The sequence below is a fragment of the Rhizobium deserti genome, assembly GCF_004358025.1.
Lineage (GTDB): Bacteria > Pseudomonadota > Alphaproteobacteria > Rhizobiales > Rhizobiaceae > Neorhizobium > Neorhizobium deserti.
In genome coordinates, this window is record NZ_SMTL01000003.1 from 615,708 (window position 1) to 671,898 (window position 56,191).

Annotated in this window: 56 protein-coding genes and 1 tRNA gene (2 of these 57 only partly in view); 32 read left to right on the forward strand and 25 right to left on the reverse strand. The window is 61.6% G+C overall.

From position 1 onward, the window contains the following. From E2F50_RS15130 to E2F50_RS15155, 7 genes are all read left to right on the forward strand, one after another. Window positions 1–288: the 3' portion of a hypothetical protein gene (locus E2F50_RS15130; protein WP_133316982.1), read on the forward strand. It extends 6 nt beyond the left edge of the window; only the last 288 of its 294 coding nucleotides appear in the window; its start codon lies off the left edge, out of view; its stop codon occupies window positions 286–288. 118 nt (window positions 289–406) lie between these two features. Further along, entirely contained in the window at window positions 407–919 is a 513-nt protein-coding gene (locus tag E2F50_RS15135) for a YciE/YciF ferroxidase family protein (protein ID WP_133316983.1), read from the forward strand. A 427-nt stretch (window positions 920–1,346) separates the two neighbouring features. Then, window positions 1,347–1,580: a hypothetical protein gene (locus E2F50_RS15140; RefSeq protein WP_133316984.1), complete on the forward strand. Its 234-nt coding sequence runs from the start codon at window positions 1,347–1,349 to the stop codon at window positions 1,578–1,580. A 53-nt stretch (window positions 1,581–1,633) separates the two neighbouring features. Continuing rightward, window positions 1,634–1,783 carry a hypothetical protein gene (locus tag E2F50_RS22970; protein ID WP_161974153.1) on the forward strand — a complete coding sequence of 50 codons (150 nt, stop codon included), beginning with the start codon at window positions 1,634–1,636 and terminating at the stop codon, window positions 1,781–1,783. Between the two features lie 113 nt (window positions 1,784–1,896). Further along, entirely contained in the window at window positions 1,897–2,160 is a 264-nt protein-coding gene (locus E2F50_RS15145; RefSeq protein WP_161974155.1) for a DUF982 domain-containing protein, read from the forward strand. A 277-nt stretch (window positions 2,161–2,437) separates the two neighbouring features. Next, the gene (locus E2F50_RS15150) at window positions 2,438–2,791 is read left to right on the forward strand and encodes a hypothetical protein (protein WP_133316986.1); all 354 of its coding nucleotides are present in this window, start codon (window positions 2,438–2,440) and stop codon (window positions 2,789–2,791) included. 291 nt (window positions 2,792–3,082) lie between these two features. Beyond that, window positions 3,083–3,556 (forward strand): response regulator, encoded by a 474-nt coding sequence (locus E2F50_RS15155; protein WP_133316987.1) that lies wholly within the window; start codon window positions 3,083–3,085, stop codon window positions 3,554–3,556. A gap of 29 nt (window positions 3,557–3,585) precedes the next feature. Here the strand turns inward: E2F50_RS15155 and E2F50_RS15160 are convergent, their stop codons facing one another. The 8 genes from E2F50_RS15160 to E2F50_RS15185 all read right to left on the reverse strand — a co-directional run bounded on the left by E2F50_RS15160 (window position 3,586) and on the right by E2F50_RS15185 (window position 9,037). Beyond that, entirely contained in the window at window positions 3,586–4,077 is a 492-nt protein-coding gene (locus tag E2F50_RS15160; RefSeq protein WP_133316988.1) for a sigma-70 family RNA polymerase sigma factor, read from the reverse strand. A 126-nt stretch (window positions 4,078–4,203) separates the two neighbouring features. After that, window positions 4,204–4,365: a hypothetical protein gene (locus E2F50_RS22975; RefSeq protein WP_161974157.1), complete on the reverse strand. Its 162-nt coding sequence runs from the start codon at window positions 4,363–4,365 to the stop codon at window positions 4,204–4,206. A gap of 79 nt (window positions 4,366–4,444) precedes the next feature. Further along, entirely contained in the window at window positions 4,445–4,585 is a 141-nt protein-coding gene (locus E2F50_RS23245; protein WP_202615467.1) for a hypothetical protein, read from the reverse strand. Between the two features lie 195 nt (window positions 4,586–4,780). Then, window positions 4,781–5,773: a DUF3618 domain-containing protein gene (locus tag E2F50_RS15165; RefSeq protein ID WP_133316989.1), complete on the reverse strand. Its 993-nt coding sequence runs from the start codon at window positions 5,771–5,773 to the stop codon at window positions 4,781–4,783. Then, window positions 5,773–6,189, reverse strand: coding sequence for a phage holin family protein (locus E2F50_RS15170; protein ID WP_133316990.1), 417 nt, complete (start codon window positions 6,187–6,189; stop codon window positions 5,773–5,775). Before E2F50_RS15170 ends, E2F50_RS15165 begins: the two co-directional genes overlap by 1 nt. Next, window positions 6,182–6,916, reverse strand: coding sequence for a nutrient deprivation-induced protein (locus E2F50_RS15175; RefSeq protein WP_202615462.1), 735 nt, complete (start codon window positions 6,914–6,916; stop codon window positions 6,182–6,184). Before E2F50_RS15175 ends, E2F50_RS15170 begins: the two co-directional genes overlap by 8 nt. Before the next feature lie 270 nt (window positions 6,917–7,186). Continuing rightward, window positions 7,187–7,831: a hypothetical protein gene (locus E2F50_RS15180; protein ID WP_245515423.1), complete on the reverse strand. Its 645-nt coding sequence runs from the start codon at window positions 7,829–7,831 to the stop codon at window positions 7,187–7,189. 30 nt (window positions 7,832–7,861) lie between these two features. Next, the gene (locus E2F50_RS15185; RefSeq protein WP_133316991.1) at window positions 7,862–9,037 is read right to left on the reverse strand and encodes a zinc-dependent alcohol dehydrogenase; all 1,176 of its coding nucleotides are present in this window, start codon (window positions 9,035–9,037) and stop codon (window positions 7,862–7,864) included. A gap of 380 nt (window positions 9,038–9,417) precedes the next feature. On the opposite strand from E2F50_RS15185, the gene E2F50_RS15190 reads away from it, so the two are divergent. The 7 genes from E2F50_RS15190 to E2F50_RS15220 all read left to right on the forward strand — a co-directional run bounded on the left by E2F50_RS15190 (window position 9,418) and on the right by E2F50_RS15220 (window position 18,365). After that, window positions 9,418–9,918, forward strand: coding sequence for a DUF4142 domain-containing protein (locus E2F50_RS15190; RefSeq protein ID WP_133316992.1), 501 nt, complete (start codon window positions 9,418–9,420; stop codon window positions 9,916–9,918). Between the two features lie 126 nt (window positions 9,919–10,044). Continuing rightward, the gene (locus tag E2F50_RS15195) at window positions 10,045–10,497 is read left to right on the forward strand and encodes a (2Fe-2S)-binding protein (protein ID WP_133316993.1); all 453 of its coding nucleotides are present in this window, start codon (window positions 10,045–10,047) and stop codon (window positions 10,495–10,497) included. A 10-nt stretch (window positions 10,498–10,507) separates the two neighbouring features. Next, window positions 10,508–12,868 carry a xanthine dehydrogenase family protein molybdopterin-binding subunit gene (locus E2F50_RS15200; RefSeq protein ID WP_342635733.1) on the forward strand — a complete coding sequence of 787 codons (2,361 nt, stop codon included), beginning with the start codon at window positions 10,508–10,510 and terminating at the stop codon, window positions 12,866–12,868. A gap of 3 nt (window positions 12,869–12,871) precedes the next feature. After that, a complete protein-coding gene (locus E2F50_RS15205) occupies window positions 12,872–14,179 on the forward strand; it encodes a c-type cytochrome (RefSeq protein ID WP_133316994.1) in 1,308 nt (435 codons plus the stop codon). Window positions 14,180–14,377: 198 nt separating this feature from the next. Then, complete coding sequence (gene treZ / locus E2F50_RS15210) at window positions 14,378–16,156, forward strand: malto-oligosyltrehalose trehalohydrolase (RefSeq protein WP_202615463.1); 1,779 nt, start codon at window positions 14,378–14,380, stop codon at window positions 16,154–16,156. 46 nt (window positions 16,157–16,202) lie between these two features. Next, on the forward strand, window positions 16,203–18,083 hold the full coding sequence (gene malQ, locus E2F50_RS15215; RefSeq protein ID WP_133316995.1) for a 4-alpha-glucanotransferase: 1,881 nt from the start codon (window positions 16,203–16,205) through the stop codon (window positions 18,081–18,083). 27 nt (window positions 18,084–18,110) lie between these two features. Further along, window positions 18,111–18,365 carry a hypothetical protein gene (locus E2F50_RS15220; RefSeq protein ID WP_133316996.1) on the forward strand — a complete coding sequence of 85 codons (255 nt, stop codon included), beginning with the start codon at window positions 18,111–18,113 and terminating at the stop codon, window positions 18,363–18,365. Window positions 18,366–18,443: 78 nt separating this feature from the next. Here the strand turns inward: E2F50_RS15220 and E2F50_RS22980 are convergent, their stop codons facing one another. Together E2F50_RS22980 and E2F50_RS15225 are read right to left on the reverse strand one after the other, a co-directional pair. Further along, window positions 18,444–18,614, reverse strand: a complete 171-nt coding sequence (locus tag E2F50_RS22980; protein ID WP_161974159.1) for a hypothetical protein — start codon at window positions 18,612–18,614, stop codon at window positions 18,444–18,446. Window positions 18,615–18,726: 112 nt separating this feature from the next. Continuing rightward, window positions 18,727–19,953 (reverse strand): ROK family transcriptional regulator, encoded by a 1,227-nt coding sequence (locus tag E2F50_RS15225; protein ID WP_133316997.1) that lies wholly within the window; start codon window positions 19,951–19,953, stop codon window positions 18,727–18,729. A 189-nt stretch (window positions 19,954–20,142) separates the two neighbouring features. On the opposite strand from E2F50_RS15225, the gene xylF reads away from it, so the two are divergent. From xylF to E2F50_RS15240, 3 genes are all read left to right on the forward strand, one after another. Further along, on the forward strand, window positions 20,143–21,183 hold the full coding sequence (gene xylF, locus E2F50_RS15230) for a D-xylose ABC transporter substrate-binding protein (protein WP_133316998.1): 1,041 nt from the start codon (window positions 20,143–20,145) through the stop codon (window positions 21,181–21,183). 158 nt (window positions 21,184–21,341) lie between these two features. Next, window positions 21,342–22,655: a sugar ABC transporter permease gene (locus E2F50_RS15235; RefSeq protein WP_133316999.1), complete on the forward strand. Its 1,314-nt coding sequence runs from the start codon at window positions 21,342–21,344 to the stop codon at window positions 22,653–22,655. Between the two features lie 27 nt (window positions 22,656–22,682). Beyond that, the gene (locus E2F50_RS15240) at window positions 22,683–23,468 is read left to right on the forward strand and encodes an ATP-binding cassette domain-containing protein (RefSeq protein ID WP_133317000.1); all 786 of its coding nucleotides are present in this window, start codon (window positions 22,683–22,685) and stop codon (window positions 23,466–23,468) included. A 50-nt stretch (window positions 23,469–23,518) separates the two neighbouring features. On the opposite strand, the gene E2F50_RS15245 is transcribed toward E2F50_RS15240, so the two are convergent. Beyond that, window positions 23,519–24,607, reverse strand: a complete 1,089-nt coding sequence (locus E2F50_RS15245; protein WP_161974161.1) for a lactonase family protein — start codon at window positions 24,605–24,607, stop codon at window positions 23,519–23,521. Window positions 24,608–24,639: 32 nt separating this feature from the next. Further along, window positions 24,640–25,257, reverse strand: a complete 618-nt coding sequence (locus tag E2F50_RS15250; protein ID WP_133317002.1) for an MOSC domain-containing protein — start codon at window positions 25,255–25,257, stop codon at window positions 24,640–24,642. Between the two features lie 51 nt (window positions 25,258–25,308). Here E2F50_RS15250 and recR point away from each other — a divergent pair, with 51 nt between their 5' ends. Next, a complete protein-coding gene (gene recR, locus E2F50_RS15255) occupies window positions 25,309–25,914 on the forward strand; it encodes a recombination mediator RecR (RefSeq protein WP_133317003.1) in 606 nt (201 codons plus the stop codon). An 18-nt stretch (window positions 25,915–25,932) separates the two neighbouring features. After that, window positions 25,933–27,192, forward strand: coding sequence for a lytic murein transglycosylase (locus E2F50_RS15260; RefSeq protein ID WP_133317004.1), 1,260 nt, complete (start codon window positions 25,933–25,935; stop codon window positions 27,190–27,192). Between the two features lie 8 nt (window positions 27,193–27,200). Here the strand turns inward: E2F50_RS15260 and E2F50_RS15265 are convergent, their stop codons facing one another. Further along, a complete protein-coding gene (locus E2F50_RS15265; protein ID WP_133317005.1) occupies window positions 27,201–28,841 on the reverse strand; it encodes an MFS transporter in 1,641 nt (546 codons plus the stop codon). 235 nt (window positions 28,842–29,076) lie between these two features. Here E2F50_RS15265 and rimP point away from each other — a divergent pair, with 235 nt between their 5' ends. The 9 genes from rimP (at window position 29,077) to E2F50_RS15310 (ending at window position 39,712) form a co-directional block, all read left to right on the forward strand. Continuing rightward, window positions 29,077–29,667 (forward strand): ribosome maturation factor RimP, encoded by a 591-nt coding sequence (gene rimP / locus E2F50_RS15270; RefSeq protein ID WP_133317006.1) that lies wholly within the window; start codon window positions 29,077–29,079, stop codon window positions 29,665–29,667. Between the two features lie 63 nt (window positions 29,668–29,730). After that, the gene (gene nusA, locus E2F50_RS15275; RefSeq protein WP_133317007.1) at window positions 29,731–31,341 is read left to right on the forward strand and encodes a transcription termination factor NusA; all 1,611 of its coding nucleotides are present in this window, start codon (window positions 29,731–29,733) and stop codon (window positions 31,339–31,341) included. After that, window positions 31,338–32,027, forward strand: coding sequence for an RNA-binding protein (locus tag E2F50_RS15280; RefSeq protein ID WP_133317008.1), 690 nt, complete (start codon window positions 31,338–31,340; stop codon window positions 32,025–32,027). Before nusA ends, E2F50_RS15280 begins: the two co-directional genes overlap by 4 nt. Before the next feature lie 100 nt (window positions 32,028–32,127). Next, window positions 32,128–34,860 (forward strand): translation initiation factor IF-2, encoded by a 2,733-nt coding sequence (gene infB, locus E2F50_RS15285; RefSeq protein ID WP_133317009.1) that lies wholly within the window; start codon window positions 32,128–32,130, stop codon window positions 34,858–34,860. Window positions 34,861–34,927: 67 nt separating this feature from the next. Further along, a complete protein-coding gene (gene kduD / locus E2F50_RS15290) occupies window positions 34,928–35,686 on the forward strand; it encodes a 2-dehydro-3-deoxy-D-gluconate 5-dehydrogenase KduD (RefSeq protein WP_133317010.1) in 759 nt (252 codons plus the stop codon). A 280-nt stretch (window positions 35,687–35,966) separates the two neighbouring features. Continuing rightward, entirely contained in the window at window positions 35,967–37,124 is a 1,158-nt protein-coding gene (gene exbB, locus E2F50_RS15295) for a tonB-system energizer ExbB (protein ID WP_425375391.1), read from the forward strand. Window positions 37,125–37,130: 6 nt separating this feature from the next. After that, the gene (gene exbD / locus E2F50_RS15300; protein ID WP_133317011.1) at window positions 37,131–37,637 is read left to right on the forward strand and encodes a TonB system transport protein ExbD; all 507 of its coding nucleotides are present in this window, start codon (window positions 37,131–37,133) and stop codon (window positions 37,635–37,637) included. Beyond that, the gene (locus E2F50_RS15305; RefSeq protein WP_133317012.1) at window positions 37,634–38,662 is read left to right on the forward strand and encodes a TonB family protein; all 1,029 of its coding nucleotides are present in this window, start codon (window positions 37,634–37,636) and stop codon (window positions 38,660–38,662) included. The genes exbD and E2F50_RS15305 overlap by 4 nt, the downstream gene beginning before the upstream one ends. A 57-nt stretch (window positions 38,663–38,719) precedes the next feature. After that, window positions 38,720–39,712, forward strand: coding sequence for an Ldh family oxidoreductase (locus E2F50_RS15310; protein WP_133317013.1), 993 nt, complete (start codon window positions 38,720–38,722; stop codon window positions 39,710–39,712). Here E2F50_RS15310 and E2F50_RS15315 read toward each other — a convergent pair. The 4 genes from E2F50_RS15315 to E2F50_RS15330 all read right to left on the reverse strand — a co-directional run bounded on the left by E2F50_RS15315 (window position 39,709) and on the right by E2F50_RS15330 (window position 43,989). Then, window positions 39,709–40,986: an FtsX-like permease family protein gene (locus tag E2F50_RS15315; protein ID WP_133317014.1), complete on the reverse strand. Its 1,278-nt coding sequence runs from the start codon at window positions 40,984–40,986 to the stop codon at window positions 39,709–39,711. The genes E2F50_RS15310 and E2F50_RS15315 overlap by 4 nt on opposite strands. After that, window positions 40,983–41,672, reverse strand: a complete 690-nt coding sequence (locus E2F50_RS15320) for an ABC transporter ATP-binding protein (RefSeq protein ID WP_133317015.1) — start codon at window positions 41,670–41,672, stop codon at window positions 40,983–40,985. The genes E2F50_RS15315 and E2F50_RS15320 overlap by 4 nt, the downstream gene beginning before the upstream one ends. 3 nt (window positions 41,673–41,675) lie before the next feature. Beyond that, window positions 41,676–42,143, reverse strand: a complete 468-nt coding sequence (locus tag E2F50_RS15325; RefSeq protein ID WP_133317016.1) for a hypothetical protein — start codon at window positions 42,141–42,143, stop codon at window positions 41,676–41,678. A gap of 91 nt (window positions 42,144–42,234) precedes the next feature. Beyond that, a complete protein-coding gene (locus tag E2F50_RS15330) occupies window positions 42,235–43,989 on the reverse strand; it encodes an alkaline phosphatase (protein ID WP_133317017.1) in 1,755 nt (584 codons plus the stop codon). Window positions 43,990–44,416: 427 nt separating this feature from the next. Between E2F50_RS15330 and E2F50_RS15335 the strand changes: the two genes are divergently transcribed. Both E2F50_RS15335 and E2F50_RS15340 read left to right on the forward strand, forming a co-directional pair. Continuing rightward, window positions 44,417–45,040, forward strand: coding sequence for a ribonuclease D (locus E2F50_RS15335; RefSeq protein ID WP_133317018.1), 624 nt, complete (start codon window positions 44,417–44,419; stop codon window positions 45,038–45,040). A gap of 250 nt (window positions 45,041–45,290) precedes the next feature. Beyond that, window positions 45,291–47,237: a hypothetical protein gene (locus tag E2F50_RS15340; RefSeq protein ID WP_133317019.1), complete on the forward strand. Its 1,947-nt coding sequence runs from the start codon at window positions 45,291–45,293 to the stop codon at window positions 47,235–47,237. Window positions 47,238–47,305: 68 nt separating this feature from the next. On the opposite strand, the gene rpsA is transcribed toward E2F50_RS15340, so the two are convergent. From rpsA to aroA, 3 genes are all read right to left on the reverse strand, one after another. Then, window positions 47,306–49,012: a 30S ribosomal protein S1 gene (gene rpsA / locus E2F50_RS15345; RefSeq protein WP_133317020.1), complete on the reverse strand. Its 1,707-nt coding sequence runs from the start codon at window positions 49,010–49,012 to the stop codon at window positions 47,306–47,308. Window positions 49,013–49,146: 134 nt separating this feature from the next. After that, window positions 49,147–49,785, reverse strand: a complete 639-nt coding sequence (cmk, locus tag E2F50_RS15350) for a (d)CMP kinase (protein ID WP_133317021.1) — start codon at window positions 49,783–49,785, stop codon at window positions 49,147–49,149. Continuing rightward, window positions 49,782–51,149 carry a 3-phosphoshikimate 1-carboxyvinyltransferase gene (aroA, locus tag E2F50_RS15355; protein ID WP_133317022.1) on the reverse strand — a complete coding sequence of 456 codons (1,368 nt, stop codon included), beginning with the start codon at window positions 51,147–51,149 and terminating at the stop codon, window positions 49,782–49,784. Before aroA ends, cmk begins: the two co-directional genes overlap by 4 nt. 227 nt (window positions 51,150–51,376) lie before the next feature. Between aroA and E2F50_RS15360 the strand changes: the two genes are divergently transcribed. After that, on the forward strand, window positions 51,377–51,763 hold the full coding sequence (locus E2F50_RS15360) for a TIGR02300 family protein (protein ID WP_133317023.1): 387 nt from the start codon (window positions 51,377–51,379) through the stop codon (window positions 51,761–51,763). Window positions 51,764–51,912: 149 nt separating this feature from the next. Beyond that, window positions 51,913–51,988: transfer RNA gene (locus E2F50_RS15365), tRNA-Ala, on the forward strand. Between the two features lie 45 nt (window positions 51,989–52,033). Here E2F50_RS15365 and E2F50_RS15370 read toward each other — a convergent pair. The 5 genes from E2F50_RS15370 to E2F50_RS15390 form a co-directional block, all read right to left on the reverse strand. Then, the gene (locus E2F50_RS15370) at window positions 52,034–52,288 is read right to left on the reverse strand and encodes a hypothetical protein (RefSeq protein WP_133317024.1); all 255 of its coding nucleotides are present in this window, start codon (window positions 52,286–52,288) and stop codon (window positions 52,034–52,036) included. A 154-nt stretch (window positions 52,289–52,442) separates the two neighbouring features. Then, window positions 52,443–53,444: an ABC transporter ATP-binding protein gene (locus tag E2F50_RS15375; protein ID WP_133317025.1), complete on the reverse strand. Its 1,002-nt coding sequence runs from the start codon at window positions 53,442–53,444 to the stop codon at window positions 52,443–52,445. Between the two features lie 33 nt (window positions 53,445–53,477). Continuing rightward, window positions 53,478–54,542, reverse strand: coding sequence for a Gfo/Idh/MocA family protein (locus E2F50_RS15380; RefSeq protein WP_133317026.1), 1,065 nt, complete (start codon window positions 54,540–54,542; stop codon window positions 53,478–53,480). After that, window positions 54,539–55,381: a carbohydrate ABC transporter permease gene (locus E2F50_RS15385; RefSeq protein ID WP_133317027.1), complete on the reverse strand. Its 843-nt coding sequence runs from the start codon at window positions 55,379–55,381 to the stop codon at window positions 54,539–54,541. Before E2F50_RS15385 ends, E2F50_RS15380 begins: the two co-directional genes overlap by 4 nt. A 13-nt stretch (window positions 55,382–55,394) precedes the next feature. Continuing rightward, window positions 55,395–56,191, reverse strand: the 3' portion of a protein-coding gene (locus E2F50_RS15390) for a carbohydrate ABC transporter permease (RefSeq protein WP_133317028.1). Its footprint extends 148 nt past the window's final position; only the last 797 of its 945 coding nucleotides appear in the window; its start codon lies beyond the right edge, outside the window; it ends in the stop codon at window positions 55,395–55,397.

A 56,191-nucleotide genomic window follows, 5' to 3' on the forward strand; every position in this document is an offset into this window, starting at 1 on the left:
ACGCTCAAGCTCATCCGTCCCGCCCTTGCCTTCCTGCTGCTTTGCGCGCCGGTATCGCTTGCCCAGCAGGGCGGCACGCTGACGCCGGACACGTCCAGCTCCCAGGGGGTCAATTCCGGCGGCCCCCTGGGCAGCCAGGCGGTGGAGCGCCCGACCAATGCTATTCCCGACAGCGTTAAAAAGGGTGGCGAAGACTGCCAGAAGATGGCGAACACTGTGTCAGGCCAGCGGCCTGCGACATCCGGCGCGAACGAGCCCCAGCCCCAAATAAAATGCGAAGGGAAGTAAGGACCGCCCCTCCTGCAGGACGAATCTAGGCCGGGCTGCTGAGGCTCATGACGGCGCCATGCGGGAACATTTTCCGCGGCAGGCAGTTCTGCGAACAACATTCAAAAGGAGAAAGAATATGGCTGCCACAGACGCCCGCACGCTCTTCGTTACCGGCCTGAAAAACGCGCATGCCATGGAAAACCAAGCACTTTCCATCATGAAGCCGCAGTTGAGCCGGATTGAAAATTATCCGGAGGTTGCAGCCAAGCTGGAACAGCATATCCGCGAAACGGAAGGCCAGATCGCTCGTCTGGAAGAGCTGCTGACAAGCCTTGCCGAGGATCATTCCTCGTTGAAGGACATGGCGCTTTCGCTCACCGGCAGCATGGCCGCGTTGAGCCATACGGTTGCCGGCGACGAGATCATCAAGAATTCGCTGGCCAATTTCGCCTTCGAGAACTTCGAGATTGCCGCTTACAATTCACTGATCACCCTGGCGGAGTTCGGCAGTTTCTCGGCCATGACCGCGCCTCTGCAAGCCAATCTCGACGAGGAGATCGCCATGGCGAAATGGCTGGAAGACAATCTCCGTCCGCTGACGCTCAAGTTTGCCTCGCTCAAGCAGGCCGGCGAAACAGCCAAGGTCTGATCACGGAACTTCATCCAGAACCCGTACAATTACCTCCGATGCGAAGCGAGCTTCGCATCCGGAGGTAATTGCGTTTGAGCTCCAGGTCAGCGCCTGCCACCAAGGCCAGCAGAACCGGACGCGCAGGATGGCAGCAAAGGCTTCCGCTGTCGCCTGCCCGCGACCGTTAGACCCATCGGTGATGACGGCAGCGGCTTTACCGAGATCCCGTGACAATCGATTCTGATAATTTGGTAGCAAAGGGCTATGAGCCGCAAGCGGACAGGACGATCCTGAATCTTCGTCGAAGATACGCTTGTCCAGGTCCGCAATCTTGTTCTCAGACCGGAACCGATTACCTTCGAGCAGGTTCCATTGGAAGACAAGCGCTGGAACGTCTTCCTGAAAGACGCCGGCTGCGTCGTGTGTATCAGGCGGGAGGGATGTGATGATGAAGGACTTACCGGTTCAGGATTTTGCGATCTCGCTGGAAGCCATGACGGATGATGAGATCTTCATGACGATGGCGCAGCTGGAACGACGCAGCGAAACTGCCGAGGGAGACGCGCAAGAGGAAATCTTCGCCCGGATCGCCCTCACCGAAGATCTTATCGAGCAGCGATATCCTGGGCAGTCGCTGACGCCCTACCGCGCCTGGAAACAGCGCCAGCCTATTCTCTAGCCAAGCATACGCCAGCAGTGCCTATCCTTTTCAACGCCGAGCGGAGCGCTCCAATGACCGATGACAAGCACGACCAGAAGCCGCCTGAAGCCGGGACCGACGATGCGCGGTCGGCCGATACGAAGGAAAGCAGCAAGCAACGCCAGGAGGCGGTCGATAAGGCGGCGGAAATGACCTCCAAGGTTCTCAAGGACGAGAAGTAGCCGCGGGGTCCGCCCCCTTGAGGACCATGATCCCATGCTGGCGGTCTGCTAGCGTACACAGGGGAACGACGCTCGCTTCGCTCGGTTCGACTACCGGCAAAAGGAGCAGCGTCATGAGAAACGAGATAATTGATCTACCTTATGTGGTGACCTGGCACATGCCGGTGCGCATCCGGGCAGGATTGGGACTTGCCGAGAATGTCCGTGGTCCGGAAGAAGCCCTGCACTGCCTCACCTATCGGTGGCCAGCTTCCGAGGGGAGCTGTTTCGATGCCGCCCGCCGCAAATGCGTTCTGGCACTAGAGAAGCGGGCTGCCTGTGAAGACGCGCGCGACATCTTTGTTTCTGCGGCTATAGAAGCACGCATGCTGGCCTGACTGGCCAGCGATCCCGACGACCGAGGCATCTGGCCGGTCAAGCGGCGCCTCCTAAGGACGCAGGCATCAAGTCTGCAGATGATCCTTACCACACTTTGACGCGGAAGACTGCCAGCCACTCGGGTTCGGTTGCAATGATCTCTGATGGACGATATGGAACCGCGCTCTTACGAACTTTTTGTCGTCGCTGATGTTAGCCGTGAGATAACCGCTTCCCATTGAAGATTGGCTCTTCGGGAAGGTGCTATGCCGGAAACGGCTCCACGGGAGATCATGCGTGCAGGGCCTGAAAATCATGATTGCGGGACCTTCTGACTTCCTGCCGGAAACAGTGCGTCAGGCTTGGCTTTCCGCCGGCATAGAACTTCTCGGGCCCTTTCCGGTCGCAAGCATCGACAGGAACCAGGCGCTCCACTCCAACGGGGTGGTCATCGACATATCAGAAAGCCCGGATGGGGTGTTCGCTCTTTCAGAAAATCTGGAAACCTGGCACGTCCCATTTCTCTACGCTTTGCCGGAAGGATCTTATTCGGCACGTACCGGCCCCTACATCCTCAATGACGTGGCAGATGATATCCAGGCGATCGTCAATTCGCTCCTCAGCGATTACGACATCGGCGTCCGCCACTAGCGGCTGGCGTCACTTGCAGCCATCTCCATTGCTGCACGGTGGCGGATCAACGTCCATTCAACCTACATCCAAATCAAAGGTTGCGTCACTCCTTTACGCTCGGTCTGACAACGTACCGTTCGATAGTGGAGCCTCGCGTGGACCTGGCTCCTCTGAATGAAAATGCAAGCAGCGTTCTCTTCGCCGGTTCATCTTCGCTTCGCGAGACGATTACGTCGTCAAGTATCATTTTTCCAACTGGCTTACGTACGCTGGCGGACAAAGCGAGATTATCACTGAGAAAATAGTATCTTGATGCAACTCACTGATGTGTCGAGAAGAAAAATGACAGGTAAACTGCCAGACAGCACGGTCTTGCTTCTCGAAGATCAGGCACTGATTGCCATCTATGTGGAGGAACTTCTCCACCAGGCCGGATTCGACCGTGTCAATACGGTTGCGTCCTGCTCCGACGCAGAGAGATGGCTTGAAGGAAACACGCCTGGGTTCGCTATCATCGAAACGAGGCTGCGGGACGGGAAAAGCGACGCTATCGCTTCCCTGCTGGAGCGGCGCAAAATACCCTATGTGGTGCACACCGCAGATGGTCACGGCAGTGTCAGCGCTTTCGGAAAGCAGAGAAGTCGCTGCTGGCTTTCCAAACCCTGTGATGCGGATGATTTTTTGGCAGCAATCAGCAAATGCATGCCTAAGGCGCCAGCTACTAACCAGCCGAATATGCAAGTGGAATATCTCAGCTGTCGAGCGGAATCCGGGTTAAACTAGCCAGCTAAGCATCGATACATACGTCCTGCTTAATCCAGTTGGTCCGCCAGCATCTTGCGGCCGCGGCTAATGCGGCTCTTCACCGTCCCGATCGGGCATTTGCAGGTTTCCGAAGCGGCTTCGTAGCTTTGGCCTTGCAGCAGAACCACATCCATGGCTTCGCGATAGCGCGGTGGGAGCGTGTTGAAGGCGCGCTGAAATTCGTCCATGCGCACGGCCCATTCCTGTGGCGCGTTGACCGACGGCCGCTGAGATACACAGTCGTCGTCTCCCACCCTTAGCCTCTTGCGGCTCTGGTAGCGGGTGCAGAAGGCATTCTTGGTGATGGTGAAGAGCCAGGATTTGAGGCTGGTGCCCTCGTGAAACTTATCGAGATTGGCCAGTGCCTTGCTGACCGCCTCCTGAACCAGATCATCGGCATCGGCCGGATCTCGCTCGAACCGTCGTGCAAAGGCTCTGATGGCAGGCAGCAGATCGACCAGTTCATTCTCCAGCCGAGCTTGACGGGACAGTTGAGACATTGCGGCACCTCTCTAGCACTGCCTCAGAACCAGACTTTGGTCTGATTGTTCCTTGCCTATTTGATATTCATCAAAATCAACATTACCCGCAGCACTCGGCATAGCCGAAGCTAAACACAGCGCCTGCTAATTAGAGGGTGCCGGCGCTGCCGGGTTCTGCGGATCGCGGACAGCCGGCGTGGCGTGGTCGCCTTCAGCACCTGGCTGATCCCTGTCCGGGATCATGGCGAGAATGCCGGCAATCACCACAATGGCTGCCGCCAACACGATCAACACGCGTCTGTTCATGTTTGCTCCTCCTACTCACTGCAAAGCCGGCTCCGCCGTATAAGACGTGCGGGCCGGCTCACCGAATTCGCGGCGCTCGTCAGGCTGGCTGGGCCGGCCCCTTCTGGTCGCTTTTCGCGTCGGAACCTTGCTGGTCTTCTTTCTTTTCGGCGCGCTTGAGTTCGTTATCGATAGTCTCGCGCGAGCCTTCGGCCGGATCTTTATCCTGGGGATCTGCCATGTCCATTCTCCTGTCGTTGCTCCTACCCAACAGATGCGCGTCGAAGATGTTCCCGCACCAGATGCGGGGTCATACACAGCCTACCTCGAGAGGGAACGAGCCGATTTGCACATGTGCTCACGTCAAAAGGCGCCGGCCTGAAGCCGACGCCTTTGCTTGATCTTCAGCCGCCCTTAAACGGCATCATCGACTGGTTCAGTGGGCGGGGTTGGCCGACGAACCCTTGCTGTCGCCGCGCTGAAGGTTCTTGGCTTCCTCGGCAATCCGATCGCGCGCTATGTCGTGGACTTCGGCGGCCACGGATACGGCCTTGCCGTAGACATCAGTCGCCAGGCCTTCCGCCTTGTCGAAGGTCTTCGACGCCTGTGCCGACAGGCGGTCCTTGACGTCGTCGGCCATGGCGCCGACCACTTCATCTTCCTGGCGAGTATGGGGCAGGGCGGCGCCGATCGCAGCACCGACGGCGAATGCCAAGGCTCCGCCGACCAGCGGCTGATCCTTGAAATGCTTGATGATGCTGTCGTTCAGGGCCGATCCCATATCCATGGAGCTGCGGCCCGCGCCGGTTGCTGCATCGCGCATGCGGCCGGCTGAAACGCTGACCGTATCGGTCACCTGCTGCCAGGTCTTCGACACCCATCCGGAAGCATCGTCGAAGAGCTTTCCGGCTTCGTCGCGGATGTCATGGATCTGCTGGCCGGACGCATCGGCAAAGCCCCGGAAGGTCTTGCCACTCTCGTCCATGAAGTGGCCGGCACGGCGGCCGGTTTCGTCCGTCAGGGCTCGGAATCGCTTGCCGGTGCTGTCGGCGAAGTGGCTGTAGCGGCTTGCGCCATCCGATTGGATTGGACCGGTACGTCGAACCTGTCCCTGCACGGGAGCGAGCGGATATTCCGTTTCCTGCACTTCGGCATAGGAAGCAGTCGTGTGCTTCGGTCCAGCCATCAACCATGCCAGGCTGACTCCCATCAGCGCCATCGGGATGGGGTTGTTCTTCAGCGCATTGCCGAGATTGGCAACATATTCGCCGCCACCGCTCGACTTGGCATAGGCAAGCGCCTCATCGACCATCTGGCCCGGCGACATGCGCTGCTGGATCGCGTCGATCCGCTCTTCGATGCGTCGACGGTCCTGTTCGATCTCGCGCTCAATTGCGGCGGAGCTCGTGTTTTCAGATGTATGGGCCATTATGTTCTCTCCTTGATCATCTGCGCATCGCGCCGCAGGGACGCGGAGGTGCGGTCAAGCTTCAGGTTGTCACCGCGCAGGGCGGCCAGTCCGCGGGAAATCATTCCCCAAGCCAACAAGGCGACCACCACACCGACAATCACCGCAGAAAGTGCGTTGGCGCTCGGTTCTGTCATGCCCTGATGCACGAAAAATGCAGTCAAAGCGCTGACAAGTGCCGCCAGGAGGACGCCGACGGCGGCAATCGCAAAGACCAGCCCGGCCGCGAAGGCCTCTATACCAGTCAGAGCATGCGACATCTTCTCGGAAGCTTCGGTCTTGGCAAGGTTGATCTCCTTGCGAAACAGCCCGGAAATATCCGAAACCAATCCGGTGACGAGTTCCGACAGGGATGCATTCTCAGCCGTATTAGCCATTGACCGGGCCCTCCGTCGCTGACTGGCTTGTGGACGTGAAGCTGGACGATGCCTGAGCATCGCCGAATGTGGCGGTACGCGGCGAAGCCGAAGCCGTCGGTTGCGTCGATGTGCTGGCGCCTGTCGAAGCAGTTCTGTTCGCACCCTGCGAAGTGGCCGTGTCAGCCGACTTGCCATGGTAGCGATGCGAAGATGCTGTCAGGAAGCGGCTCGCAGCCAGGCCGGCAATGGCGGCTACGCCGAGGAAGGCGAAAGGCTGCTTGCGGCCGAAATCTTCGGCCATTCCGGCAATGTCGCCGATATCGCGGCCCTTGATGTCTTCGGAAAACTTGCGGACGCTGGAACCGAGTGTCTTGGCGAGATTGCCGATCTGGGCCTGGTCACCCTGTTGCAGCTCGCCGCCGACCTTTTCCATGGCCGCTGCAATGCCGCTCATCTGCTCGGCCAGGAAGTTCTTCTGGCTTCCGGCCATGTCGAGAGCCTTGTCGGTCGCCTGGCTCATGCCGTCCTTGGCGGTCTGCTGGACGGTGCGCAGGTCTTCTGATACCTTGTTCCGGATGTCGATCGTGGCAGGCTTCTGCGCCGAGGCCTGCTTGTTCTGGCTGTCGCCGGTAGAGCCCGAAGACGGTGTCTGCGGCGCTGCCTGTGGCGATGTCTGCTCTTTGAAAGAAGGGTAGCTGGAGGACGTTGTCCCCGTGCTGCTCTGACCCATATCTCGTTCAGTCATGGAACTCTCCAGGAATGTGAGGACGATCATACTGCGACGGTTCGCAACGATCTGATTATCAACACAAACTAAAACAGTTTGTTCCTCAGCAAGACCGGAAGATTGCGTTTCAGCCCCTGTTCCGCGGCAGAATCATGCAAAGCATGTTCCCCGGCTTGCGGCGGCAAAATCAATGACCCCGCGAATGGGCTGCGGCGGCCCCGCCCGGAAGGGCGAAACCGGTTTTGGTGAACCAGCCATTTGCAAACGGCCGGTTCAAGGCAGTGGATGCTAGTGGCTGGATGGCCGCGAAGAGGCCACCGTTCCGGTTCCCGTCGCACCTGTTCCCGCTGCGGCCGTTCCAGTCCCGCCTCCGGATGCAGCACCTGCCGATGTCGACCGCATGTCCGGCAACCGCTTCACCGCGGCTTGTGCGACATTGCGGGCTGCATTGATGCCACCCGGGAAGCCGCTCCGGTCACCGTAGTTGCGCGCCGGCGCCTGCGGACGTGCATGCCGAACCTTGGTTGCCTGGTAAGCGATGACATCGAGAACAGTAATGCCGATCACCATGGCCAGAGCGACGCCGACATTATCACGCTTGTGATTATCGGGCCGCAGCGCGGCTGCCAAGGTCGCGATGTCGAGGCCGTCGCCGGCGACCCGGCTGAGGAGCCCTGCCTGCTTGTCAACGGAGAGCGTCAGCATGCCGGCGCCGATCTCGCGTGCGCCATAGGCACGGATCAGGTTTTCCTTGCCGCGCATGCCCAACAGGTTGGCGATGCGATCGGGAGCAATCAGCTCCGCCAGGCCGAGGCCGATGCTGAACCAGCCGAGACCGCGGGCCAGTGCGTCGGACGTTCCGAGCGAACTGGGCCCTGATCTGATGACTTTCGGATCGCCCTCTGAGCGTGTCATGTTGGATAGGAATGTCATGGTTGCACCTTTTCTTTAAGGTTTCAGGCGTCAAGGCTTGAGAACGACTTTGATGCAGCTGTCCTGCTTGTCGCGGAACACCTTGTACATTTCCGGTCCCTCTTCGAGACCGACAGTATGGGTGATGACGAAGGAAGGATCGATCTGCCCTTCCTCGATCCGGCGCAGCAGATCGTCGGTCCAGCGCTTGACATGGGTCTGCCCCATCCTGAAGGTCAGGCCCTTGTTCATGGCCGGGCCCATCGGGATCTTGTCGACAAGCCCGCTGTAAACGCCCGGGATCGAAATGATGCCGGCCGGCCGGCAAACATAGATCATTTCTCGCAGCACATGCGGACGATCGTTCTCCATCATCATCATCTGCTTGGCTCGGTCGTAGAGCGTATCGGGCTGGCCCATCGAGACATGGCTTTCCAAGCCCACGGCATCGATGCATTTTTCCGGGCCCTTGTTGTTGGTCAGCTCATTGAGCCGCTCGACAACGCTTTCCTCGCTGAAGTTGATGGTGATGGCGCCGCCGGCTGCTGCCATGGACAGTCGTTCCGGCAGGCAATCGATGGCGATGACCTGCTTGGCGCCAAGCAGGACGGCACTGCGGATGGCCATCTGGCCGACTGGTCCGCATCCCCATATGGCGACCGTATCGGTGGCTTCGATGTCGCATTGCGCGGCAGCCTGCCAGCCGGTCGGAAAGATGTCGCCGAGGAAAAGGACTTGCTCGTCGCTCAGAGTGCTCGGCACCTTGATATGTGTCTTATCGGCGAAGGGAACTCGCACATATTCCGCCTGGCCGCCTGGATAACCGCCGGTGAGATGGGTGTAACCGAACAGGCCGGCCGTGGTGTGGCCAAATGCTTTATCCGCCATATCCTTGTTGCGGTTCGAACGCTCGCAAACGGAAAAGTTGCCGCGCTTGCATTGGTCGCATTCGCCGCAGTTGATCGTGAAGGGGACGACGATCCGGTCGCCCTTCTTGAGGCTGCCGTTGATTTCGGAACCGGTCTCGACCACTTCACCCATCATTTCATGACCCATAATGTCACCCGGCATCATCGCTGGAATGAAGTTATGGAACAGGTGCAGGTCGGAGCCGCAAATCGCGCAGCTCGTGACCTTGATGATTGCATCCCGCGGATGCTCGATTTCCGGATCGGAAACCGTGTCACATCGAATGTCTTCTTTACCGTGCCAGACCAGAGCCCGCATGATTATCTCCCGTTCTTATCAACTTGCCGTCTGTTCGTGTCGTAGGGTCGAGGCCCGTGCCGCTTCGACGAAAGCGGACAGGGTGCGACTAAGGGACATGGTTGGAACCCCGAAGATTCGATAAAGTTTCATTATGGACGGGCGCAGATCAGGCATACCCGCTCATCATCGTAATTGTCAGACAACGGGAGGCACGCAGAAGAAGGTGATTTGTCCGGCTGCAAGATTTTTCCGAGAACTTGTCATGACTAAACTAGTTCAACACCGCTCTCATGGAAGAAGACTGAGCCTCTCGGTAAAATCTTCCTTCGTTCACCATTGGCCGGAACTCTCGTTTGCTGGCGCTGTTCGGCGCGCTGGCGGGCAAAAGGAGAAACTCCATGAATAGAAGGAATATTCTACTCGGAATCGCGGCGGCGAGCGTCCTGCCCATGTCCGGGACCATGTCGGGCGTTGCATTGGCTCAGACTTCCGGGATCGAGAGAGCCAAACTGGAAGCGCTTATGGGCGGCGATTACGCGACGGCAACCAGTCGACTAGCGGCTAGGAAAGCCAAAAATCGCCTGGTCAGAACATTCGCCGAGCTGGAGATTACCGAGCAGGCGGCTGTTGCCAAAGCCTTTGGTTCCCGACCGGGTGCTGCAGGTCTTAGCCGTCGTCATGCCATGCTTGTCGAGAAGCTGGCGGCCGTGGATGGTCCGACCTTCGACATGATGTATATCAACGGCCAGATCCAGGGTCACGAGGAGCTTCTGGCGATCCATAAGCGATACGCGAGAACCGGCAGTGATCCCATGGCGCGTGGAGCTTCGATCGTCGGCGTGCCAAGCATCCAGAGTCATCTCGTCATGCTCCGCGGCATCCAGAGCATGCTGAGCTAACCAAGGCTGAAAACGTCTATCAATGGGGTCCGCGGGCGGACCCCATTTCCGTATGCAGATCTACGGAACTTCTTCGTGTGATGGCGGTTGGAGCCGATTGCACCAACGGGACATAAGGGGATGCAGATGATCGACATGACTGTAAACGGTGAACTGCTGCATCTCGACGTGCCGGACGACATGCCGCTGCTTTGGGCGCTGCGCGACGTCGCCGGCCTTACCGGCACCAAGTTCGGCTGCGGCATTGCCCAATGCGGCGCCTGCACGGTTCATGTGGATGGCAAGCCGGTTCGCTCCTGCGTCATGCCGGTCGGCGCGGTCGGCAACCGGCCAGTCACGACTGTCGAAGGCGTATCCGAGACCCCGGTCGGCAAGAAAGTTCAGGAAGCCTGGCTCGACCTGGAAGTGGTCCAGTGTGGCTACTGTCAGTCCGGCCAGATCATGTCGGCCGCAGCCCTGCTCGGGCGCAATCCCGATCCCGACGATGCCGCCATCGACGCCGCCATGGCCGGCAATGTCTGTCGGTGCGGCACCTATCCGCGCATCCGCGCGGCCATCAAGCAAGCGGCAACGGCGTGAGGACGGGACGATGATGACAAATCCGCACGGTCCCGCCTATGGACTTCTTGAATCCACCGACCTCACCGTTTCCTCCCGCCGACGCTTCCTGCAGGGAACCGGCCTTCTGATGGGCTTTGTCTGGCTCGGCCGCAGAAAGGCCTTTGCGGCGGGCGAAGAGCCCAGCCTCAAGGTGATCGGCGGCGGTGGCGAAGACACCGGCAATGCCTTTGAAGGCTTCGCGCCGGGCGGCTTCATCCGCATCGGGCGCGACGGAAGCATTACCTTCGTCATTCCCAGCACGGAAATGGGCCAGGGCATCTATACCGGGGAAGCCATGCTTCTGGCCGAGGAGCTCGAAGTGGGGCTCGACCAGGTGCGGATCATGCCCGCGCCGCCGAACGAGGAGCTCTACCGCCAGCCGATCCTGAAATCCCAGGCAACCGGCGGCTCGACATCCATCCGTGGCGCCTGGGTCCCCATGCGGCAGGCGGGTGCTGCGGCACGCACCATGCTGATCGGCGCCGCCGCTGCCGAATGGGCAGTTCCGTCGGAGGAATGTCGCGCCGAACGGGCGGTCATTACCCACATCCCCTCCGGCCGGACGCTGACTTATGCGGCGCTTGCGGACGCGTCCATTCGGCAGCCGGTGCCGCAGGATGTGCCGCTGAAGGATCCCAAGGATTTCAAGCTGATCGGCAAGAACACACGCCGCGTCGATACCCCGAGCAAAGTCGACGGCAGCGCCCAGTATGGGATAGACGTCAAGGTTGAGGGCATGAAGATCGCGGCGATCTCCATCTGTCCAGTGCCGGACGGCAAGCTGGTAGCGGTGGACGACAGCCAGGCTCGCAAGATCAAGGGCGTCGTCGACGTGATCAAGATCCACAATGCCGTTGCCGTGACCGGCGATCATTTCTGGGCGGCGCGCCAAGGCTTGGCGGCCCTCAAGATCGAATGGGACTACGGCGCCAAGGCTTCCCTTTCCTCCGACAGCATCTGGGCCGACCTCAAGCAGGCATCCGAAACCGGCAAGCCGGTCATGGGTCGCAGCGAAGGCGATGCCGACGCCAAGATGGCATCGGCGGCAAAACGCGTGGACGCGGTTTATGAGCTGCCGCTTCTGGCGCATGCCACGATGGAGCCGATCAACACCACCGTTCACGTGCGGCCCGATGCCTGCGAGATCTGGCTCGGCACTCAGGCCCCGACTGCCGTCCAGCAGGTCGCCGCGCAAGTCTCCGGCCTGCCGCCGGAAAAGGTCATCGTCCACAACCACCTGATCGGCGGCGGCTTCGGGCGCCGGCTGGTTGCGGACTCGGTGCAGCAGGCCGTGGAATTCGCCAAGCAGGTGAGCTATCCGATCAAGATCATCTGGACGCGCGAGCAGGATCTCCAGCACGATCTCTTCCGTCCCGCCTATTACGACCGCATCTCGGCAGGGCTTGGGGCCGACGGTTTTCCCGTCGCCTGGACCGACCGAACTACCGGTGGATCGGTGCTGGGTTCCTATCTTCCGACCGGCCTGCCGGAGGGCGTGCTGGATTCCGACGCCATCGAAGGTGCCGCGCAGCCGCCTTACGCCCTGCCCTCCATTCGGGTCGATTGGATCCGCAAGGATCCGCCGATCAAGGTCAACTGGTGGCGCGGGGTGGGCCCGACCCATAACGTCTTCGTCGTCGAGAGCTTCATGGACGAACTCGCCCATGCGGTCGGCAAAGACCCGCTGGAATACCGGCGGGTGCTTCTGAAAGACAACCCACGCGCGCTTGGCGTGCTCAATCTTGCAGCCGAAAAGGCCGGATGGGGGAGCCCGCTGCCGGAGCGCACCGGACGCGGCATCTCGCTGCACGATTCCTTCGGAAGCTATCTCGCAACCGTGGTCGAGACGTCCGTGACGCCTGCCGGGCAGATCAAGCTCAAGCGCATCGTTGCCGCGGTCGATTGCGGCTTCAACATTCTTCCCGACACGATCAAGGCACAGATCGAGGGCGGCATGATCTTCGGGCTTTCCGCGGCCATGTATAACGGCATCACCTTCAAGGACGGTCAGGTGGAACAAAGCAATTTCCACGACTACCGCCAGATGCGGATCAACGAAGTACCGCCATTCGAGGTTCATATCATTCCGAGCACGGAAGGTCCGGGCGGTATTGGTGAATCCGGCACGGTTTCGGCTGCTCCGGCACTCGGTAACGCGATCTTTGCCGCAACCGGCAAACGGCTGCGCCGCCTGCCGTTCTCGCGGGAGGAATTGCAGGCTCCAGACATCGCCAAGCAGACATTGGGCATGGTGCCGCCTGTCGCTCTGGGTGTCGCGATTGCAGCCTCTTTAGGCGATGCGGAAACCGGTGGCTCATCGGGACATCAATCGCAGCCGGCCGAGGTCTGATCAATGAAGCGTTCTATCAAGATCCTCGCGGCGCTCGTGCTTGTCGCCGTCCTTGCCGCTGCCGCCTTCTTCTTTCTTCCGGCCGGCCTTGATGAAGTGACCGCCAGCAGCAACCAGCCGAAGGGCCAGGAACTGATCGAGCGGGGGCGTTATCTCGCGACCGCGGGCGACTGCATCGCCTGTCACTCGGTCGCCGGCGGCGGCGCTTATGCGGGTGGACTTGCCTTCAAGCTGCCCTTCGGCACCATCTATTCCTCCAACATCACGCCCGACAAGGAAACCGGCATCGGCGACTGGAGCGATGCCGAATTCGTGCGCGCCATGCGCCACGGCGTCGGCAAGAACGGCGAGGATCTTTATCCGGCATTCCCCTATACATCCTATGCGCTGATGAGCACGGACGACATGCTGGCCGTCAAGGCCTACCTGTTCAGCCTGCCGGCCGTGCGAGCGCAGACAGCCGAAAACTCCCTGTCATTCCCCTACAATCAGCGTTACCTGATGCGCGCCTGGAAGCTTCTCTTCCTGCCGAAGGAAACCTATCAGGCCGAGGCCAAGCAGAGCGAGGAGTGGAATAGGGGTGCCTATCTGGTCGAAGCTCTCGGCCATTGCGGCGAATGTCATACGCCGCGCAATCTCATGTACGGGCTCGATAGCGGCAAGAAGTTCGCAGGTGCCGTGACCCAGGGCTGGAAGGCCTATAACATCACCTCCGACAAGGACGGCGGCATCGGCAATTGGTCCGTCGAGGAGTTGACGTCCTACCTGCACACGGGCCATGCCGAGGGCCGCGGCGCGGCAACCGGGAGCATGGCCGAAGCAATCGACCTCAGCCTGCGGCACCTGACGGAGCAGGATATCCGCAGCATGGCCGTTTACCTGAAGACGATCCCGCCACAGCCGACGGATGCGGCCGCCAAGGTGGATCCCAATCCGCCGCTGATGGCCGCATCGCAGGCCTACGCGCCGGCCGCGCAGGAGACGGCAGACCGGTCGCTCGGCCTGACCATATTTGAAAGCGCCTGCGCCAGCTGCCATGCCTGGAATGGCGAGGGTCAGCAGTCACCCTATGCCGCATTGCGCGGCAGCCAGACCGTCAATGATCCCGACGGCACAAACCTCGTGCAGGTCATTCTCCAGGGCTCGCACATGACGACGCCCCAAGGCAGCGCCTTCATGCCGGCCTTTGCGGATGCCTATTCCGATGTCGAAATCGCAGCCCTCAGCAATTATGTGCTCGGCCATTTCGGCAACAAGAAAGCATCCGTGACCCCCGAAGATGTTGCGGCGGCGCGCAACCCGTCGCAGTGACTATTGCGCCGGCCGAGGCGCAATGACGCTTCGGCCGGAACAGTGCAGGCAGCCACCCGCGAAAGGATTAACGTGCCGCCCTTGGCCGGCGCAGCCCCTGCGGGCCGCCGGTAGCTCCTGCAATCTAACGAATGTCGGCAACTTTTTCCTTCCGCATTGGTTTAGTGGGCTGTCTCCTCATCTTCGGAAGGTTTCCCCTTGACCAAGCTCATGTTCGGCCCTGCCCTTTCCAATGCCGGTGTCACTTTTCGTCTCTGGGCTCCCAAGCATGAGCGTGTTTCGCTGAAGATCGAAGGCAGCGAACTGCGCGACATGCAGGCGGTCGATGAAGGATGGCACCAATGCGAAGTTGCCGGTGCCGGTGCCGGCACGCTCTACAGCTTTGTCGTGCCGGATGGGCTGGAAGTTCCAGACCCCGGTTCGCGCTTCCAGCCGCAGGACGTCCATGGGCCGAGCGAGGTGATCGACCCCGCCGCTTATCACTGGGAGACCGAAAGCTGGCAGGGACGCCCCTGGGAAGAGATCGTCCTTTATGAACTGCATCTTGGTTCGTTCACGGAAAAGGGCGGCTTTCGTGCGGCGATCGAGCGGCTCGACCATCTGAAGGCACTCGGCGTCACGGGCATCCAGATCATGCCGATCAGCGACTTCCCCGGCGGCTATAACTGGGGCTATGACGGCGTTCTGCCTTATGCCCCCGACAGCAGCTATGGACGTCCGGAAGACCTGATGGCGCTGGTGGACGCAGCCCATGCGCGCGGCATCTGCGTCTTCCTCGACGTCGTCTACAATCACTTCGGGCCCGACGGCAATTACATGCCGAACTATGCGCCGCTGTTTACCGAGCATCACAAGACGCCCTGGGGCAATGGCATCAATTACGACGGCGAAGGCTCAAAGCCCGTCCGGGAGTTCGCCATCCAGAACGCGATCTACTGGATCACGGAGTTCCAACTGGATGGGCTGCGTCTCGATGCCGTCCATGCCATCAAGGACGACAGCGAGGAACATCTTCTGCATGAGCTGGCGCGGCGTGTGCGCGAGGTTGCCGGCAGCCGGCATGTGCATCTTGTCGTTGAAAACGAGGACAACAATAGCGATCTCCTCATGCGCAACGAGGCTGGCAAGGCCTCGCTGTTTACCGCCCAATGGAATGACGACGTGCACCATGTGCTGCATATCGCCGCGACGGAGGAAACCTTCGGCTATTATGCCGATTATGCCGACGATGCCGGCAAGGTCGGCCGGGCGCTGGCGGAAGGTTTTGTCTTCCAGGGCGAGCACATGCCCTATCGCGGCGAAGAACGCGGCAAGCCAAGTGCCGACCTGCCGCCGACCGCCTTTATTTCCTTCATCCAGAACCACGACCAGATCGGCAACCGGGCATTGGGCGACCGCATGATCACCTACCGTCCCGTCGAAGCCATCAAGGCCGTGACGGCCCTATACCTGCTCGCGCCGCAGATCCCCATGCTGTTCATGGGCGAGGAATGGGGCGCGACGGAACCCTTTCCCTATTTCTGCGACTTCAACGAAGACCTGAACGAGAAGGTAAGGAAAGGCCGGCGCGAGGAGCTATCGCGACTGCCGGGCTTCGATGCCGACGACCTCCTTGATCCGACCGCCCGGTCCACCTTCGAATCCGCCAAGCTGGACTGGTCGAAGCTGAACAACGCGGCTTGCGCCGAAGTGCTCGATTTCTACAAAACTCTTCTCGACATCCGGCACCGAGACATCGTGCCCCTGCTGAAGGGTGTGGGTGGCAAAAGCGGACGTTTCCGCTCGCAGGGAAATGCCATTGCCGTGGACTGGCTTTTGGCAGGGGGCGCCCAGCTCCACCTCCTGGCTAATCTTTCACAGGAACCGGCATCGGTTGGTGCGCAGGCTCCCGGCACCGAGAACATCTTCTCTCTTGGCGGTGTGAGTGGTGACATTCTCGCTCCCTGGTCGGTGATCTGGAGCATCAGCCGAGCTTGAGGTTGGCGTAGACTGCAAAATCAAAGGCTCAGAAAAGGCATTCACCATGAAATCCGCAGACCTTGACGATTTCGCTCGCGAACACGGCATCAGCCTCACCCGGCCTAGCCCCGACAGCGGGGAAGTGCCGATCTCGGACGAGGCCAAGCGGAAAGTGCTGGATGCGCTGGGCGTGAATGTGCCGGTGAAGGCGGGCGCCAGCACTTCGAGCGAGGCTGTCTCGGGCAAGACAATAACGAAGAAGACGGCGAAGAAGAAGATCGCCCAGTCCTACCTGCCGGAGTTTCTGGGAAACAGCCGCATCTGGGGGATAAGCCTGCAGCTTTACGAGCTGCGCTCGGCCCGCAATTGGGGGATCGGCGATTTTGAGGATCTCTCAGCCATGGCCAATCTGGTCGGGTCGCTCGGGGCGGACTTCATCGGCCTCAATCCGCTGCATGCCCCTTTTCTCGCCGACCCGAACCGCTGCAGCCCCTATGAACCGTCGAATCGCCAGCAACTCAATCCGCTCTATATCGCCGTCGACAAGGTGCCGGGCTTTGCAAGCAATGATGCGCTCGAAAAGACGCTGGAAGAGCTGCGCGGGACAGAACTGGTCGACTATACAAGGGTCGCTCAAGCCAAGCTGACGGCGCTTCGCGAGATTTGGAAGGGTTGGATGAAGGCTTCAACGGATGACCCTGACTACGCGAGTGAGGACTTCGAGGCCTTCATCCTGCAAGGCGGCGATGTCTTGCGCCTTCACGCACTCTTCGAAATCATTTCCGCTTCGATGGGCGAGCGCGGCACCGGAACCGGCTGGCAAGCCTGGCCGGAGGATTTTCAGGCGCCCGACAGCCCGACGGTCAAAGATTTCGCGGCCGAGAATGCTGACGAAATCCGCTTTCATATGTGGCTGCAGTGGCTGGCACATCGGCAACTCACCCAAGCGGCCGAGCGGGCGCGCAAAGCGGGATTGCGGGTCGGGCTTTATCTTGATCTTGCCGTCGGCGAGGCGGTCGACGGTTCCGCGACCTGGAGCGAGCGCGACGTCTATCTCTCGACGGCCACAGTCGGCAGCCCACCGGATCCCTTTGCAACTGAAGGTCAGGACTGGCATCTCGCCGCCTTCCATCCCTCGGCAATCGCTTCCGGCAGAAATTCCCCCTATCGACGCATGGTGAGTGCTGCCATGCGGTATGCCGGCGCCATCCGCATCGATCATGCCGCGGCCCTGCGGCGCCTGTTCCTGGTGCCGCTCGACAGCCGCCCGGACGGCGGTGCCTATGTCGATTACCCGCAGGACGAGCTGCTGCAGATCCTCGCGGACGCCTCCGGCGAATATAAGTGCCTGGTCATCGGCGAGGATCTCGGCATGCTCCCGGAAGGCCTGCAGGACGATCTTTCCGAGGCGCAGATTCTGTCCTACCGCATTCTGTCCTATGAGCGCGACGAGGACAGCTTCAAGCCGGCGGAGGTTTATCCGACGCTGGCGCTCGCCTGCATTTCGACCCACGACCACCAGACGCTTGCCGGCTGGTGGCGTGGGGCCGACATCAAGGTGCGCGCGGAGCATGGCATCGTGCCGCCCGAGGTGACAGAAAAGCATGTCGAAGAGCGCAAGCATGAGCGGCAGGATCTAAAGGATGCGCTCGAGGAAGCCGGTGCCGAGCCCCCGGAACGGCTTCCACCGAAGACGGCCAATGAGGAGAGACTGAGCGACCTGGTCGTCAGCGCGCATCGCTTCATCGCCAAAACACCATCGCTGCTGGCTGCGGTCCGCCTCGCCGACCTCACCAGCGAAAAGAAGCCGACCAATATTCCCGGCACCAGCGACAGCTACCCGAACTGGAAGCCAAAGCTTTCGGTACCGCTGGAAGATCTGCCGGACGTGCCGCTCCTGCAGAAGATCGCCGAAGCCATGCGCGAGGAGCGGCCCAAGACCTGACCATCAAGTTTCAGGAGGCCGCGCGCGGTGGCATATCAAGGCGCGAGCCTCCGACGCGGCAAGCGCTACTGGCTAGGCGCTGTCGCCGGAGGTGAGGGGGTGGTGACCGCTGGAGGCGGCGAATTGGACGGCGCGGGAATCTGGCTTGATCCTGAGCCTGCCGGCTGGCTGGGGCCGCGCATCAGGAAGGCGGCCACCAGGATAAGGATGATGACGACCAAGGCGCCGATGAAACCGTTCTTCTTCATTGTTCATGCCTCGGTGATTTTGATCGATCTCTAACGCAGGACGCGCGGCCGCAACCATGCAGGTCGAGGACAGACAGCGGCTCTGCGCACCGTTGCTCTTTCCCCTTCCCGCCTACCGGTCGGGCTGGGCCTTGTCCTTGTTCCCGGCGTTCGCATGCTGATCCAGGGGCTGCTTGTTTCCCTTGAGCTCGGCGTCCGTGCCGATCGGCACTACGTCATCCTCCTGGATGTTCAGGGCTCCGCCCTTTGTGCTTTGCGGCTTGGTCTGCGATTGCGATCTCATGACGGCTCTCCTTGTCAGACATATCAAACCCGTGTTTCCCGCCTAAGTTCCACCCGGCGCCGGCAAGACATACATGTCGGGCCGCGCTACACCGGCAGGTGCTGGCCGATGATCAGCCGGCAATCTGCCGCTGCCGCCCGGATGATGTCAGGACGTCATGATCCAGAATGGAAAAGGCAATGGCGGAATGCCCCTCGAAGACAAGCAGGGGCTCATCGTCGACGATGCTGATGGGCGGCAGGCCGGCGAGCCGAACCGCATGGGTTTGCGAAAGCCCCTCTTCCATGCCGTCCGCCAAGAGATCATGGTAACGGGTTCCCGGACCGGTGATGTGAACCGGCATCGTGTCGTAGAGGCTGAGCAGCCGCGACAAGCCATTTCCAAGTGCGACCCCCGCCTGGCGAAAAGCCTGTCGCGACATGCGGTGGCCCTGACGCGCCTGCATGGCGATCTTGTCGATCTCGGCCAAGGGCACGAATTTCGCCGGCACTTTTGCGGTCGGCACTTCGAATGCGGCTCTCAAAATGGCGTAGAAACCCGCATAGGCTTCGATACATCCCGCAGCGCCGCAGCGGCACAGCGCTCCATGCGGGATGTGGAGCATATGTCCGAAATTGGGAGCGACGATTTCCGGCATATTGGCAGGTGTTGGCCGCACGATGCCAAGGCCGATGCTATGCCCGAGCGATACGGCCGCAAGCGCCCTTCCGTCCTTGCCGCCGCTTTTGGCCTGCCGCTCGTTGAGTGCGGTCGCGACCAGCAGCGTCTCGTTGTTCAAAAGCACCTTGGCTAACCAGCCGGATGGCAACACCGCATTAAAATCAACCGCCTGCGCCCCGAAAACCGGTGACCAGACCAGAACCGGCTGGGTAGAATGGACCAGACCCTTGCTGCTGATCGAAACCAGCATGACGCGGCTTGCTTCGATGCGTGCGCGGGCCACAACCCGCCCCAGCGCAGCCGAGATCGATTGAAGAAAGCCCGTCACATCGCCGTCGCGCCGCGGCTCCGCAAACCGATCCAGAAGCGTTCCCCCGTAGTCGACCAGCGAATACTGGATGGCGTCCGAAGACATGGTGACGATGACGACATAGCCGCAATCGCGCCGCTGGCTGAATTGGACCCGGGGCCGCCCCCGCCCTGATGCCGGCTGCTGCTCGATCCGCTTTATGATTGCGGCCCGCTCAAGCTCGCCGGTGATGGCGGACACCGTGGCGGATGCCAGGCGCGTCCTGTCGCAAATGTCCGTATGCGCCAGGCGGCCGTGACGGCGCAGGATAGACAGTACCAGTTCGCTGTTCTGGTGCCGGACCATGTCGGTGCTTGTTTTTGCCAGCATTCTGTTCCGCCCCTTCCGGCGGTTATGGCCGACCTCGGAGGTGATTCCGTGGCTGATTGACAGCCTCTTCAGTATCTGACATTTAATTTCTCGACTGTCGAGAAAAAGCAGGAGGTGCTTTGTCGACAGGATTTGGCGGAAGGGGGAGCAAAGGCGTTTAGCCCATTCGCCGTCAACCGGGAGGACAGTATGAAATCGCTTGTAAAGCTGATGGCCGGCGCGGCCATTCTTGTTTCCATGCATGGCGCTGCCTTGGCGCAGCAGGTCGTCGTCGGCGTATCGTGGTCGAACTTTCAGGAAGAACGCTGGAAGACCGACGAAGCCGCCATCAAGAAGGCGCTGGACGCTGCCGGCGCCAAATACATTTCCGCAGACGCACAGTCGTCGGCTGCCAAGCAGCTCACCGATGTCGAGTCGCTGATCTCCCAGGGCGCCAACGCCCTGATCGTCCTGGCGCAGGATTCGGACGCGATCGGACCGGCCATCGAAAAGGCCACAGCCGAAGGCATTCCAGTCGTCGGCTATGACCGCCTGATCGAAAACCCCGAGGCCTTCTACATCACCTTCGACAACAAGGAAGTGGGCCGCATGCAGGCTCAGGGCGTCTTCAAGGTGAAGCCGGAAGGCAATTACGTCTTCATCAAGGGCTCGTCGGCCGATCCCAATGCCGACTTCCTTTTCGCCGGCCAGATGGAAGTGCTGAAAGCTGCCGTCGATGCAGGCAAGATCAAGAATGTCGGCGAAGCCTATACGGATGGCTGGAAGCCGGAAAATGCCCAGAAGAACATGGAGCAGTTCCTCACCAAGGCCAATAACAAGGTTGACGCGGTCGTCGCCTCGAATGACGGCACGGCCGGCGGCGCGATTGCAGCCCTCGACGCGCAGGGTCTGGCCGGTTCCGTTCCTGTTTCCGGGCAGGACGCCGACAAGGCTGCTTTGAACCGCGTCGCGCTTGGCACCCAGACCGTATCGGTCTGGAAGGATAGCCGCGAACTCGGCAAGAATGCCGCCGAAATCGCGCTGGCACTCGCTTCGGGCAAGAAGATGACCGAGATCAAGGGCGTCCAGACGTTCGAGGGCGGCCCGAAGAAGCAGAAGATGCAGTCGGTCTTCCTGAAGCCCCAGCCCATCACCAAGGACAACCTGAACCTCGTCATCGACGCGGGCTGGATCAGCAAGGCCGAAGCCTGCCAGGGCGTCAAGGCCGGCTCGGTCGCCGCCTGCAAGTAACATTCGGCCTGACAAAACAATCCGACGCCGCATCCTTTGGAGCGGCGTCGGCATCTGGCTTAGACTGGCTGGGGCTCGCTTGCGAGCTGATGCCGATGGCACGGCTTGAGCCGAGGATTTGCCTTGGCGCGCCGACATAGGGTGGAGAACGGCAGACGATGGCCGATACGGTGCATTCCACGACATCCGGCGCAACGGGCCGGGCCGAGGGCAATCTCGTGACCCGCTTTTTCCGCGCGACCGAAATCGACACGCGCATGCTCGGCATGATCGGCGCCCTGCTGATCATCTGGATCGGTTTCCACATCCTGACCGGCGGCCTCTTCCTGACGCCGCGCAACCTGTGGAACCTGTCGGTCCAGACCGCATCGGTGGCGGTCATGGCGACCGGCATGGTGCTGGTCATCGTCACCCGCAACATCGACCTTTCCGTCGGCTCCATCCTCGGCTTTACCGGCATGATCATGGGCGTGCTCCAGTCGCGCTTCCTGCCGGAACTTCTGGGCTTCAACCATCCCGCACTGTGGATCATTGCTTTGACCGGCGGGATCATCGTCGGCGGATTGATCGGAACGCTGCACGGCGTGATCATCGCATTCCTCGGCGTGCCTTCCTTTATCGTGACGCTCGGCGGTCTCCTGATCTGGCGCGGTGCTACATGGTTCGTGACAAGCGGCCAGACCGTGGCTCCCATGGATGCCAATTTCCGCCTGATGGGCGGCGGCACGGAAGGTTCGATCGGTGCCACATGGAGTTGGGTCGTCGGGGCCATTGCATGCATCGGCATTGTTGCAGCGATCATCAATGCGCGCCGGCAAAGAAAGCGCTTTGCCTTCCCGCGCCGGCCGATCTGGGCTGAATATGTGCTGGTCGCGCTGGGCTGCGTGATCGTGCTGGGCGCCGTCTCGATTGCCAACGACTATTATTGGCCGGTCAACATCGCCCGCCGCTATGCGGACGCCAATGGCATTGCCTGGCCGGAAGGCGGGTTGCTGATCTCGCATGGCATCGCCATCCCCGTACTGATCGCGATCGCCGCAGGCATCGTCATGACCTTCATCGCGACGCGACTGCGCTTCGGCCGTTATGTCTTTGCCATCGGCGGCAATCCGGAAGCCGCCGAGCTCGCCGGCATCAAGACCAGATGGGTAACGGTCAAGATCTTTGCGCTGATGGGCGTGCTCTGTGCCATCGCCGCAGCCATCTCCACGGCCCGCCTCAATGCCGCAACCAATGCTCAAGGGGAGCTCGACGAGCTCTATACGATTGCCGCAGCGGTGATCGGCGGTACCTCGCTGGCCGGCGGCATAGGCTCGATTGCCGGCGCCATGCTCGGCGCGCTGGTCATGCAGTCGCTCCAGTCGGGCATGGTCCTGCTCGGCATCGATACGCCTTTCCAGCGCATCGTGGTCGGCGCCGTCCTCGTCGTTGCCGTCTGGCTCGACACCGTCTACCGCGCCAAAGCCAAGTGACAGGCCCCAGTAACAGGAGTTCTCATCGTGACGGAACAAACCACTCCGCTCGTGGAAATGAAGAACATTTCCATCTCCTTCGGCGGGATTCACGCGGTCGAGAATGCATCGATCGATCTTTTTCCGGGCGAGGTCGTGGCGCTTCTCGGCCATAACGGCGCTGGAAAGTCCACCTTGATCAAGATCCTGTCCGGCGCCTACAAGCGGGACGGAGGCGACATCCTGATCAATGGCGAGACGGCCGATATCCGCACCCCGCGTGAGGCGAAGAAGTACGGCATCGAGACGATCTACCAAACGCTCGCGGTGGCCGACAATGTCGATGCCGCCGCCAATCTTTATCTCGGGCGAGAATTGCAGACCAAGTGGGGTACGCTCGACGACGTCGCCATGGAAGCCAATACCCGCGAAGTGATGGGCCGTCTCAACCCCAACTTCAAGCGGTTCAAGGAGCCGGTCAAAGCACTCTCGGGCGGCCAGCGGCAGTCGGTGGCGATCGCCCGGGCCATCCTCTTCGATGCCCGCATCCTGATCATGGACGAGCCGACCGCGGCGCTCGGCCCTCAGGAAACGGCGCAGGTCGGGGACCTCATCAAGCAGCTGAAGCGCGAAGGCATCGGCATCTTCCTGATCAGCCACGATATCCACGACGTCTTCGACCTGGCGGATCGTGTCTTCGTCATGAAGAACGGCAAGGTCGTCGGCCATGCGCGGACGCAGGATGTGACGAAAGACGAAGTGCTCGGCATGATCATTCTCGGCAAGGTGCCTCCAGGCGCCACCGCAGGACCAGGTGCCATGAAGGTCGCCTGACAGGGGCTCATGCCTGCGTGGCTACTCAGGCAGAGCTATCGCCGTCGAGATCAGGCAAACAGAACGCAGACGGGACTGCCGATATCAAACAGTTCACCGGTTATAGTAAGCTCACCCGAGGACTGATCGATCCGGAAGACGGACAGGGAATGGCTGTCCTGGTTGGCAGCTACCAGGGTGCGGCCGGTCGGGTCGATGGCGAAGTCGCGCGGTGCCTTCCCCCTGGTGTCATACCATCCGATGGATCGGAGCGATCCGTCATCCGGTAAGATCTCATAGGCGGCAATGCTGTCATGGCCGCGGTTGGAAGCGTAGACGAAACGCCCGCTCGGATGAATCCGGATGGCGGCGCAGGCAGAGCTGCCTTCAAAATCGCCGGGAAGAGTGGAGACCTCTGTAAGCGGGCGAAACCCTTCCGGCTCGCAGGCGTAGCTGCTAATCGTGCAGCCAAGCTCGTGGACGACAAAAACGAACCGTCCATCCTCCGAGACAACAAGATGCCGCGGCAGCGTGCCCGGCCTGGCTTTCACCACCATGTCCGGCGAAGGACGGATGAGGCCGGAGGCAATGTCGTAACGGGCAATGACGTCGGTTCCAGCATCGCAGATCAGCACGCTTCGACCATCCGGTGTTGCAGTCGCCTGATGGAGATGCGGCCCTTCCTGCCGTTCCGGATTGGCGCCCTTGCTTTGGTGCCGGATATTCACCGGCTCGCCGCTCGGCAGGCCATCAGCATCCAAGGCGTAGGTGATGAAATTGCCGCTGCCGTAGTTGCAGACGAACAGCCTTTCGCCGGACCGGTCGAGGGCGATATGGCACGGTGCATCGCCCATGGCGGGCACGCTTTTCAGCAGCGAAAGCGTGCCTGTTTCACCGTCGAAGGAAAGGGTGGCAGCGCTGGCACCGTCCTCATCGGGTACTTCCTCGACCACATAGAGCCTGCTTCTGTCCTCCGACAGCGCCAGATAGCTGGGATTGCGCAGGCCGCCGAAGGTGGAAACGGGTTTCAGCCTGCCGTCACGGCCATCGAGCCGGAGCACGCTGATCCCCTCACCTTTGGCCTTCACATGCGGCATCGACACCGTATAGCTGCCCACGATGAGCGTCATGTCATCGCGCGGATCGGCCTGAACTGTCATCGGTGGAACCTCTTCGGACGGCATTGCAGCCATTAATTTCGACTTTCGATCAACGCCCTCAGGCGGCTGCCGATCGGCGCCGATAGATAGCGCGCCTTGTCTTGCGCCGGAAGCTTCTTGCCGTAGGTTTGGAGCATTTCCGCGATGGTGACGCGTTCGCCCTCATGGCGCTCGATGCGGACCGGCTGGCCGGGCGTCACCAGGCCGCCCTGCAGGACACGGCAATAAATGCCGGGACGCCCGCCCCGCGCATAGGTTTTCACGAATGCGGGATCGCCCATCTTGGCCGCGAATGTATTGCAGGGAATGCGGGCGCAGCTTGCTTCCAGAACGACATCGCCGAGATGGAAGCGGTCGCCGGCGGCAATGTCACGATTGTCCAGGGCTTCGATGACGAGGTTCTCGCCGAAACTGCCATGTGGAAGCGGCCGGCCAAGCTGTTCCGCCCACCAGTCCAGCGTCAGCGACCCTTCGAGAAGAATGGCCTGGTCTTCGCCGCCATGGTGTTTCTCGTTGCAGACGGCATCGCCCACCAGGCCGAGCCTGTCGATCATCACAGATGCATGCACGCCCGCCTTGTTGATACCGGTCTTATAGCTCTTGCCAGGCAGCTTTTCCGGTCGTCCCAGGCACACAGCGAGAAGCTTCATGGGTGGTCCTTCTGCATTCCGTTTCTTCCACTTATGGTCTAAAGGGAAGCCATGGCAAAGCGAGTCACCGGCCCCGAAATCGAAAAACTTATCCAGCTGCTGGCAAAGGTCCCGGGCCTCGGGCCCCGCTCCGCGCGACGCGCGGCATTGCACCTTATCAAGAAGAAGGAGCAGCTTCTCGGGCCGCTGTCGAATGCCATGGGCGATGCCTATGACAAGGTCAAGATCTGTTCGCGCTGTGGCAATGTCGATACCTCTGACCCCTGCACCGTTTGCACCGATATCCGCCGCGACCAATCCATGATGATCGTCGTCGAGGATGTTTCCGACCTATGGGCTCTGGAACGGACCGGGGCGATGAATGCCGCCTATCACGTGCTGGGCGGTACGCTGTCGCCGCTCGACGGCATCGGTCCCGATGACCTCAACATCCGCGGCCTGATCGACCGGGTCAACGAAGGCGTCATCCGCGAGATCATCATTGCCGTCAACGCGACGGTCGAAGGCCAGACGACAGCCCATTATATCACCGACCAATTGTCCGGCATCGACGTGAAGATCACGCGGCTGGCGCACGGCGTCCCGGTCGGCGGCGAGCTCGATTATCTCGATGAGGGCACGCTGACCGCAGCCCTTCGTGCACGAACTGCGATCTAGCCCTTTAAAAGGATCCCGATGAGCAAGCTTGCCCCCTTCAGGCGCATTGCAGCCTCTCTTCTCGTCACGGCAGCGGGCCTCCTGCCCCTGCCCGCACTTGCTCAAAACAAGCCGGATGTCGAAAAGCAGTTCCAGCGATGGATCGCTGTGGATCTAAGCCCTGCTGCAAAGAAAGCGGGAATTTCGGAACGCACGCTGAAAGCGGCGTTCGACGGCATGACGCTCAATTGGGACCTTCCCGACCTGGTACCGCCGGGCACCAGCCCGCCGAAGCAACAGGACCAGAGTCAGGCAGAATTCTCCTCGCCCGGCGCGTATTTCTCGGAAAAGCGGCTCCAGACTCTGGCCGCCACCGGCCGCGGCCTGGCAAGCACCTATGGATCCACCCTGCGCAAGATCGAGGCTGCCTATGGCGTCCCCGGAGAGATCGTGGTGGCGATCTGGGGGCGCGAATCCGGTTTCGGCAAGGCGCGGCTTCCTTATTCCGCCGTTCAGGTCCTGGCAACTAAAGCCTTCATGTCGACACGCAAGGACATGTTCCGGGACGAATTGATCGCCGCCCTGAAGATGATCGAGCGCGGCGATGCGGATGCCGCAAGCATGAAGGGCTCTTGGGCCGGCGCGCTCGGCCAGCCGCAATTCATGCCGTCGAGCTATCTGAAATATGCGGTCGATTTCGACAAGGACGGGCGGACGGACATCTGGAATTCGGTGCCCGATGCGCTCGGCTCCATCGCCCATTATCTGCAGCAGGAAGGCTGGCAACGGGGCCGCGACTGGGGGTTCGAGGTCAGCATCCCGCAGATTGTTTCCTGCGCGCAGGAAGGGCCCGACCTCGCCAAGCCGGTATCCTCCTGGGCAGGGCTGGGCATCAAGCGGATTGCCGGCAAAGCATTCCCGGCAGCCGACTTGAAGGCCGAGGCGATGATGCTGGTTCCGGCGGGTCGGCATGGGCCGGAATTCATCGTCACCCCGAATTTCTATGTCATCAAGGAATACAACAACTCCGATCTCTATGCGCTCTTCATCGGCAACCTAGCCGACCGCATCGCCCATGATGCGGGGGCTTTCGAACAGCCTTGGGGCGATGTCGGCAAGATGCTCCGCTCAGATGTGCTTGCGATGCAGAAGGCGCTGGTGACGAAGGGCTATGATGTCGGCACTATCGATGGTCTGCCCGGATACAAGACACGCCGCTCGCTCGGCGATTGGCAGGCGAAGAACGGCTTGCCCCCCACCTGTTATCCGGATGCCTCGCTGAAAACCCGGCTGAAATAGCTGTTGGGCTAATGATGGTGCAGGTCGAGGTGGTGCTTTGGGACGCCGCTCTCTTCCACCGGGATCGTTTGCCTCTCGATAAGCCGATGCACCTTGGGTCCTTCCTCGCCGCGATGAAGAAGCCGGATGGCGTCCCAGATCTCGGCATCCGCCTGCGTGCGGCGCTGGTTGTGGCGCACGTAATCGGCCCAGGTGGCCGTATGATAGCTTTCGGTCCAGATTTCCGGATGCTCCAGGTCGCGCATCAGCGACCATTGGCGGGCGCCGTCGCGGATGCGCACACGCCGCCGGCGTGACATCAGCGCCAGGAATTCTTCTATGTCTTCGTCGGCAATGACATAGTCCACCAGATTGACGATGGGGCCGCTGCGCGGCTGCAGGTCGAGCTTCAGGAGAGGCACGTTGAAGCGGTTGAGCGGATCAAGATTGATCTCGCTGAATTGCGGCATCGGCTTGCGGAAACCGACCAGAGCACCAACCAGCATGGCGAGGCTGGCAAAGGTCAAGGCAAAGGACACGCCGAATGCCTCCGATGCCAGACCCCAGACCCAGCTGCCGGCCGCAATACCGCCGAATGTCGCGGTCTGGTAGAAGGACAGCGCCCGGCCGACGACCCAGCGTGGCGTCGAAAGCTGGACTGTGGTGTTGAACAGCGAAAGAGCCAGGACCCAGCAGGCGCCGGGCAAGAAAAGCACGATGACGGTAATCACCGTGCTGGAACTGAGGCCTATGATGGCCGCGCTGGCGGCAAAGCCGAGAAAGGACAAGCGGACGATCTGCTCGCTCGACAGCTTTTCGCGCAGCCGCGCATTGCCGATGGCGCCGGCGATCGCTCCTATGCCGAAGGCGCCCAGCATGACGCCATAGGTCAGCGGCCCTCCCGAAACGAGGTCGCGGGCGACGATCGGCAGGAGCGCCAGGATGGCGCTGGCGGTCAGGCCGAAGATCAGCCCGCGGAACAGGACGTTGAGAATGTTCGGCGACATGGCGACATAGCCAAGTCCGGCCGACAGGGCTCGTGGCAGGGTTTCGCGCGGCAGGGCGTCGTCTCGCCGCTCCGGCTTCCAGCGGACCAGGGCATAGATCAGTGCGAGATAGCTGCAGGCATTGACGGCAAAGGCAGCCGCCGCGCCGGCTGCCGCAACGATTGCGCCGCCGATCGCCGGCCCGACGCTACGGGTGATGTTGAACCCGACGCTGTTGATGGTGACGGCGGCCGGCAACACTTCGCGCGGCACCATGTCGCCGACTGACGCTTGCCAGGACGGGTTGTTCAGCGCCACGCCGCAGCCGATCAGGAAGGTAAAGGTCAACAGCAGCCAGGGCGTCAACAGATTGAGGTAAGCAAAGACAGTCAGGACCACCGAAACAACGAGCATGAAGATCTGAGCCGTCAGCATCAAGCTGCGGCGATTATAATTGTCGGCAAGGGCGCCTGCCACCAGCGAGAAGATCATGATCGGCAGGGCGTTCGACGCCTGGACGAGTGCCACCATGTCTTCGGAATCGGCAATCGCCGTCATCATCCAGGCAGCACCGACTGCCTGGATGAGCCCGCCGAAATTGGAGGAAATGCTGGCGATCCACATGGTGCGGAAGGTTTCGTGCCGAAAAGGAGCAAACGTAGATAACCGGGCGGGCACTGTCATTCCTCTTCATGCTGTCTACATGCCAAGTTATAGGCCTACGATGGGCAAATGCCAGAAGACGTGACCGTCAAACCGGCTAGTCTTGCAATTGGTTCTGCGAAAGGGTATATGCAGGTCATATTCTTGATCGTCCGATGAAGAGTGGGCCCTCCCGGACCCGCTCTTTTTTGTTAGGCGATCACTCCAATTCCGGATGTGGCCAAGTCGCGTCCGGGCAATGATTGCCGGAGAGCTTATGCCGCAAACCGAAAACGAGCCGCGGCTCATCGTCGAAACTGGGATCGAACTCAGGATCGCTGAAATCATCGAGCCGGTCCTGGCGACAATGGATTTCCAGTTGGTGCGGGTGCGCATGCTCAACCAGAATGGCGCGACGCTTCAGATCATGGCCGAGCGCCTGGACGGAAGCATGGATGTGGAAGGCTGCGAAGCCGTTTCCACCGCAGTTTCACCCGTTCTTGATGTAGAAGATCCGGTCGACAAGGCGTATCATCTGGAAGTATCCTCGCCGGGGATTGACAGACCGATGGTCCGCAAGTCGGATTTCACCCGCTGGAATGGCCATCTGGTCAAGTGCGAGACGTCGATCATGATCGACAACCGCAAGCGTTTCCGCGGCAGGATCACGGAAGCGGACGCGGAAGGCTTCACCATCGAGCGCGACCAGGTTGCCTATGGCGAAGCCCCGCGCGTGACATTACCGTTCTCGGCCCTTGCCGAAGCAAAGCTCATTCTGACCGACGATCTGATCCGTGACGCACTGAGGGCCGACAAGCTGGCCAAGGCGCAGGCCGCGAACCAGAACGGCGAAGAAGACGCTGAATAAGAACATCATCGATAAGGGCACCGAAACCGGGCCCTTCCTTTCGACCGACGGAGACCAACGACAATGGCAGTGAGTGCGAACCGGCTAGAACTTCTGCAGATCGCGGATGCAGTGGCGCGCGAAAAAGTCATCGATCGCGAGATCGTGCTGGCTGCGATGGCCGACGCCATCCAGAAGGCCGCCCGCTCCCGCTACGGTTCGGAAACCAACATCCGCGCCGACATCAATTCCAAGACCGGCGAAATCCGCCTGCAGCGCCTGCTGGAAGTGGTCGAGCATGCCGAGGATTACGGCACGCAGATCCCGCTGGCGCTGGCGCTGGACCGCAATGTGGACGCGAAGATCGGCGACTTCATCGCCGATCCGCTGCCGCCGATGGATTTTGGCCGCATCGCCGCCCAGTCCGCCAAGCAGGTCATCGTCCAGAAGGTTCGCGAAGCCGAGCGTGACCGCCAGTTCGACGAGTTCAAGGACCGCATGGGCGAGATCATCAACGGCACCGTCAAGCGCGTCGAATACGGCAATGTCATCGTCGATCTCGGCCGCGGCGAAGGCATTATCCGCCGCGACGAGATGATCCCGCGCGAGAACATGCGCTACGGCGACCGCGTCCGCGCCTATGTCTACGACGTGCGCCGCGAACAGCGCGGGCCGCAGATCTTCCTGTCGCGCACCCATCCGCAGTTCATGGTGAAGCTGTTCACCATGGAAGTGCCGGAAATCTACGACGGCATTATCCAGATCAAGTCTGTCGCCCGCGATCCCGGCTCGCGCGCCAAGATCGCCGTCATCTCGAACGATAGTTCGATCGATCCGGTCGGCGCCTGCGTCGGTATGCGCGGTTCGCGCGTCCAGGCGGTTGTCGGCGAACTGCAGGGCGAGAAGATCGATATCATTCCCTGGTCGAACGAACCGGCCAACTTCATCGTCAATGCCTTGCAGCCGGCGGAAGTCTCCAAGGTCGTTCTCGACGAGGATGCCGAACGGATCGAAGTGGTTGTTCCCGACGAACAGCTGTCGCTGGCGATCGGCCGCCGCGGCCAGAACGTTCGCCTGGCATCGCAGCTCACCGGCTGGGATATCGACATCATGACGGAGGCCGAGGAGTCCGAGCGCCGTCAAAAGGAATTCAACGAGCGCACCAACCTCTTCATGGAAGCGCTCGACGTCGACGAGATGGTCGGCCAGGTTCTCGCCTCCGAAGGCTTTGCAGCCGTCGAGGAACTCGCCTATGTCGATCTCGAGGAAATCTCCTCCATCGACGGCTTCGACGAGGACACGGCCAGCGAGATCCAGATGCGCGCCAAGGAATACCTGGAGCGGATCGAAGGCGAAATGGACGCCAAGCGCAAGGAACTCGGCGTTGCCGACGAACTTCTCCAGATCGACGGCCTGACGGGCCAGATGCTGGTGGCGCTGGGCGAAGACGGGATCAAGACGATCGAGGATTTCGCCGGTTGCGCCGCCGACGACTTGGTTGGCTGGACGGAGCGCAAGAACGGCGAAACGAAGAAGTTCGAGGGCCTGTTCTCCAAGCTCGACGTTTCGCGCGCCGAAGCTGAAAACATGATCGTTCAGGCTCGCCTGGCTGCAGGCTGGATCACGCAAGAAGACCTGGCCAAGCAGCAGGAAGAACAGGACGTCGAGGAGGCGGACACCGCAGAACAGGAATGATCCCGCTCGAGGCGGGCCCCGAAGCGGAAGACGAGGAATTCGGCGAGGTTACCGTGAACGATCGCACCTGCATCGTGACGCGCGAAGCCGCTTCGCCGGAAACGCTGATCCGCTTCGTGGCCGGCCCTGACGGACAGGTCGTTCCCGACCTGAAGCGGCGGTTGCCGGGACGCGGATGCTGGGTCAAGGCCGAACGGCCCCTGATCGACCGGGCGGTTGCCAAGAAGCTCTTCGCCCGGGCGCTGAAGACGGATGCCAAGGCCGATGCCGATCTCGGCGCCGTGGTGGACCGGCTGCTTGCGGCCGACCTGATCGGCATGATGAACATGGCCCGCAAGGCGGCCCAATTCGTATCGGGGGCATCGAAAGTCGATGCGGCGGTCCGTGCGGGTGCAGCCATTGCCGTCTTTCACGCTTCCGATGCGGCGGCGGACGGGGTTCGAAAAATAGACCAGGCCCGCAAGGCTTGGAAGCTCGGCACCGACGCCGAGGAGGATATTCCGTCCTTTCAACTCTTCACCGGAGCGGAATTGGACGAGGTAATGGGCCAGAATGCTTTTATCCATGCCTGCGCGCTTGCGGGGCAGGCGGGTGAGGGTGTAGTGAAACGCGCAAACCTACTTGAACAGTACCGCAAGGGCGGGCTGTCCCAGACAAAAGGTGTCGCTGACATGCCGAAACAATGACGCGGTCACCGGCTTTAGCCGGACGCACATCGATATGTACGAATTGAACGACAGGTTCTGATGGTCTCCATCCGCTCCTGTCCGAAGGAACAGGAACGGAATGACCGACAACAAAGACGACAAAACACTGGGCGTAAAGAAGACCCTCACCCTGAAATCTTCGGGCGTGACACAGGGTACCGTGCGCCAGGATATGGGTCGTGGCCGAACCAAAGCAGTCGTCGTGGAGACGGTAAAGCGGCGGGTAACACGACCACTTGACGAAAAGCCCGTATTGACGCCCGCCGCCCCGGCTCCAAAGCCCGTGGAAGCCGTTGCCCAGCCGGCGCCGCAACCCGCCGCTCCCGCGCCGCGCGTTCATCAGCCGGCACCGCAGGGCCAGCGCCCGAGCTCACAGCCGAGCCAACGCCCGCAGCAGCAGGGTTACCGCCCCCCAGCGTCTGCGCCGACGCCGCAACGCCAGCCCAACCGTCCGACCGGCAATGTCCTGCACGACCTTTCGGCCAGCGAAATGGATGCCCGTCGCCGTGCGCTGATGGAAGCGCAGGCTCGTGACGTGATCGAAGCAAAGCAGCGCGCTGAAGACGAAGCCCGCCGCAAGGTCGAAGACGAGCGTCGTAAGATCGAAGAAGCGGAAGAAGCTGCGCGCCGGGCCGCCGAACCGCAGCCTGAACCTGTGGCCGAAGCGCCTGTTGCAGCTGCGGCGCCCGTTGCCGAAAGCACTGGAGCAGCCCCTGCCCGTCCGCAGGAAGCCCGGCCGCAAACGCCGCGTCCCGGCGCAGCACCTGCACCAGGTGCCGCTCAGCCGGTTCTCGGCCGCCGCAAAAACCAGGACGAGGACGAGGATCGCGGCCCGCCGCGCGGCGCCCCGAACCGTGGCCGCGCGCCTATCCCGGCTCCCGCCAAGGTTCCCGCCCGTCCAAAGACCGAAGACGAACGTCGCCGCGGCAAGCTGACCGTCACCACCGCCAATGTCGATGGAGACGAGGCCGCCCGCGGTCGCTCGCTCGCATCGATCCGCCGCCGGCAGGAGAAGTTCCGCCGCAGCCAGATGCAGGAACCGCGCGAGAAGGTTCTACGCGAAGTCATCCTGCCGGAAACCATCACCATTCAGGAACTGTCGCAGCGTATGTCTGAACGCGCCGTCGACGTCATCAAGTACCTGATGAAGGAAGGCCAGATGATGAAGCCGGGCGACGTCATCGACGCCGACCTTGCAGAAATCATTGCCGGTGAATTTGGCCATACGGTCAAGCGCGTCTCGGAATCGGACATCGAAGAAGGCATCTTCAATGTCTCCGACGATGCCGGAGAAATGGTTTCGCGGCCTCCCGTCGTCACCATCATGGGTCACGTCGACCACGGCAAGACCTCGCTGCTCGACGCGATCCGCCAGACCAGTGTCGTTTCCGGCGAAGCGGGTGGTATCACCCAGCATATCGGCGCCTATCAGGTGGAACAGAACGGTCAGAAGATCACCTTTATCGACACGCCCGGCCACGCCGCCTTCACGGCCATGCGTGCCCGTGGTGCCCAGGCGACGGATATTGCGATCCTGGTCGTGGCGGCAGACGACAGCGTCATGCCGCAGACGATCGAATCCATCAGCCATGCCAAGGCAGCCGGCGTTCCGATCATCGTGGCGATCAACAAGATCGACAAGCACGAGGCCAACCCGGACAAGGTGCGTCAGCAGCTGCTGCAGCACGAAGTCTTCGTGGAATCGCTCGGTGGTGAAGTGCTCGACGTCGAAGTCTCGGCCAAGAACAAGCTCAACCTCGACAAGCTGCTCGAGGCGATCCTGCTGCAGGCCGAAATCCTCGATCTCAAGGCAGATCCGAGCCGTACGGCCGAAGGTACCGTCATCGAAGCGCAGCTCGATCGTGGCCGCGGTTCGGTTGCGACCGTTCTCGTCCAGAAGGGTACGCTGAAGCCCGGCCAGATCATCGTTGCCGGCGACCAGTGGGGCCGTGTGCGCGCGCTTGTCACCGACAAGGGCGAACATGTGAAGGAAGCCGGTCCGGCCATGCCTGTCGAAGTCCTCGGACTGTCCGGCACGCCGGCTGCTGGCGACAAATTCGCCGTCGTCGAGAACGAAAGCCGTGCACGCGAGATTTCCGAATACCGCCAGCGGCTTGCCCGCGACAAGGCGGCAGCTCGCCAGTCCGGCCAGCGCGGTTCGCTCGAACAGATGATGAGCAAGCTGCAGAACACCGGCTACAAGGAGTTCCCGCTGCTCATCAAGGGCGACGTGCAGGGTTCGATCGAAGCCATTATCGGCGCACTCGACAAGCTCGGAACCGACGAAGTCCGTGCCCGCATCGTCCATTCGGGCGCCGGCGGCATCACCGAGTCGGATATCTCGCTTGCCGAGTCCTCCGATGCGGCGATCATCGGCTTCAACGTCCGTGCCAACGTACAGGCCCGTGCCGCGGCCGATCGCGCCGGTATCGAAATCCGTTACTACAACATCATCTACGATCTGGTGGATGACGTGAAGGCGGCGATGTCGGGTCTGCTTTCGCCGGAACGTCGCGAGACCTTCCTCGGCAATGCGGAGATCCTCGAGGTCTTCAACATTACCAAGACCGGCAAGGTCGCAGGTTGCCGCGTCATCGAGGGCAAGGTCGAACGTGGTGCAGGCGTTCGCCTGGTTCGCGACAACGTCGTCATCCACGAAGGCAAGCTCAAGACGCTCAAGCGCTTCAAGGACGAAGTGTCCGAAGTGCCTATGGGCCAGGAATGCGGCATGGCCTTCGAGAACTACGAAGACATCCGTGCCGGCGATACGATCGAATGCTTCCGCGTGGAGCATATCACCCGGACGCTTTAAGCGCTGCGCCGAACATGATACCAACCGCCGGGGCTATCCCCGGCGGTTTTTTTATTTTGGGGGATGCATGGCGACGTCATTTGACCTCACCGGCAAGACAGCGATCGTCACCGGTGCCAATACGGGGCTGGGTCAGGCCATTGCCGTTGCGCTTGCGCAAGCCGGAGCCGATGTGGCGCTGGTCGGCCGGTCCTCCATGGCGGAAACGCAGACTGCCGTCGAAGCTGCCGGTAACCGTGCAGTCTCCATCCAGGCGGACCTTTCAACGCTCGAGCCGATCGACCGGATCATCGAGGAGACGCTCGCTTGGAGCGGGCAGGCCGATATTCTCGTCAACAATGCCGGCATCATCCGGCGCGCCGACGCGCTGGATTTCACCGAGGCCGACTGGGACGCGGTGATGGACGTGAACCTGAAAACCGTGTTCTTCCTCTCCCAGGCTTTCGCGCGTCATCTGGTCGCGACCACCAGAAGCGGCAAGATCATCAACATCGCCTCGCTTCTGTCCTTCCAGGGCGGCATCCGCATCCCCTCCTACACGGCCTCGAAAAGCGGCCTCGCCGGCCTGACCCGTCTTCTCGCCTGCGAATGGGCCGCCAAGGGCATCAATGTCAACGCCATCGCCCCGGGCTACTTCTCCACCAACAATACGGACGCTTTGCGCGCCGACCCGGACCGCAACGTAGCCATCCTCAACCGCATCCCGGCCGGGCATTGGGGTCAGCCGGAAGAATTAGGCGGTGCGGCCGTGTTCCTGGCATCCCCGGCATCCGATTACGTGCACGGGATCGTGCTGCCGGTGGACGGCGGATGGCTTGCCCGCTGAGCCCGCAGTTCCGGCATACCGGAAGCTCTACAGGTGACGAGATCGGTCCCGACGCACTGCGCGCGTGAATTTGATTGACTGGCTCAAGATTTATTAGTTGCCATCCTCAGTCATGTTTATTATCGGATAGCTGCAATCGCGGAGCTTGGCGGCAACCGGCGGCGCATCCTCTTTCCGTTTCCGCTGAGCCGAACCGCGCCTTAGCCCTCGCCTGTCGTAAAGTCCGGAGTATCGCCCAATGGCCGTCATCTCGAAGCCCGCTTTCCTTCAGCGCTTGACGATGCGGGAACCGCTTCGAAAATCTGCACTCCTGGCCGCCACGATGACGCTTGTTGCTTCGGCAGCGCTTGCGCAGGCACCGGCCACGGACCATTCGGCGCCGGCACCTTCCGCCCAGACGACGGCTCCCGAGCAACCTGCCGCTTCGCAGCCTGCGCCGCCTGCGGTTCAGGCCCCCGCTCCGGCCCCGGCAGCACCGACCACGTCGCGCACACCGGAAGCAGCGCCGACGCCAGCCACAACGCCCGCCCCTGCCCCTGCCGAGCCAAGCTCGCCTCTGAGCGCTGCACCGTCCGCAGTTCCGGCCGAACCTTCCTCCGGTGCCGCGGCCCAACCTGCGCCGGGCGCAACCGCACCGCAGGCGCCTGAACCTCAAGCGGCGTCACAGCCGCGCGATATCCTCACCCAGTTCCTCGAGCCGGAGCGGCGTTCGGACCTTCCGCACGACCTTTCTCCCTGGGGAATGTTCATGGCCGCGGACTGGGTCGTGAAGGCGGTGATGATGGGGCTCGCCTTCGCATCGCTGGTCACCTGGACGGTCTGGCTTGCCAAGACCCTGGAGCTTGCCGGGGCCCGAACCCGGGCCGGCCGCGCCCTCAAGATCATCCGCAATGCCCGCACGCTCGGCGAGGCGCTCGATGCGGCGGGCAGCCGCGGCGGCCCGGCCGTCCGCATGCTGCGCGCTGCTGCAGAGGAAATCAATCTGTCGGAAGCGGCGCTCGACCATGCCGGCGGCGATGGCGTCAAGGAGCGCGTCGGCTCCGTGCTGTCGCGGATCGAGGCCTATGCCGGTCGGCGGATGGCGCGCGGTACCGGCGCTCTGGCGACCATCGGCTCGACCGCCCCGTTTGTGGGCCTGTTCGGCACCGTCTGGGGCATCATGAATTCATTTATCGGCATCTCGCAGGCGCATACGACCAATCTGGCGGTCGTCGCTCCCGGCATTGCCGAAGCACTTTTGGCCACCGCAATCGGCTTGGTCGCCGCCATTCCGGCCGTTGTCATCTACAATGTCTTTGCCCGCTCGGTGACCGGCTACCGTCAATTGCTGGCCGATGCGGCAGCCGGGGTCGAGCGGCTCGTCAGCCGCGACCTCGATTTCCGCAAGATGCCGCCCGGAACGCGCAAGGCGCCGGTCTCGCTGGTCGCAGGAGGCTGAGCAACCATGGCCGGCGGCATACGCGAACATCACGGCGAAGAGCTTCCCGAGAACCACGAGATCAACGTCACGCCGTTTATCGACGTCATCCTGGTGCTGCTGATCATCTTCATGGTCGCTGCGCCCTTGGCGACGGTCGATGTCAATGTCGATTTACCCGCCTCGACGGCCAAGCCCGCGGATCGGCCCGAAGAACCGCTTTACGTGACGGTCAAGGAGGATCTCAGCCTCAATATCGGCAATGATCCAGTTGCCCGCGAGCAGTTTGCAGCGGCTCTTGATCGGATGACGGAGGGCGACAAGGAAACCCGGATCTTCCTGCGTGCCGACAAGCTGGTCGACTACGGCCAGTTCATGGAGGTGATGAACCTTCTGCGTGACGCCGGCTATCTGAAGATTGCGCTGGTCGGGCTGGAGACTGCGCCCGCCGCACCGGCGGCGCCCGGCAAGCAGCCTGCCCCGTCGTCTGGCTCCGCGCCTGCCCCGGCACCCGCTTCCGGAGCGGCCCCATGAGCCAGGCGGTGACGCAGACAGGTGGTTCTGTCGCGCGGCTCGGCGAAGTCGCATTATGGGGGGTCGCCGGCCTGCTGGTGCTGACCGTGCATATTGCCGCGGCCGCCCTGCTGCTGCAGGAAGACCCGTCAGCGGCGGCTGACAATGCCCCTCCTGCGGCCATCATGATCGAGCTGGCGCCCGAGCCGCAGGCCGCCAATACGGAAGAGGAACAGATCGCTCCCGACGCGGCCGATATGGAAGAGGTCAAGAGCGATCAGATGCAACCTGTCGAGGAGGCGCAGCCCGAGCCTGAACCCGAGCCGGTGGCCGAACCTGCGCCGGAGCCCGTCGAGCCTCCTCCTCCACCTCAAGAAGTTGCCGAAGCCCCAGAGCCGGCACCGCCAGAGCCGACACCTCCGGAGCCGACGCCCGAACCCGTGCCGGAGCCGCCCCAGGAAACGCTTCCGACACCGGAAATAACCCAGACCATTCCCGAGCCTCCGCCGGAGCTGGTCAAGGAACCGGAGCCGATCGAGGAACAGATGACTGCCGCGCTGGAGAACGTGGAAGTGCCGCTTCCGGTCATGCGTCCGGCGCCGCCGCCAAAGCCGGCTGTCGCCGACAAACCCGATCCGAAGAAGGAGCAGGAAAAGGTCGAGCGCCGCAAGCAGAAACAGCAGCAGGCCCAGAAGGAGATGGCGCAGGCCAAACTCGAAACAAAGCAGGCCGACCGCACGGCCGCGAGCCAGACCTCGACCGGATCGGTGTTTTCCTCCTCGGTTTCGCCCGCCAAGTGGATGACCAAGGTCAGGGCCAAGATTGCCCGCTATGCCCGCCGTTGCCCCGGCAATGGAAGGGGCGTGGTCACGGTGCGCTTCAGCTTCGACGGCGGCGGCAATATCGGCAATGTTTCGGTAACGCGGTCCTCCGGCGACGCTGCCATCGACGATTATGTCGCATCGGCTGTCCGTCGTGCCTCGCCCATCCCAGCGCCGCCTTCGGGTGTTGCAACTTCGCTCAGCCAACCGGTACAGTGCGAATAACCGCCTCGTTTGACCGCGGGACTTCCTTCCTTCGTGATCCAACCCGGATGATTTCGCATGCACATGACCCTCAACGAGGCCGAAACGCTGGTTCGCAGTGTTTTCGAGACCAATGGCGTTTCCCCCGAGGCTGCTCTTTCCGTGGCGCGGGCACTCGTACAGTCGGAGGCGGCGGGACAATCGGGGCATGGCTTAAGGCGCGTGCCGGCCTATGTGCAACAGGTGAGGACGGGCAAGGTGGTCGGCCGCGCAAAGGCCGTCTCTACGCGCACCCGTCCCGGCGTGCTTTCCATCGACGCAGCCCATGGCTTTGCTTATCCGGCGCTTGATCTTGCGGTGACCGAGCTTCCCGCGATCGCGAGGGAGCAGGGAATTGCCTTTTCGGGCATTCATCGTTCTCACCACGCAGGCGTCATGGCGCTGACGGTGGAGCGTTTTGCGGAAAAAGGACTGGTCGCCATGATGTTCGCCAATGCTCCGGCGGCCATGGCGCCCTGGGGCGGCAAGCGGCCGCTGTTTGGAACCAATCCGATTGCCTTCGCCGCGCCGGTTTTCGATGCCGAGCCTCTGGTGATCGATCTGGCGCTTTCCAAGGTGGCGCGCGGCAAGGTCATGGAAGCAACCCAGAAAGGCGTCAGCATCCCCGACGACTGGGCCTTCGATGCGGATGGCAATCCCACCACCGATGCGGTCGCCGCCATGAAGGGCACTATGGCCCCTTCGGGTGGCGCCAAGGGCGCTGCCCTGGCGATGATGGTCGAAGTGTTTGCGGCGGCACTCAGCGGCGCTCAGTTTTCCTATCAGGCAAGTTCGCTGTTTGACGAAAAGGGCCCGCCGCCGGCACTTGGCCAAGCGATCATCGTCATCGACCCGGATGCGGCGGCCGGTTCCGGTGCCGCCGGACGGATGGCCGAGCTGGCGGCCGAAATGGCCAAGGAAGACGGCGTGCGGCTTCCCGGCCGGCGCGGTCGCGGGCTGCGGGCCAGGGCGATGGAACAGGGCCTGGATCTCGAAGACGACGTCATCGCCGCCATCCACGCGCTGGGTTAGGCGCGTAGGGCCCTGGCGGGAGACTGGCGGTAGGCGAGCACGGCGGGAACTGCGGCAAGCGCTGCCGCACTTGCCAGGAGAACCACGGCCGCCAGAAGGTCCTGCCGCGCGAACTCGACCGGCAACACGATGCCGCTTTGTACTGTGAAGGCACTGGCGATCATGTGGGCGGCCGTAAAGCCGATCAGGTAGCCGAGCCCGACGCCGAGCGCCACGAGCAGGAAAAGTTCGAGCCAGACGATCATAAACACTGCCCAGCGTGGTGCTCCGAAGGCGCGCAAAGCGCCGATCTGTCGACGGCGCTGGCCGATATGGGTGACGGTGACCAGCACCAGAGCCGCAGCGACCAGGCCCTGCGAGCCCGCAGCGACGGCGCTCAGCACCAGTCGCGCATCGCCGAGCGTGGCGTAAAGATTGGTCAGGACCTCGCCCGGAAAGACGGCTGTGGTCGTGCCGCTTCGATAGGCCTGACGCAGCTTGTAGGCATCGGCGATCGTTTTCGGTTTCACCAGGATCGCCGGCAGGCCCGGCAGCTCTCCCGCAAAGGTCTCTTTGACCGGGGCATCCGCATCGATGCCGTGATGGTCATGATCCGCGTGATCCTCGACATCCCCGGGCACAGCGGCCCTCTCGCCTCCATGCTCTTCATGTTCATCATGATGTTCGTCTTCGCCGAGTCCATGCACATGCCAGACCGCCTGGATCGGCACCAGGATGGCACGGTCCCATGGCGTCCCGGTCGGCGGCAATCTTCCGGATACGTGGTAGACGACCCCGGCATGGGTTTCGCCGCCGGTGGCGCTGCTGCCATGCATCGGCTTGATTTCTGCACCGAGAGGCAGCTTGACGGCGGCACCCACAAGCGCCTCGCCTTCCTTATCAAACATCCGCCCTTCGGCAAGGCCGGCAACCGTGCTTGAGATCAGCGCCTTGGTCGTGCCGACCACCGGGTAGCCGGAAAAGGAATCGCCAAATCCGACCGGCGCCGCCCAGGCGACGCGCGGATCTGCCAGCAGTTTCGGCAGAACCTCGCCCGCAAGGAGCGGCAAGGGGGCCGGCTGCAGGAAGACCGACGAGAGCACGAGCTGCGTTTCGCTTCCGGCGGCGCCGATGACGAGGTCGAACTTGTCGGCTGCCCGTGCGCTGCCCAGCCGCAGCGCCCGCTCCTGCAAGGTTACGGTTACGCCGAGCGCGGTTGCCAGTGCCACCAGAAGCACAACGACGAGCGCACCTGCCCAGAGCCGGCGCAGGTCGGCGAGGATGAAGCGGGTCATGCCGCCACCTCCCCGGCCGCCCTGTCCGCGACGATGCGGCCGCCCTGCAAGGCGATGCGGCGGTCGAGCCGGTTGATCAGACGCTGATCATGGGAAACGACAATCAGTGTGGCGCCCGTCTGCGCCGCCAAATGGAGGAGCAGGTTTCCGACCGCCTCCCCCGCTTCCGCATCCAGACTGGCGGTCGGCTCGTCGGCTATGATGACGCCGGGCCGCCGCAGAAGCGCGCGTGCGATCGCCACCCGCTGCATCTCGCCTCGCGACATGCTGTCGATCCTTTGATCCGGCCGGGCGAGCGACACCGCCTGCAAGAGTTCGTGCGCATGGGTAACGACATCCGCCCCGGCTGCGCGGGCGAGCCGTGCTGGCAGGAGCACGTTTTCAACAGCGGAAAGACCGGGAAAGAGATGGAAATCCTGCATCACAAGGCCGACATGTTCCGCCCGCCAGCGGTCACGCGTGGTTTCCGCGAGGCGGGCGATATCCTGGCCGTTCCACAGGACGCGGCCGGCCTGCGCCCGCTCCAGGCCGGTGACGACATTGATCAAGGTGCTCTTGCCGGATCCCGAGCCGCCCGTGATCGCTACGCGTTGGCCAGCATCGATATACAGGCGGTCGATGAGGAGGACCGGCGCGGCGAGACCTGGAAAGGAGATGCGCAATTCCTCGACCTGGAGAGACAGCATGCTTCAAACAGCCTCGTAATCCGCCTGGCGGATGCGCAGGCGGCTGAGGAAGCCGGTTTCCGGATCCGTCCACGACCCGACCTCCAGCATGCCCCGGACTTCGATCGTCTCGTTAGGCTGGGTGAAAGTCTGCCGGCTGTCGAGATAAACGACGACGATATTGTCGGGCCAATCGGAATCGGTCGAGCAGAATGGGCAGATCGACATGGGGATTTCGGTGAGGACGAAGAACTGCGCTTCCGCCTTCAAGGGCGGCGCCATGAAGCCGCGCATGGCGACGGGTTTGCCGGAAAGCGCCTTGGCCTTGTCCGAAAATTCCAGGCCCAGCACGCTGATCTTGCCGTAAAGGTCATCGAAGGAAAGCGGCGCGTAAGACGCCGCGGAAACCCGCCCGGGAATGAGGAAGGGCAAGGCCGCGAGCCCACCAAGAACGGATCTGCGTGGCAGAAGAGTGGAAGGTCGCTTTTCCATCAAGCTCTCCGAATGCGCTTCCGGCCAACCCGGCCGGAAGCAAGTTGCAGCATGGGTACGGCGTGAAAGCGAATTAACCGCCCAAAGCAGCTTAGTTGGTCTGCTTCACGCCGAGAGCGAAGGTATCGGCCAATACCTTATACACGTCGCTCTGTTCCATATAGCCATGGAAGCCTTCAGCGCCGGGACCGGCAGCCTGCAGAACTTCGTCATCGACCGCATGCACGCCCGTATCGCCGCTTTTTGGAATATTGCCCTGCACGAAGACCGCGCCGGGAACGTTCTTGTATTCCTCGTTGGCGACATATTCCTTCTTTTCGTTCTGGATGGCCGGCACGAACGGCCCATCCAGCTTCGGGCGGAATGTTTCGTAGTGGTCGGGGCCGTTATTAGCAAAAATAGCCAGGCGGCGGCTGACGTCGACACGGTCCGGATAGCCGTCGCCGTTCTTGTCTTCATAGTTGGGGAAGCCGGCTTCGGCATAGGTGCCGACCTTCTCGCGCATTTCCGTGCCCGGCTTGTCGTCGTCGATCGTCCCGATGATCGAAACGCCATGCGTATGGTCGCCGGTGACGACGATCAGCGTGTCCGGGTGAGCCTTCTGGAATTCGCGGGCAACGCCCACCACTTTATCGAATTCGATGGTTTCGAACAGGGCGCGTTCCCAATCAAGCGGGTGGCTCATCTTGTCGATCGAGGCACCTTCGACCATCAGGAAGAAGCCTTCCGGGTTCTTGCCGAGATTATCGAGCGCCACCTTGGTCATATCGACCAGGCCCGGCTGGTTCGGGAACTTGTCGACCGTGCCCTTCTTGAGGAAGTCGCGATCAAGCGTGGCGTCCATGTTGGCGGGATGGAAGAGGCCGAGGATCTTGCCGGTGTTGGAGCCGGCCGCCTGGGCCAGTTCGTTCTTGTCGGTGGCCAGCGTATAGCCGGCGTCCTTGAAGATCTTGATGTAATCCTTGTCGTCCTTACGCTTGGAGCCGGCCGTTTCCTTGGGAAGGAAATAGGCCGAACCGCCGCCCAGAAGAACGTCCGGCTTGACGTCGAAGAGCATGCCGACGATTTCCGCCTTTTCCGCCCGCTTGCGGGTATGGGCGGCGAGTGCAGCCGGAGTCGCGTCCTGAAGTTCGGAGCCAGAAACGATGCCGATCGACTTCTTGGTCTGGCGGCGCAGCGCTTCTGCGATGGTCTCGACCTTCGGGTCGTCGAAAGCGTCGGGCGTACGGTCACCGTAGACGCCGAGTGCGTTGACGGCGCTCTTGTGGCCGGTCATGTAGGCTGACATGGTATTGGCGCTATCGGTGGCAATTGCTTCGGTGGAAGACGTGCCGATGAACGCCATGTGGTCGAGGTCGTCCATATTCAGCCGGCCGTTCGCCTTGCCCTCGGTCATGCCTTTGGACATGATCCGGGCGCCGGTGCGATGCGCGACAGAAAGGCCGTCTCCCAAAAGGAAGATGATGTTCTTGGCCTTCGGCGCGGCGGCCGTCCCGTAGACATTCCAGGTCGCGCTCTTGGTTTCGGAGCCTGCCGTCACCTCGACCTTGTAGTCGCCGGCATTGGCGATCGTTACGCCGCGCAAGATCACCGCGGAACCCAGGACCTTGTCCTTGTTCTTTTCTTCGGCAACGAACTGCGCTTCCTTGCCGAGTGCGGACTTGTAGTCCTGGCCGTTGACGGTGACTTTGACGTCCTCCGGCTTGACGACGCTGCTAAACTCGACCTTGAAGTCAAAGGGGGAACCGGTGAGGATGGTGGCACGGTCCAGCGGATAGATATTGGCAGCCTGGGCTGCGCCGGCGAGAACGGTCGAAACGACCAGAGCGGCAATAAGTTTGCGCATCGTAACCTCACGAAAAGTTCAAAGGGAAGGCAAGGTTCGTATATCGGCGGCGCATGACACTTGCGTGACGCCATGGCGACAGGTTTTCTTGGGAAACCTCCAGAGGCGTAAGCCAATTTGCGTCCAGAACGCAAAAAGCCTGGCGCGGGAGGAGGATGCGCCAGGCTTTGAACTTGATCGACAACTGGGAGGAGGAGGATGTTGTCGACCCGTATCTAGCGACGCTGGGAGGAGGAGGTGCGTCGCTCGATGGCCAATGTTTAGTCTAATCGTTTAAGCTGGCCAATAGTCTCTGCTGCAATGCAGCAATGCGTTTGACGCAAGGCTGGGCAAATGCTCACCCATCATGAGCCTATCCCATAGCCGCCACGGGTATTCAGGCCAGGCAAGCTCGGCTATATCGGCTGAAAAAGCAGAGGCGAGCACCATGGCTGTCATCCGATACCACGAAACTGACATATCGAGCGCGGATGCAGCGCGCTATACGGATGCCGTCGCAGTCGATACGGAGACGCTTGGGCTCGTTCCTCGGCGTGATCGCCTTTGTGTGGTACAGCTTTCTCCAGGTGACGGATCGGCAGACGTGATCCGCATCGGGCCGGGCCAGAAACAGGCTCCCAACTTGGCCGCCATGCTGGCCGACCCTTCACGCCAGAAGATCTTCCACTATGGCCGGTTCGATATCGCCATCCTTTTTCATACATTCGGGGTCTCGACGACCCCAGTCTTCTGCACCAAGATCGCCTCCCGGCTGGTGCGCACCTATACCGACCGGCACGGCCTGAAGGAGAACCTCAGGGAAATGCTGGACGTGGACATATCCAAGGCCCAGCAGCAGACCGATTGGGCGGCGGAGAAACTGTCCCAGGCGCAGCTCGAATATGCAGCCTCCGACGTTCTTTACCTGCATGCCCTGCGCGACAAGCTGAACGAAAGGCTCATCCGGGACCGCCGCGCCGATCTCGCCAAGGCCTGCTTCGATTTCCTGCCCACCCGCGCCAAGCTCGATCTGTTGGGTTGGGGAGAGACCGATATTTTCGCCCATAGCTGACAGCGCCTCCCCTGGCTACAACAGTCTGGCGCTGAACCGCCTGTAGCAACCCAATTCTGCCATTTCTGCGTGCATTTAACTGTCCGGTTTAAACCGTTAGCGTGTCTTTAACCATTTTGTCACAGAATCGCATCTGTTCCTCGGCAGTGGAGCGCCATGAGGCGCCGCGGTCGCAACGCCGTCTACGTTGCGAAAAGCTTTGATCGGCCGATCTGTCCTTCCGTCACAGACAACAGATGGAGCAGGCCTCATGCTGCAGCCGGTCAGTGCCACCACAACGACTATGCTGGATTATCCGAGTTCGGCGCCGCAGCCGGTGGTCCGGCCGCCATTCAGCCCCGCCAATGACATAGCCGATATCGGCATGTCTTCGGAGAAGCTCCTGTCCGGCGGCCGTCGGGAGGCCATGTCCCTGTCCGGACAGCTTCAACTGGCGCAGGGCGCCTCGGTCTTTGCCGAAACGATCGGGCAGCTGCTGAAAATGCCCCGCGGCGAAAACGAAAGCCTTGCTGCTTATGCCGTCCGGATCACCGAAGCGGTCAAGGCGCTCAGCCCCGGCGAGAAGCTCGCCCTGCAACGGCTCCTCAACCAGGTCGTCAACGGCCTCACGCTTCGTCTCCTGGGGGAAGTCCTTAAAAATCCAAGTGGTCCAGGCGCTGCACGGTTGGCGCTGCATATGGAGATGACGCAGCTGTCAGACCACGATCTGCCGGCGGAGGCCGCCGTCACCTCCTATCGCCAGACGGCGGGGATGCAGCCGGTGCCGGCAGGCCGTGAAACGGCGCCACTCGCCAAGCTTGTCCCGGCAAACCCCGGCATTGGCAACCCGCCGCCCCTCGATTTGGCTGGAGCGGAGGCCGAAGCACAGGCCGCAGCGAGCTCGGTTGCCGGCAGTTCGCGAACCGAGCAGGACGGCAGAACGGCGGCCATACCGACGGCTTCGTCGACGGGCCCGGGCTCCGTCAACGGGCAGGCCGCTGGACCGGCTCCTGCCACGGCGCTCGCCTCCACTGGTGCCGATCCAAATGCCGCCCCTGGCGCCGAGGCAACCCCTTCAAGCGGCAAGCAGCCGCCATCCCTGTCGGGCGCAGACCCCTTGAAAGCAGGAACCGCGACAACAGTCGAGAGCGCGGCGGCGGGTGAAAGAAGCAAGGCAGGGCATGCTGCAAGCCTGCCATCTGCCGTTCATCCCGATGCGGCTGTAACTCGGGCGGAGTCGGAGCCCGGATCCATAGCTGCATTTCGCCCCGGAACTGGATCCGAAACCGGCATGGCAGCTGGCGATGACGCTGCTGCTCCTCCACCACAGCCTTCCAGATCAACTACAGGTCAGGCCGCTGGCCCTTTCGCCGTTCCAGACGTCCAGGCGGAGGTAACCAGTAGCGACGGCGTCTATCCAATGGAAGCCGGAAGCCGGTTGACGGCTGACGGAAAGAGCGCAGCGGCGGGCCTGAGGACTTCACCCATGGAAGCTTCGCGCGCCTCCATACTTGCTGAAGCGGATGCCGGTCCTCCGACAGAGCTGGATCTGGCTCCCGATGCGGACGCTGTTTATCGGCCCGCCCGCCCCGTCACGGCGGAATCCATACTCGGCATCACACAGGGACTGATAAAGGCATTTTCCGGCCATGCGCTGGCGGAAGCCCTGACGCCACTGCTCAGCCTGTCGCCATTACCCGAGGCGCTCGACCCGGCTCTGGATGATACGCAGGCAATGCCGAAACAGGATTTGCCGCTCGGAAGAAGCTCCCAGGACTTGGAGGGGTCCGCCTCGAATATGCCGACGTCCCAGCAACAGCCTGACGAGGCCGCGACCGCCAAAAGACAGGCCACCGCTACGCCGCATGCCGGACAGCCGGCTGCCGAAGCGGCAGATATGCATGAACAGCTGCAACTGGCTTTGCCCGTCATCCTGCCGCGTGACGGCATGCCGCTTCCCTATCTCACTTATCCGCCCACCGAGCAGGAGCCAAAGCGCGAGGAGCGCAAGGTGCGCGAAATTGCCGAGGTGGACGAGGATGGAGATGGGCAGCAGCATCCCTCTGGCGACCACAGGTCGAACGACAGGGACAAGGATGGCGAGACAGAGGAGGCGCCAACCAATGCGGCCGCCGTCAATGCCGAAACCGAGAGTGGACATGGCGGGGAGGATGGACGCGCCAATGATCTCTATTGGCGGATGGCCGGCTGGTCCTGAGGCAATCAACTTCATAGAAAAAGCCGCCGGATTTTCATCCGGCGGCTTTTTGATTCCTGCAGCGAAGATTACTCGTTGCTGCCGCGGTTCTTCAGAGCCGCGCCGAGGATGTCGCCGAGCGAAGCGCCACTGTCGGACGAACCGAACTGTGCGACTGCTTCCTTCTCTTCGGCGATTTCAAGCGCCTTGATGGAAAGCATGACCTTGCGGTCCTTCTTGGAGAAGTTGACGACGCGCGCGTCGAAAACCTGACCAACGGCGAAGCGCTCAGGACGCTGATCGTCGCGGTCGCGTGCCAGGTCGTTGCGGCGGATGAAGGAGGTGATGTCCTCGTGAGCAACCAGCTTCACTTCGACACCACCGTCGTTGACGGCGATGACTTCGCACGAAACGACAGCGTTCTTGCGCAGTTCGCCAGACGTGGCGGCTTCGCCGACCGCATCCTTGCCGAGCTGCTTGATGCCGAGCGAGATGCGCTCCTTTTCGACGTCCACGTCGAGAACGACAGCCTTGACGACGTCACCCTTGTTGAACTCCTCGATGACCTGTTCGCCCGGACGGTTCCAGTCGAGGTCGGAGAGGTGAACCATGCCGTCAACATCGCCGTCGAGGCCGATGAACAGGCCGAACTCGGTCTTGTTCTTGACTTCGCCTTCGACTTCAGTGCCGGCCGGATGGCTGTAGGCAAATGCCTGCCACGGGTTCTCGAGGGTCTGCTTGAGACCGAGCGAGATACGGCGCTTGGACGGATCGACTTCGAGAACGACAACGTCGACGTCCTGCGTTGTCGACAGGATCTTGCCGGGATGAACGTTCTTCTTGGTCCAGGACATTTCCGAAATGTGGATCAGGCCTTCGATGCCCGGCTCCAGTTCGACGAATGCACCGTAGTCGGTGATGTTCGTGACGGTACCGGAAATCTTTTTGCCAACCGGGTACTTGGCGGCAATGCCATCCCACGGATCCGACTCGAGCTGCTTCATGCCGAGCGAGATACGGTGGGTTTCCTGGTTGATGCGGATGATCTGAACCTTGACCTGCTGGCCAATGGACAGGATTTCCGACGGATGGTTGACGCGGCGCCAAGCCATGTCGGTGACGTGCAGCAGGCCGTCGATGCCGCCGAGGTCAACGAACGCACCGTAATCGGTGATGTTCTTGACGACGCCGTCAACAACCTGGCCTTCTTCGAGGTTCTGAACGATTTCGGAGCGCTGTTCCGCACGGCTCTCTTCAAGCACGGTACGACGCGAAACGACGATATTGCCGCGGCGCTTGTCCATCTTGAGGATTTCGAAGGGCTGCGGGTTATGCATCAGCGGGGTGACGTCGCGGATCGGACGGATGTCCACCTGCGAACGCGGCAGGAAGGCTACGGCGCCGTCGAGATCGACGGTGAAGCCGCCCTTGACCTGGTTGAAGATGACGCCTTCAACGCGCTCGCCAGCTTCGAATTTGGCTTCCAGCTTGACCCAGCTTTCTTCGCGGCGAGCCTTCTCGCGCGACAGAACAGCTTCGCCCAACGCGTTTTCGATGCGCTCGACATAAACTTCGACTTCGTCGCCGACCTTCAGCGAACCGTCCTTGCCCTTGGCGCCGAATTCCTTCAGCGCAATGCGGCCTTCAACCTTCAGGCCGACGTCGATGACGGCCATGTCCTTTTCGATCCCGGTGACTATGCCTTTGGTGACATAGCCTTCAGCAAGATCGTTGGTTGCAAAGGACTCTTCGAGAAGAGCTGCGAAGTCTTCCCGACTTGGGTTAGTTACTGCCATGAAATCTCCTGGTCGTGTCCATTTCGGACACGTATGCGCCGGCGGTTCGTGTTGCACATGCCAAAGCTTCAAGTCCGCCTTCCTCACGGTGATATTCCGGGGGAGGCAATCCGGCGCGGGGACTGAACTTCGGATTATTTTATCAAAGCGGCGTCGATAATGGCCTTTGCCGCCCGAAACGCCGCCTCTATACCCATTTCCGACGTATCAAGCAAGTGTGCGTCTGATGCGGGTTTCAATGGGCTGTCGGCGCGGCCCATATCCCTTTCGTCACGCTTGCAGACATCGGCAAAAACCGCCTGGAAATCCGCCGTACCGCCGTTTGCCAGGATTTCGTCGTAGCGCCGTCCGGCCCGCACTTCCGGCGAAGCGGTGACGTAAAGCTTCACCTTGGCGCCCGGGCAGACAACCGTGCCGATGTCGCGGCCATCGAGAACTGCGCCCGGCGGCTTTTGCGCAAATGCCTGCTGCGCCTCGACCAACGCGCGGCGCACCGAAGGCATGACGGCAATCCTGGAAGCAGCCTCGCCGATCTGGTGGTCGGCAAGGACCTGCCGGTCGAGGCTCGCCAAATCGATCTCCGCCGCCATGCGCGACGCCACCGCCTCGTCGTCGAGCGGCAGGCCTGCATCGAGCAGAGCCTTGGCCGTGGCCCGGTAGGTCAAGCCGGTATCAAGATGATGAAAGCCATAGGCCTGGGCAATCTGCCGCGACAGTGTTCCCTTGCCCGCCGCCGCCGGACCGTCGATTGCGATGATGAAGGGCGTGGTCACGCCGCCTGGCTTTCGTCGCTTTCGATCCTGGCGCCAAGCCCGGTCATCAGGTCCATGAATTCCGGGAAGCTGGTGGCGATGATGCCGGCATCGTCGACGCTGACCGGATGTTCGGATGCCAGACCCATGACCAGAAAGCTCATGGCGATGCGGTGGTCGAGATGGGTGACGACCGCCTTCCCCGCCGCATTGCCATATCCCTTGCCGCCCGGACGTCCGCGCACGACCAGCGTCTCCTTGCCTTCGTCGCAGTCGACGCCGTTGAGCTTCAGGCCTGCCGCCGTTGCCGACAGCCGGTCCGATTCCTTGACCCGCAATTCCTCGAGGCCCAGCATGGTCGTGGTGCCTTCGGCAAAGGCGGCGGCTATGGCGAGCACCGGATATTCGTCGATCATCGACGGCGCCCGGTCTGCCGGCACCGTGACGCCCTTCAGCTCGGACCCGCGCACCCGCAGGTCGGCCACGTCTTCTCCGCCGGCACTGCGCGCATTCATCACGTCTATATCGGCGCCCATTTCCTGCAGCGTCAGGATGAGGCCGGTGCGGGTCGGGTTCATCAGCACGTTTTCGATCACCAGGTCGGAGCCGGGCACGAGCAGCGCGGCGACCAGCGGAAAGGCGGTCGAGGACGGATCGCCGGGCACGTCGATCACCTGCCCGACAAGCCTGCCGCGGCCTTCGAGCCGGATGGTGCGGACACCGTCGCCATCGGTTTCCACCGTCAGGTTGGCACCAAAGCCCTGCAGCATCTTCTCCGTATGGTCGCGCGTCATCACCGGTTCGATCACCGTCGTTATGCCCGGCGTATTGAGACCAGCGAGCAGCACGGCCGATTTCACCTGGGCCGAGGCCATCGGTACGCGGTAGGTAATCGGGTTCGGGGTTCGCGGCCCGCGCAGGGTGACCGGCAGACGGTCGCCAGCCGTCGAGGTGACCTGCACGCCCATTTCCCGAAGCGGATCGAGTACCCGGCCCATCGGGCGCTTGGACAGCGAGCCATCGCCAATGAAGGTACTGTCGAAATCGTAAACGCCGACCAGGCCCATGGTCAGCCGGCAGCCGGTGCCGGCATTGCCGAAATCCAATGGCGCTTCCGGCGCCAGAAGCGCGCCGTTGCCGGTGCCCTGGATGATCCATTCGGCGCCGACTTTTTCAATCCTGGCGCCCATGGCCTGCATGGCCTTGCCGGTATTGATGACGTCTTCGCCTTCCAGCAAGCCCGTGATGCGGGTCTCGCCGGACGCAAGCCCGCCGAACATGAAGGAGCGATGCGAGATCGACTTGTCGCCGGGTATGCGAACCGTGCCGGAAAGATTGGTGGATTTTCTCGACTTTGCCGGCTTCAGGGCAATACCATGCGACATGGCCAGTCCTTTACATGTTATAGGCGCGAATGCGGGATGCGGAATTGGGCCGTCGTTAGCATAAAGCCCGAGGCCGGTCATCCGCTTGTTCGGCCGGAAAATCATGAAAAGTTAGTCTTTGACATAAGCGACGGTTGGCCTTATGGGGACCGGCTAGATTTTTTCACCAATAAGGCCGCGATTAAGCGGCGTGCCGATCTGATCGGCCATCCCATGAGGCTCTGACTGTGGCTAAAGCGGAACTCGGAACAAAGCGCACCGACCCGGATACCGGCAAGAAATTCTATGACCTGAACCGCAACCCGGTTGTTTCTCCTTATACGGGCAAGTCCTGGCCGCTTTCCTTCTTCGAGGAAAACACGGTTGCCGTGAAGATGGAACAGGCCGAGGAAGAGGACGTCCAGGAAGTCGATACCGAAAATCCGGAAGTCGAACTGGTTTCCCTCGAAGAGGGCGACGAGGCGGCCGGCGGCGACGATCTGCCTGACATGGGCGACGACGAAGCCGATATCGGCGGCGACGAAGACGATACCTTCCTTGAAGTCGACGAAGACGAGGACGACGACGATATGACCGGTATTATCGGCGTCACGGGCGACGACGACGAAGTCTGATCGACTAACTAAGATCCGGCGATCTTACAAAAATCGCCGGCGACTTAAAATTCGGCTTGCACTGACGGGAAACCAGACGTAATAAGCCGCCACTCCGAAGGACACAGTGCTTCGGAGTTCCCAGGACCGGAAACACCGGACCACCTGATGGGGCTATAGCTCAGCTGGGAGAGCGCTTGCATGGCATGCAAGAGGTCAGCGGTTCGATCCCGCTTAGCTCCACCAAACTTTTCCTACGAACTTTCCATCGCCTGTAGATGCTCGCGGCCTTTATCGGACCGCCATACCCGCATGCGACTGAACGAGGCGCGGACGGTTCAGGCGCTTGCGCCGGGCTGCCACATGACGAACCGTTTGCTGCCGCGATTGGGCAAGTTTGGGCTCTGCCAGGCTCGTGGCACCGAAAAGAGTTTCAAGCGACATGGCGTCCAGATGGGCGTGACGGTAGGCCTGCTGCTTTTGCCGGATGATGCCGGCGGCGGCGAGACCGATGACGCTCAGCAGGATGATAGTCGTTGTTACCATTGTGCTTCCTCCGGTTTCTCAACGCAGAAACCGGCAGAAAGTTCTGGCTTGTTTTTCGCTTGTCAGGCGAAGGGCCCAAAGCAGCGCCGAGAAATTCACCGGTCGGCCGGATCCGCAGCATCATCCTCAACGAAGAGGTCGCTCCGCGCATATGTCAGAGGATGGCCTGTTCCTGTGCATCGAAGCGGTGCAGGCTCGCCCTATCCGGCGTTGCAAAGACCACGTCGTCGGGAGAATAGGCATGCTCGCCGAACAGGCGGACCGTCAGCAGGCCGGTGACATCGGTTTCCAGGTAAAGGATGGTATCGGCGCCCAGATGCTCCACATGGATGACTTTGGCCTTCCATTCGCCGCTGTCGCGGGACAAGGCGATGTGTTCCGGCCGGATACCGACGGTCTTGGCTGTGCCGTCACCGAGCTTGCCGGCTTCGATGAAATTCATCTGCGGCGAACCGATGAAGCCGGCGACAAACAGGTTGGCCGGCCTGTTGTAGAGTTCCATCGGCGAGCCGATCTGTTCCACCCGCCCTGCATTCAGGACGACGATCTTGTCCGCTAGCGTCATCGCCTCGACCTGGTCGTGAGTGACATAGATCATCGTTGCCTTCAGGCGGCGGTGCAGGCCGGCAATTTCCAGCCGCGTCTGCACGCGAAGCGCAGCATCGAGGTTGGACAGCGGCTCGTCGAATAGGAAAAGCTTGGGCTCGCGCACAATGGCACGGCCGATCGCCACGCGCTGCCGCTGGCCACCCGACAGTTCCGCCGGGCGACGGGCAAGATACGGGTCGAGCGACAGCATCGAGGATGCCTTGGCGACGCGCGTCTCGATCTCTTGCTTGTCGGTTCCCGCCTGTTTGAGGCCGAGCGCCATATTGTCCTTGACCGTCAGGTGCGGATAAAGCGCATAGGACTGGAAGACCATGGCGATGCCGCGCTTGGCGGGCGGCGTGTTGATGACTTCGGCTCCATCGATCTGCAGGCTGCCCGAGGTAGCGTCTTCCAACCCGGCGATCACCCGCAGCAATGTCGATTTGCCGCATCCGGAGGGGCCGACGAAGATGACGAATTCGCCGTCCTTGACCTCAAGATCGATGCCTTTCAGAACCTCGTGGTCCCCAAAAGCCTTGCGGATGGATTTCAATTGCAGCGAACCCAAGGGCGTCTTCCTTACTAAATCAACGGAGCGGCATCAAAGGCGGACTGGCTTACCGCTGCGGGCGCTTTCGTCCGCCGCCAGGCAGATGCGCAGCGATTGCACCGCGTCGTCCATGTGCCGGGTGAGATCGATGTCGTCGCGGATGGCCTTCAGCATATAGGCCTGTTCCAGATCGCAGAGTTCCTGGTGACCGGGCTCTCCCGCCATCTTCATGTCCTCGTCGGGGCGGATGAACTTTCCGTCCGGCCCAGTTTCGGCGCTGTGCAGCCGGATGACCGAGGTCTTGGTATGGGTGTCGATGTCGTCCGACTTGGCATTAGGGTCCATGACAATGGAAACGGCACCCTTCGGCGACATGACGTCTTTTACGAAAAACGCCGTTTCGGAGATCATTGGGCCCCAGCCCGCCTCGTACCAGCCGAGCGAGCCATCCTCAAACAGAACCTGAAGATGGCCGTAATTGTACATGTCCGGGGCGATCTCCTCGGACATGCGAAGGCCCATGCCGCGCACTTCCACCGCCTTGGCATCGGTGATCTGGCACATGACGTCGACATAATGCACGCCGCAATCGACGATCGGCGGTGTCGTCTGCATCAGCGACTTGTGGGTTTCCCAGGTCGGTCCGGAGGACTGCTGGTTGAGGTTCATGCGGAAGACATAAGGCGGGCCAAGCTTGCGGGCTTCAGCGATCAACCGGATCCAGGACGGGTGATGGCGCAGGATATAGCCGATCACAAGCTTCTTGCCGGCTGCCTTTGCGGCGGCGACGACCCGTTCGGCATCGGCCACCGTGGTTGCCAGCGGCTTTTCCACAAAGACGTCGCAGCCCGCCTCGAACGCGGCGACCGCATAATCTGCATGGCTGTCGGAATAGGTGCAGATGGAGCAAAGGTCCGGCTTCAGCTCGGCGAGCGCCTGCAGGAAATCCGGGTGGATCTTGTATTGGGTGAGTGCCAGATCGAGCTTTGGCACCGAACGGTTGACGAGGCCGACAATCTCGAAACCGGGATTGTTGTGATAGGCGAGCGCATGGCTGCGGCCCATATTGCCAAGCCCGGCAACAAGAACGCGGACGGGTTTGTCGGATGAACTCATTTGACGGCTCCCGCTGTGATGCCGCGGATCAGCTGCCGCGCAAAGATGACGTAGAGGACGAGGATCGGCAGGATGGCAAGCGACAGGGCCGCCAACACGGCATTCCAATTGGTCACGAACTGGCCGATGAAGATCTGGCTGCCCAAAGTCACGGTCTTGGTCGCTTCGGAAGGCGCCAGGATCAGCGGAAACCAAAGGTCGTTCCAGATCGGGATCATCGTGAAGACCGCCACCGTCGCCATGGCCGGCCGGATGAGCGGCAGGACAAGCCGGAAAAAGATCGCATATTCGGACAGCCCGTCGATCCGCCCGGCATTCTTCAGGTCGTCGGAAACCGAGCGCATGAATTCCGACAGGATGAAGATGGCAAGCGGTATCCCCTGCGCCGTGTAAACCAGGATCAGCGCCGTCAACGTGTTGACGAGGCCCGACGCCACCATGCCCTGCAGGATCGCTACCGTGCCGAGCCGGATCGGGATCATGATGCCGATCGCCATGTAAAGGCCCATCAGGGCATTGCCGCGGAAACGGTATTCGGACAGCGCAAAGGCGGCCATGGCGCCGAACAGCAGAACAGCCAGGATCGAGACGATCGTCACCACGAAACTGTTCTGGAAGTAATGGATGAAATCGGCCTGGCCGAGCACGGTCTTGTAGCCGACAAGGCTGAACGTCGATGGCAACGGCACCTGCATGGGCGAGCGAAAGATCGCGTTGCGGTCCTTGAACGAATTGATCACCGTCAGGAAGACCGGAAACACTGCGATCAGCGTATAGCCGATCAAGGCCAGATGCACGAGGCCGGTGCGAACAGGGGAGGTGCGGGCTCGGGTCGACATGGCTCGCGCTCCTTTAGAACTGGTAGCGGCGCATGCGCCGCTGGATGGCGAAGAGATAGAAGGAGACGCCGGCCAGGATGATCAGGAACATCACGGTGGCAATCGTCGCGCCCATGGAACGATCGCCGAGCTGCAGCTGGAAACCGAAGAAGGTACGGTAAAGCAGCGTTCCGAGAATGTCGGTCGACATGTCGGGCCCGGCCAGCGCTCCCTGGACTGTATAAACGAGGTCGAAGGCGTTGAAATTACCGACGAAGGTAAGGATCGAGATGATGCCGATGGCCGGCAGTATGAGCGGCAGCTTGATCTTCCAGAACTGGCTCCAGCCGGTGATGCCGTCCATTTCGGCCGCTTCGATCACCTCGTCGGGTATGCTGAGGAGCGCGGCATAGATCAGCATCATGGGGATGCCGATATACTGCCAGTTGGAGATCAGCGACACGGCGATCAGCGCCGGACCGGACTGGCCGAGCCAGGGCGCGAACAGCCATTTGGTACCGACAAGGCTCATCAACCATGGGGCTACACCCCAGATCGGCGAGAGGATGAGTTTCCAGATGAAGCCGACGATCACGAAGGACAAAAGCGTCGGCAGGAAGATTGCCGTACGGTAGAAGGCGGCGAAGCGCAGCTTGGGCGTTGACAGAAGCGCCGCCAGCGCGACCCCGATCGGGTTCTGGACGCACATGTGGATCGCAAAGAAGATCAGGTTGTTGACGAGCGCATTCCAGAAGTCGTGGGCCCAGCGGGCATCGCCGAACAGCACCTGGTAATTGGCAAGCCCTACAAATGCCGGCGCACCGTCGACGG

Bases quoted from the DNA above. Each gene is read 5' to 3' on its own strand.
- E2F50_RS15135 (WP_133316983.1), top strand. From the start codon at position 407: ATGGCTGCCACAGACGCCCGCACGCTCTTCGTTACCGGCCTGAAAAAC.
- E2F50_RS15140 (WP_133316984.1), top strand. From the start codon at position 1,347: ATGATGAAGGACTTACCGGTTCAGGATTTTGCGATCTCGCTGGAAGCC.
- E2F50_RS22970 (WP_161974153.1), top strand. From the start codon at position 1,634: ATGACCGATGACAAGCACGACCAGAAGCCGCCTGAAGCCGGGACCGAC.
- E2F50_RS15145 (WP_161974155.1), top strand. From the start codon at position 1,897: ATGAGAAACGAGATAATTGATCTACCTTATGTGGTGACCTGGCACATG.
- E2F50_RS15160 (WP_133316988.1), bottom strand. From the start codon at position 4,077: ATGTCTCAACTGTCCCGTCAAGCTCGGCTGGAGAATGAACTGGTCGAT.
- E2F50_RS22975 (WP_161974157.1), bottom strand. From the start codon at position 4,365: ATGAACAGACGCGTGTTGATCGTGTTGGCGGCAGCCATTGTGGTGATT.
- E2F50_RS23245 (WP_202615467.1), bottom strand. From the start codon at position 4,585: ATGGCAGATCCCCAGGATAAAGATCCGGCCGAAGGCTCGCGCGAGACT.
- E2F50_RS15165 (WP_133316989.1), bottom strand. From the start codon at position 5,773: ATGGCCCATACATCTGAAAACACGAGCTCCGCCGCAATTGAGCGCGAG.
- E2F50_RS15170 (WP_133316990.1), bottom strand. From the start codon at position 6,189: ATGGCTAATACGGCTGAGAATGCATCCCTGTCGGAACTCGTCACCGGA.
- E2F50_RS15175 (WP_202615462.1), bottom strand. From the start codon at position 6,916: ATGACTGAACGAGATATGGGTCAGAGCAGCACGGGGACAACGTCCTCC.
- E2F50_RS15180 (WP_245515423.1), bottom strand. From the start codon at position 7,831: ATGACATTCCTATCCAACATGACACGCTCAGAGGGCGATCCGAAAGTC.
- E2F50_RS15185 (WP_133316991.1), bottom strand. From the start codon at position 9,037: ATGCGGGCTCTGGTCTGGCACGGTAAAGAAGACATTCGATGTGACACG.
- E2F50_RS15190 (WP_133316992.1), top strand. From the start codon at position 9,418: ATGAATAGAAGGAATATTCTACTCGGAATCGCGGCGGCGAGCGTCCTG.
- E2F50_RS15195 (WP_133316993.1), top strand. From the start codon at position 10,045: ATGATCGACATGACTGTAAACGGTGAACTGCTGCATCTCGACGTGCCG.
- E2F50_RS15200 (WP_342635733.1), top strand. From the start codon at position 10,508: ATGATGACAAATCCGCACGGTCCCGCCTATGGACTTCTTGAATCCACC.
- E2F50_RS15205 (WP_133316994.1), top strand. From the start codon at position 12,872: ATGAAGCGTTCTATCAAGATCCTCGCGGCGCTCGTGCTTGTCGCCGTC.
- malQ (WP_133316995.1), top strand. From the start codon at position 16,203: ATGAAATCCGCAGACCTTGACGATTTCGCTCGCGAACACGGCATCAGC.
- E2F50_RS22980 (WP_161974159.1), bottom strand. From the start codon at position 18,614: ATGAGATCGCAATCGCAGACCAAGCCGCAAAGCACAAAGGGCGGAGCC.
- E2F50_RS15225 (WP_133316997.1), bottom strand. From the start codon at position 19,953: ATGCTGGCAAAAACAAGCACCGACATGGTCCGGCACCAGAACAGCGAA.
- xylF (WP_133316998.1), top strand. From the start codon at position 20,143: ATGAAATCGCTTGTAAAGCTGATGGCCGGCGCGGCCATTCTTGTTTCC.
- E2F50_RS15235 (WP_133316999.1), top strand. From the start codon at position 21,342: ATGGCCGATACGGTGCATTCCACGACATCCGGCGCAACGGGCCGGGCC.
- E2F50_RS15245 (WP_161974161.1), bottom strand. From the start codon at position 24,607: ATGACAGTTCAGGCCGATCCGCGCGATGACATGACGCTCATCGTGGGC.
- E2F50_RS15250 (WP_133317002.1), bottom strand. From the start codon at position 25,257: ATGAAGCTTCTCGCTGTGTGCCTGGGACGACCGGAAAAGCTGCCTGGC.
- recR (WP_133317003.1), top strand. From the start codon at position 25,309: ATGGCAAAGCGAGTCACCGGCCCCGAAATCGAAAAACTTATCCAGCTG.
- E2F50_RS15260 (WP_133317004.1), top strand. From the start codon at position 25,933: ATGAGCAAGCTTGCCCCCTTCAGGCGCATTGCAGCCTCTCTTCTCGTC.
- E2F50_RS15265 (WP_133317005.1), bottom strand. From the start codon at position 28,841: ATGACAGTGCCCGCCCGGTTATCTACGTTTGCTCCTTTTCGGCACGAA.
- rimP (WP_133317006.1), top strand. From the start codon at position 29,077: ATGCCGCAAACCGAAAACGAGCCGCGGCTCATCGTCGAAACTGGGATC.
- nusA (WP_133317007.1), top strand. From the start codon at position 29,731: ATGGCAGTGAGTGCGAACCGGCTAGAACTTCTGCAGATCGCGGATGCA.
- E2F50_RS15280 (WP_133317008.1), top strand. From the start codon at position 31,338: ATGATCCCGCTCGAGGCGGGCCCCGAAGCGGAAGACGAGGAATTCGGC.
- infB (WP_133317009.1), top strand. From the start codon at position 32,128: ATGACCGACAACAAAGACGACAAAACACTGGGCGTAAAGAAGACCCTC.
- kduD (WP_133317010.1), top strand. From the start codon at position 34,928: ATGGCGACGTCATTTGACCTCACCGGCAAGACAGCGATCGTCACCGGT.
- exbB (WP_425375391.1), top strand. From the start codon at position 35,967: ATGCGGGAACCGCTTCGAAAATCTGCACTCCTGGCCGCCACGATGACG.
- exbD (WP_133317011.1), top strand. From the start codon at position 37,131: ATGGCCGGCGGCATACGCGAACATCACGGCGAAGAGCTTCCCGAGAAC.
- E2F50_RS15305 (WP_133317012.1), top strand. From the start codon at position 37,634: ATGAGCCAGGCGGTGACGCAGACAGGTGGTTCTGTCGCGCGGCTCGGC.
- E2F50_RS15310 (WP_133317013.1), top strand. From the start codon at position 38,720: ATGCACATGACCCTCAACGAGGCCGAAACGCTGGTTCGCAGTGTTTTC.
- E2F50_RS15315 (WP_133317014.1), bottom strand. From the start codon at position 40,986: ATGACCCGCTTCATCCTCGCCGACCTGCGCCGGCTCTGGGCAGGTGCG.
- E2F50_RS15320 (WP_133317015.1), bottom strand. From the start codon at position 41,672: ATGCTGTCTCTCCAGGTCGAGGAATTGCGCATCTCCTTTCCAGGTCTC.
- E2F50_RS15325 (WP_133317016.1), bottom strand. From the start codon at position 42,143: ATGGAAAAGCGACCTTCCACTCTTCTGCCACGCAGATCCGTTCTTGGT.
- E2F50_RS15330 (WP_133317017.1), bottom strand. From the start codon at position 43,989: ATGCGCAAACTTATTGCCGCTCTGGTCGTTTCGACCGTTCTCGCCGGC.
- E2F50_RS15335 (WP_133317018.1), top strand. From the start codon at position 44,417: ATGGCTGTCATCCGATACCACGAAACTGACATATCGAGCGCGGATGCA.
- E2F50_RS15340 (WP_133317019.1), top strand. From the start codon at position 45,291: ATGCTGCAGCCGGTCAGTGCCACCACAACGACTATGCTGGATTATCCG.
- rpsA (WP_133317020.1), bottom strand. From the start codon at position 49,012: ATGGCAGTAACTAACCCAAGTCGGGAAGACTTCGCAGCTCTTCTCGAA.
- aroA (WP_133317022.1), bottom strand. From the start codon at position 51,149: ATGTCGCATGGTATTGCCCTGAAGCCGGCAAAGTCGAGAAAATCCACC.
- E2F50_RS15370 (WP_133317024.1), bottom strand. From the start codon at position 52,288: ATGGTAACAACGACTATCATCCTGCTGAGCGTCATCGGTCTCGCCGCC.
- E2F50_RS15380 (WP_133317026.1), bottom strand. From the start codon at position 54,542: ATGAGTTCATCCGACAAACCCGTCCGCGTTCTTGTTGCCGGGCTTGGC.
- E2F50_RS15385 (WP_133317027.1), bottom strand. From the start codon at position 55,381: ATGTCGACCCGAGCCCGCACCTCCCCTGTTCGCACCGGCCTCGTGCAT.